The organism is Pseudomonas sp. GP01-A4, from assembly GCF_058780865.1.
Window position 1 is genome coordinate 1 of sequence record NZ_JBYSWF010000029.1, and the last position, 57,367, is coordinate 57,367.

48 protein-coding genes and 1 pseudogene (1 of these 49 cut by a window edge) are annotated in these 57,367 nt (G+C 60.6%); 36 read left to right on the forward strand and 13 right to left on the reverse strand.

From position 1 onward, the window contains the following. Window positions 1-111 precede the first annotated feature (111 nt). The 3 genes from rocD to AC3WKX_RS17555 are packed head-to-tail and all read left to right on the forward strand — an operon-like array spanning window position 112 to window position 4,659. Window positions 112-1,305, forward strand: coding sequence for an ornithine--oxo-acid transaminase (gene rocD, locus AC3WKX_RS17545; RefSeq protein WP_087694138.1), 1,194 nt, complete (start codon window positions 112-114; stop codon window positions 1,303-1,305). Continuing rightward, complete coding sequence (gene acnA / locus AC3WKX_RS17550; protein ID WP_102605507.1) at window positions 1,302-3,953, forward strand: aconitate hydratase AcnA; 2,652 nt, start codon at window positions 1,302-1,304, stop codon at window positions 3,951-3,953. Before rocD ends, acnA begins: the two co-directional genes overlap by 4 nt. After that, window positions 3,946-4,659 carry a transporter substrate-binding domain-containing protein gene (locus tag AC3WKX_RS17555; RefSeq protein WP_003214641.1) on the forward strand — a complete coding sequence of 238 codons (714 nt, stop codon included), beginning with the start codon at window positions 3,946-3,948 and terminating at the stop codon, window positions 4,657-4,659. Before acnA ends, AC3WKX_RS17555 begins: the two co-directional genes overlap by 8 nt. Here AC3WKX_RS17555 and AC3WKX_RS17560 read toward each other — a convergent pair. Beyond that, the gene (locus tag AC3WKX_RS17560; protein ID WP_032899596.1) at window positions 4,656-5,018 is read right to left on the reverse strand and encodes an NUDIX hydrolase; all 363 of its coding nucleotides are present in this window, start codon (window positions 5,016-5,018) and stop codon (window positions 4,656-4,658) included. The two genes, AC3WKX_RS17555 and AC3WKX_RS17560, sit on opposite strands and share 4 nt — an antisense overlap. A gap of 141 nt (window positions 5,019-5,159) precedes the next feature. Here AC3WKX_RS17560 and AC3WKX_RS17565 point away from each other — a divergent pair, with 141 nt between their 5' ends. Further along, window positions 5,160-6,140, forward strand: coding sequence for a Gfo/Idh/MocA family protein (locus AC3WKX_RS17565; RefSeq protein WP_087694134.1), 981 nt, complete (start codon window positions 5,160-5,162; stop codon window positions 6,138-6,140). Between the two features lie 36 nt (window positions 6,141-6,176). Further along, entirely contained in the window at window positions 6,177-6,815 is a 639-nt protein-coding gene (locus AC3WKX_RS17570) for a ribonuclease T2 family protein (protein ID WP_003214647.1), read from the forward strand. Between the two features lie 6 nt (window positions 6,816-6,821). On the opposite strand, the gene AC3WKX_RS17575 is transcribed toward AC3WKX_RS17570, so the two are convergent. From AC3WKX_RS17575 to AC3WKX_RS17585, 3 genes are read right to left on the reverse strand one after another with little or no spacing between them, the layout of a single operon-like run. After that, window positions 6,822-7,664: a metal-dependent hydrolase gene (locus AC3WKX_RS17575; RefSeq protein WP_003214649.1), complete on the reverse strand. Its 843-nt coding sequence runs from the start codon at window positions 7,662-7,664 to the stop codon at window positions 6,822-6,824. 15 nt (window positions 7,665-7,679) lie between these two features. After that, window positions 7,680-8,579: an SDR family NAD(P)-dependent oxidoreductase gene (locus AC3WKX_RS17580; RefSeq protein WP_102605506.1), complete on the reverse strand. Its 900-nt coding sequence runs from the start codon at window positions 8,577-8,579 to the stop codon at window positions 7,680-7,682. Further along, window positions 8,576-10,111: a flavin-containing monooxygenase gene (locus AC3WKX_RS17585; protein WP_003214655.1), complete on the reverse strand. Its 1,536-nt coding sequence runs from the start codon at window positions 10,109-10,111 to the stop codon at window positions 8,576-8,578. The genes AC3WKX_RS17580 and AC3WKX_RS17585 overlap by 4 nt, the downstream gene beginning before the upstream one ends. 303 nt (window positions 10,112-10,414) lie before the next feature. On the opposite strand from AC3WKX_RS17585, the gene AC3WKX_RS17590 reads away from it, so the two are divergent. From AC3WKX_RS17590 to AC3WKX_RS17645, 12 genes are all read left to right on the forward strand, one after another. After that, entirely contained in the window at window positions 10,415-11,413 is a 999-nt protein-coding gene (locus AC3WKX_RS17590; protein WP_023658917.1) for an alpha/beta fold hydrolase, read from the forward strand. Window positions 11,414-11,731: 318 nt separating this feature from the next. Next, the gene (locus AC3WKX_RS17595; protein ID WP_102369301.1) at window positions 11,732-13,012 is read left to right on the forward strand and encodes an alkane 1-monooxygenase; all 1,281 of its coding nucleotides are present in this window, start codon (window positions 11,732-11,734) and stop codon (window positions 13,010-13,012) included. 146 nt (window positions 13,013-13,158) lie between these two features. Further along, window positions 13,159-13,653, forward strand: coding sequence for an alkane oxidation protein activator PraA (gene praA / locus AC3WKX_RS17600; RefSeq protein WP_102605505.1), 495 nt, complete (start codon window positions 13,159-13,161; stop codon window positions 13,651-13,653). 131 nt (window positions 13,654-13,784) lie between these two features. Beyond that, a complete protein-coding gene (gene praB / locus AC3WKX_RS17605; RefSeq protein WP_008437145.1) occupies window positions 13,785-14,300 on the forward strand; it encodes an alkane oxidation protein activator PraB in 516 nt (171 codons plus the stop codon). A gap of 148 nt (window positions 14,301-14,448) precedes the next feature. Then, window positions 14,449-14,964, forward strand: coding sequence for an alkane oxidation protein activator PraB (gene praB, locus AC3WKX_RS17610; RefSeq protein WP_102605504.1), 516 nt, complete (start codon window positions 14,449-14,451; stop codon window positions 14,962-14,964). Window positions 14,965-15,067: 103 nt separating this feature from the next. Then, complete coding sequence (locus AC3WKX_RS17615) at window positions 15,068-15,562, forward strand: PraA/PraB family alkane oxidation protein activator (RefSeq protein ID WP_146013732.1); 495 nt, start codon at window positions 15,068-15,070, stop codon at window positions 15,560-15,562. Between the two features lie 107 nt (window positions 15,563-15,669). Next, entirely contained in the window at window positions 15,670-17,112 is a 1,443-nt protein-coding gene (locus AC3WKX_RS17620) for an outer membrane protein transport protein (RefSeq protein WP_008437147.1), read from the forward strand. 262 nt (window positions 17,113-17,374) lie between these two features. Beyond that, on the forward strand, window positions 17,375-19,912 hold the full coding sequence (locus tag AC3WKX_RS17625) for an acyl-CoA dehydrogenase (RefSeq protein ID WP_102605503.1): 2,538 nt from the start codon (window positions 17,375-17,377) through the stop codon (window positions 19,910-19,912). Window positions 19,913-20,072: 160 nt separating this feature from the next. Beyond that, window positions 20,073-21,416, forward strand: a complete 1,344-nt coding sequence (locus AC3WKX_RS17630; protein WP_102605502.1) for a 3-oxoacyl-ACP reductase — start codon at window positions 20,073-20,075, stop codon at window positions 21,414-21,416. Window positions 21,417-21,418: 2 nt separating this feature from the next. Beyond that, complete coding sequence (locus AC3WKX_RS17635; protein WP_102605501.1) at window positions 21,419-22,309, forward strand: MaoC/PaaZ C-terminal domain-containing protein; 891 nt, start codon at window positions 21,419-21,421, stop codon at window positions 22,307-22,309. Then, window positions 22,306-23,604 carry an acetyl-CoA C-acetyltransferase gene (locus AC3WKX_RS17640; protein ID WP_102369297.1) on the forward strand — a complete coding sequence of 433 codons (1,299 nt, stop codon included), beginning with the start codon at window positions 22,306-22,308 and terminating at the stop codon, window positions 23,602-23,604. Before AC3WKX_RS17635 ends, AC3WKX_RS17640 begins: the two co-directional genes overlap by 4 nt. A gap of 31 nt (window positions 23,605-23,635) precedes the next feature. Continuing rightward, complete coding sequence (locus AC3WKX_RS17645; RefSeq protein ID WP_102605500.1) at window positions 23,636-25,339, forward strand: AMP-binding protein; 1,704 nt, start codon at window positions 23,636-23,638, stop codon at window positions 25,337-25,339. Between the two features lie 142 nt (window positions 25,340-25,481). Here AC3WKX_RS17645 and AC3WKX_RS17650 read toward each other — a convergent pair whose 3' ends face one another. Beyond that, window positions 25,482-26,378: a MurR/RpiR family transcriptional regulator gene (locus AC3WKX_RS17650; protein WP_003214679.1), complete on the reverse strand. Its 897-nt coding sequence runs from the start codon at window positions 26,376-26,378 to the stop codon at window positions 25,482-25,484. Between the two features lie 303 nt (window positions 26,379-26,681). Here AC3WKX_RS17650 and AC3WKX_RS17655 point away from each other — a divergent pair, with 303 nt between their 5' ends. The 15 genes from AC3WKX_RS17655 to AC3WKX_RS17725 all read left to right on the forward strand — a co-directional run bounded on the left by AC3WKX_RS17655 (window position 26,682) and on the right by AC3WKX_RS17725 (window position 44,811). Next, window positions 26,682-28,619, forward strand: coding sequence for a bifunctional 5-dehydro-2-deoxygluconokinase/5-dehydro-2-deoxyphosphogluconate aldolase (locus AC3WKX_RS17655; protein WP_102605499.1), 1,938 nt, complete (start codon window positions 26,682-26,684; stop codon window positions 28,617-28,619). A 148-nt stretch (window positions 28,620-28,767) separates the two neighbouring features. After that, entirely contained in the window at window positions 28,768-29,661 is an 894-nt protein-coding gene (gene iolE / locus AC3WKX_RS17660; protein ID WP_003214685.1) for a myo-inosose-2 dehydratase, read from the forward strand. After that, entirely contained in the window at window positions 29,658-30,452 is a 795-nt protein-coding gene (iolB, locus tag AC3WKX_RS17665; protein WP_003214687.1) for a 5-deoxy-glucuronate isomerase, read from the forward strand. The genes iolE and iolB overlap by 4 nt, the downstream gene beginning before the upstream one ends. Window positions 30,453-30,474: 22 nt before the next feature. Next, window positions 30,475-31,977, forward strand: a complete 1,503-nt coding sequence (locus AC3WKX_RS17670; RefSeq protein ID WP_102605498.1) for a CoA-acylating methylmalonate-semialdehyde dehydrogenase — start codon at window positions 30,475-30,477, stop codon at window positions 31,975-31,977. 27 nt (window positions 31,978-32,004) lie between these two features. After that, a complete protein-coding gene (locus tag AC3WKX_RS17675) occupies window positions 32,005-32,820 on the forward strand; it encodes a TIM barrel protein (protein ID WP_102605497.1) in 816 nt (271 codons plus the stop codon). A 10-nt stretch (window positions 32,821-32,830) separates the two neighbouring features. Continuing rightward, on the forward strand, window positions 32,831-34,762 hold the full coding sequence (iolD, locus tag AC3WKX_RS17680; RefSeq protein WP_102605496.1) for a 3D-(3,5/4)-trihydroxycyclohexane-1,2-dione acylhydrolase (decyclizing): 1,932 nt from the start codon (window positions 32,831-32,833) through the stop codon (window positions 34,760-34,762). Window positions 34,763-34,781: 19 nt separating this feature from the next. Beyond that, window positions 34,782-35,792, forward strand: coding sequence for a bifunctional inositol 2-dehydrogenase/D-chiro-inositol 1-dehydrogenase (gene iolG, locus AC3WKX_RS17685; protein ID WP_102605495.1), 1,011 nt, complete (start codon window positions 34,782-34,784; stop codon window positions 35,790-35,792). 160 nt (window positions 35,793-35,952) lie between these two features. Then, window positions 35,953-36,813 carry a sugar phosphate isomerase/epimerase family protein gene (locus AC3WKX_RS17690; protein ID WP_003214697.1) on the forward strand — a complete coding sequence of 287 codons (861 nt, stop codon included), beginning with the start codon at window positions 35,953-35,955 and terminating at the stop codon, window positions 36,811-36,813. Window positions 36,814-36,944: 131 nt separating this feature from the next. Beyond that, window positions 36,945-37,985, forward strand: coding sequence for a Gfo/Idh/MocA family protein (locus tag AC3WKX_RS17695; RefSeq protein ID WP_102605494.1), 1,041 nt, complete (start codon window positions 36,945-36,947; stop codon window positions 37,983-37,985). 365 nt (window positions 37,986-38,350) lie between these two features. Further along, window positions 38,351-39,286 carry a sugar ABC transporter substrate-binding protein gene (locus AC3WKX_RS17700; protein ID WP_003214701.1) on the forward strand — a complete coding sequence of 312 codons (936 nt, stop codon included), beginning with the start codon at window positions 38,351-38,353 and terminating at the stop codon, window positions 39,284-39,286. Between the two features lie 63 nt (window positions 39,287-39,349). After that, entirely contained in the window at window positions 39,350-40,903 is a 1,554-nt protein-coding gene (locus tag AC3WKX_RS17705) for a sugar ABC transporter ATP-binding protein (RefSeq protein ID WP_102605493.1), read from the forward strand. Between the two features lie 59 nt (window positions 40,904-40,962). Beyond that, complete coding sequence (locus tag AC3WKX_RS17710) at window positions 40,963-42,000, forward strand: ABC transporter permease (protein ID WP_003214704.1); 1,038 nt, start codon at window positions 40,963-40,965, stop codon at window positions 41,998-42,000. Window positions 42,001-42,309: 309 nt separating this feature from the next. Beyond that, a complete protein-coding gene (locus AC3WKX_RS17715; RefSeq protein WP_003214706.1) occupies window positions 42,310-42,714 on the forward strand; it encodes a TraR/DksA family transcriptional regulator in 405 nt (134 codons plus the stop codon). Window positions 42,715-43,261: 547 nt separating this feature from the next. Continuing rightward, the gene (locus tag AC3WKX_RS17720; RefSeq protein ID WP_371317784.1) at window positions 43,262-44,482 is read left to right on the forward strand and encodes a methyl-accepting chemotaxis protein; all 1,221 of its coding nucleotides are present in this window, start codon (window positions 43,262-43,264) and stop codon (window positions 44,480-44,482) included. Window positions 44,483-44,607: 125 nt separating this feature from the next. Next, window positions 44,608-44,811 (forward strand): hypothetical protein, encoded by a 204-nt coding sequence (locus tag AC3WKX_RS17725; RefSeq protein ID WP_003214710.1) that lies wholly within the window; start codon window positions 44,608-44,610, stop codon window positions 44,809-44,811. A gap of 4 nt (window positions 44,812-44,815) precedes the next feature. Here the strand turns inward: AC3WKX_RS17725 and AC3WKX_RS17730 are convergent, their stop codons facing one another. The 3 genes from AC3WKX_RS17730 to AC3WKX_RS17740 all read right to left on the reverse strand — a co-directional run bounded on the left by AC3WKX_RS17730 (window position 44,816) and on the right by AC3WKX_RS17740 (window position 45,762). Continuing rightward, the gene (locus AC3WKX_RS17730; protein ID WP_087694069.1) at window positions 44,816-45,052 is read right to left on the reverse strand and encodes a DUF2789 domain-containing protein; all 237 of its coding nucleotides are present in this window, start codon (window positions 45,050-45,052) and stop codon (window positions 44,816-44,818) included. A gap of 83 nt (window positions 45,053-45,135) precedes the next feature. After that, on the reverse strand, window positions 45,136-45,366 hold the full coding sequence (locus AC3WKX_RS17735; RefSeq protein ID WP_003214713.1) for a hypothetical protein: 231 nt from the start codon (window positions 45,364-45,366) through the stop codon (window positions 45,136-45,138). Window positions 45,367-45,507: 141 nt separating this feature from the next. Continuing rightward, the gene (locus AC3WKX_RS17740; protein WP_083853233.1) at window positions 45,508-45,762 is read right to left on the reverse strand and encodes a hypothetical protein; all 255 of its coding nucleotides are present in this window, start codon (window positions 45,760-45,762) and stop codon (window positions 45,508-45,510) included. A gap of 415 nt (window positions 45,763-46,177) precedes the next feature. Between AC3WKX_RS17740 and AC3WKX_RS17745 the strand changes: the two genes are divergently transcribed. The 3 genes from AC3WKX_RS17745 (at window position 46,178) to AC3WKX_RS17755 (ending at window position 47,964) form a co-directional block, all read left to right on the forward strand. After that, window positions 46,178-46,627, forward strand: coding sequence for a hypothetical protein (locus tag AC3WKX_RS17745; protein WP_003214715.1), 450 nt, complete (start codon window positions 46,178-46,180; stop codon window positions 46,625-46,627). Next, window positions 46,627-46,824 carry a hypothetical protein gene (locus tag AC3WKX_RS17750; protein WP_003214716.1) on the forward strand — a complete coding sequence of 66 codons (198 nt, stop codon included), beginning with the start codon at window positions 46,627-46,629 and terminating at the stop codon, window positions 46,822-46,824. The genes AC3WKX_RS17745 and AC3WKX_RS17750 overlap by 1 nt, the downstream gene beginning before the upstream one ends. A 123-nt stretch (window positions 46,825-46,947) precedes the next feature. Next, a complete protein-coding gene (locus AC3WKX_RS17755) occupies window positions 46,948-47,964 on the forward strand; it encodes an ABC transporter substrate-binding protein (protein WP_008437166.1) in 1,017 nt (338 codons plus the stop codon). Window positions 47,965-48,120: 156 nt separating this feature from the next. Here the strand turns inward: AC3WKX_RS17755 and AC3WKX_RS17760 are convergent, their stop codons facing one another. Together AC3WKX_RS17760 and AC3WKX_RS17765 are read right to left on the reverse strand one after the other, a co-directional pair. Beyond that, window positions 48,121-50,247 carry a TonB-dependent receptor gene (locus AC3WKX_RS17760; RefSeq protein WP_102605491.1) on the reverse strand — a complete coding sequence of 709 codons (2,127 nt, stop codon included), beginning with the start codon at window positions 50,245-50,247 and terminating at the stop codon, window positions 48,121-48,123. Between the two features lie 95 nt (window positions 50,248-50,342). Beyond that, window positions 50,343-50,732 (reverse strand): DUF2946 domain-containing protein, encoded by a 390-nt coding sequence (locus AC3WKX_RS17765; RefSeq protein ID WP_102605490.1) that lies wholly within the window; start codon window positions 50,730-50,732, stop codon window positions 50,343-50,345. A gap of 93 nt (window positions 50,733-50,825) precedes the next feature. Between AC3WKX_RS17765 and AC3WKX_RS17770 the strand changes: the two genes are divergently transcribed. Continuing rightward, entirely contained in the window at window positions 50,826-51,263 is a 438-nt protein-coding gene (locus tag AC3WKX_RS17770; RefSeq protein ID WP_003214721.1) for a DUF3995 domain-containing protein, read from the forward strand. A 348-nt stretch (window positions 51,264-51,611) separates the two neighbouring features. On the opposite strand, the pseudogene AC3WKX_RS17775 reads toward AC3WKX_RS17770, so the two are convergent. From AC3WKX_RS17775 to AC3WKX_RS17785, 3 genes and pseudogenes are all read right to left on the reverse strand, one after another. Continuing rightward, window positions 51,612-51,965: pseudogene (locus tag AC3WKX_RS17775) on the reverse strand (UCP019853 family protein). A gap of 267 nt (window positions 51,966-52,232) precedes the next feature. Next, on the reverse strand, window positions 52,233-52,871 hold the full coding sequence (locus tag AC3WKX_RS17780; protein ID WP_102605488.1) for a hypothetical protein: 639 nt from the start codon (window positions 52,869-52,871) through the stop codon (window positions 52,233-52,235). After that, on the reverse strand, window positions 52,868-57,367 hold the 3' portion of the coding sequence (locus AC3WKX_RS17785) for an RHS repeat-associated core domain-containing protein (protein ID WP_492561424.1). It continues 132 nt past the right edge of the window; only the last 4,500 of its 4,632 coding nucleotides appear in the window; its start codon lies beyond the right edge, outside the window — the gene reads right to left on this strand; its stop codon occupies window positions 52,868-52,870. Before AC3WKX_RS17785 ends, AC3WKX_RS17780 begins: the two co-directional genes overlap by 4 nt.

The following is a 57,367-nucleotide window of genomic DNA, read 5'->3' on the forward strand; positions in this document are numbered from 1 at the left end:
GAGGGTCAGTCGCCGGAGATGTTGGCTGACCCTCCGCATTCGCGAGCAAGCCCGCTCCCACATTGGGTCTTTGTTGTTCATTCATTATTTATTCGGCAGGACATCCCCACCATGCACCCCAACCCGGCAATCACCCTCGAAAACCAATTCTGCGCCCACAACTATTCCCCCTTGCCGGTGGTGATCGTCAAGGGCGAGGGCGTCTGGGCCATTGGCGATGATGACAAGCGCTACCTGGACATGATGTCGGCCTATTCCGCCGTCAGCCACGGCCATGTCCACCCGCGCATCCGCGCCGCCGCCGTGGCGCAGATCGATAAGATCAGCGTGGTGTCCCGGGCGTTCTACAGCGAACCCTTGGGCAACTTCCTCAAGACCTTGTGCCGCATCACGGGCTTCGACTCGGCCCTGCCGATGAACAGTGGCGCCGAAGCTGTGGAAACCGCGATCAAGGCGGCGCGACGCTGGGGCTACCGGATCAAGGGCATCCCGGCCAATCAGGCCAACATCGTGGTGGCCGACAACAATTTCCACGGCCGCACCTCGACCATCGTCGGCTTCTCGTCGGAGGCGGACTACAAGGCCGACTTCGGCCCATTCTGCAACGGTTTCACCGAGGCGCGCTTCGGTGACATCGAGAGTTTCCGCCAGGCCATTACCGCCGACACCTGCGCGGTGCTGATCGAGCCGATCCAGGGCGAGGCCGGCATTCGCGTGCCGCCCGCGGGTTTCCTGCGGGAACTGCGCCAGCTGTGCGACCAGACTAACACCTTGCTGATCCTCGATGAGATCCAGTCCGGCCTGGGCCGTACCGGCAAGTGGTTTGCCTTCCAGCACGAAGGCATTCGCCCCGATGCATTGATCCTCGGCAAAGCCCTGGGCGGCGGGATCATGCCGGTATCGGCGTTCGTCGCTGATCATTCGATCATGGACCTGTTCGACGCCGGCAGCCACGGCTCGACCTTCGGCGGCAACCCGTTGGCGGCGGCCATTGGCCTGGAAGCGTTGAAGGTGCTGGAAGAGGAGGGCTTGATCGATAACAGCGCGCAACTGGGCCACTACCTGGTGGAGCGCCTGAAGGCCATGCACTCGCCGGCCATCCGCGAGATTCGCGGGCGTGGCTTGTGGGTCGGCGTGGAACTGGACCGCGATGCGCGGCCCATCTGCGAAGCGCTGCTGGCCGAAGGGCTGCTGACCAAGGAAACCCACGAAAACGTACTGCGCATCGCACCGCCGTTGTCCATTACCCGCGAAGAACTGGACTGGGGCCTTGAGCGTATCGAGCGGGTATTCAAACAGCTATGAGTGAGTATCTCAGTCACCTCGACATCGACGGCCAGCGCTTTGCCTGGATCGACCTGCACCAGTTGCTGACCCCGGCGCAACTGCAGCGCCTGCCGTATTCCGTGCGCATCCTCCTGGAAAACATTGCCCGCTGCGCCCCGGCTTCGTTGCCACAGGTAGTGGCGCGGGCCATCGGCGAAGGGCCGGATTGCGAGGTGCCGTTCCAGCCCAACCGGCTGATGTTCCACGACACCACGTGCCTGCCGGCCCTGGCGGATTTCGCCGGCATGCGCGATGTGGTGGCCGAACTGGGCGGTGATCCCCGGGCGGTGAACCCCTCGATCCCGGCGGTGCTGACCATCGACCATTCGGTGATCGTCGAGCACTACGCCGAGGCGGGCGCGGTGGATGCCAACCTGGACATCGATTTTCGCCGCAACAGCGAGCGCTACCGTTTTATCAAGTGGGCCCAGGCCAGCCTGGATAACTTCAAGGTGATCCCGCCGGGCACCGGGATCATCCACCAGATGAACATGGAGTCCATCGCCCAGGTGGTGTGGGAAAGCGCGCCGCGCAACGGCCACGTGCTGTTGCACCCCGACTGCATGGTCGCCACCGACAGCCACACGCCGATGATCAATGCCATCGGCGTGCTGGGCTGGGGCGTTGGCGGGCTGGAAGGGCAGGCGGCGATGCTCGGCGAACCGGTGCCGATTCCTTATCCGCAGGTGGTGGGCATTCGCGTCACCAATGCGTTGCGCGACGGCGTGACGGCCACTGACCTGGCACTGACGGTGACTGAACTGCTGCGCCGGCGCAGCATGGTCGGCAAGTTTGTCGAGTTCACCGGACCGGGCCTGGCGTCCCTGAGTTGGGCGGCGCGGGGCACCGTGGCGAACATGGCGCCGGAATACGGTGCGACCGTGGTGTTTTTCCCGTTTGATGACGAGACGCTGGCGTACCTGACCCTGAGTGCGCGCCCGCAGGCCTTGATCAACAAGGTCTCGGCCTACATGTCGGCGCAATCTCTGTGGCGCCGGGACGACGATCCCGAGCCGGTGTTCGATGAGTTGATCGAGCTGGATCTGGCGCAGGTTGAACCGAGTGTCGCCGGCCCGCATCAGCCCCATCAGCGCCAGTCCCTGGCCCAGGCCGGGGCGTCGTTTCATCAGCATGTATGCGCGCAAAAGCAGGATTTCTTCGAGCCGTCATTCCAGGTGCCGATCACCCATGGCGCGGTGGTGATGTCGGCCATCACCAGTTGCACCAACACCGCCAACCCGGCGCAGATGATCCAGGCCGGGCTCTTCGCCCGTAACGCCCGCGCCCGTGGGCTGACGCGCAAACCGTGGGTCAAGACGTCGCTGTCGCCAGGCTCACGGGTGGTGGCCGATTACCTGGAAGCCGCCGGCTTGCTGGAGGATTTCGCCGCGCTGGGTTTCGACCTGGCGGGCTTTGGCTGCATGACCTGCATCGGTAATTCCGGCAGCCTCGAACGCCATGTCGAGACGTTCGCCGAGCAGGGCTTGAAAGGCGTGGTGGTGCTCTCGGGCAACCGCAATTTCGAAGGCCGGGTCAACCCGAAAGTCCCTGCCGGCTACCTTGCTTCGCCCGCGTTGTGCGTGGCCTATGCGATTGCCGGCAGCATCGACACCGACCTGTCGGCCCAGCCGCTGGCGATGGATGCCCACGGCCAGCCGGTGTTCCTGCATGAGTTGATGCCCAGCGAAGCCGAGGTGGCCGCGCAAGTGGCGGCGGTGGTGCGCCCGGCGCTGTTTCACCAGCGCCAGGCACTGCTGTGGCAAGGCACTCACCATTGGCAGGCGCTGGAAGCCGACGCCAGCGTGCAGTTTGCCTGGCACCCGGCCTCCACTTACCTGCGCCGCCCGCAGTACCTTGCCGGGGTAACGCCGGTGCCGGCCGCGTCCTTGGCCATCAGCAACGCCCGGGCTTTGGTGGTGCTGGGGGATAACGTCACCACCGACCATATCTCCCCGGCTGGCACGATTCCGGCCGACAGCCTGGCCGGGCACTGGCTGCGGGAGCGCGGTGAAGCGCTGGCGGACCTCAACCAGTATTCGACCCGGCGCAGCAACCACGAAGTGATGGTGCGCGGCGCGTTTACCAACCCGCGCCTGAACAATCTGCTGTCCTGCGACCAGCCCCCGCGCCAGGGTGTCTGGGCCTGGAATGCCGACCGCAGCGACTACCTGCCGCTGTACCTCGCCGCGCAGAGCTACGCCGGTACACCCACCGTGTTGTTCGCCGGGATCAACTACGGTGCCGGCTCCAGCCGCGACTGGGCAGCTAAAGTCCTGACCCTGCTGGGGATCAAGGTGGTGGTGGCCCGCAGTATCGAGCGAATCCATCGCAGTAACCTGATCGGCATGGGCGTGTTGCCGCTGGTGTTCGATGAAGGCGCATCGGTGCAGGACTTGAACCTCGACGGCAGTGAGTCCCTGAGCTTCCTCGGCCTGAACGCGTTGCAGGTCGGCGAGAACCCGATCACCTTGCAGATTGACCGCGCCACCGGTGAGACCACGCGTACCCCCCTGACCTTGCGCCTCGACTCGTTGCAGGAGGTTGGTTACCTTGAACACGGCGGCGTCTTGCCCTTCGTCATTCGCAAGACCGTGCAAAGAACCGTTCAAGGAGCGCGTAATGATTGACCCGCAGGTACTGCAACAACTGGCCCCCGAGGGTGTGCTCAGAGCTGCCATCAACTTTGGCAACCCGGTGCTGGCCCAGCGCGGCGAGGACGGCCAGCCCCAGGGCGTGTCGGTGGCGCTGGCCAGGGCCCTGGCCGATGAATTGGCGGTCGACCTTGAGTTGATCACTTTTGATGCGGCGGGCAAGGTCTTCGCCGCGCTGGGCGATGACCGCTGGCGCGTGGCATTCCTGGCCATCGAACCGGTGCGCGAGCAGGAAATCGCCTTCAGCGCGCCCTACGTGATCATCAAGGGTACGTACCTGGTGGCGGTGGATTCACCCCTGGGCAGCGTGACCCAACTCGATGCTCCGGGCCAACGCATCGCTGTCGGCCAGGGTGCCGCGTATGACCTGTACCTGAGCCGCACGGTGCAGCATGCCGAACTCGTACGCGCGCCGACCTCGGCGGGTGCCGTAGACCTGTTTATCGAGCAAGGCCTGAACGCCGCGGCCGGGGTTCGGGATTACCTGCGAACCCGGCTGGATGAGCGCTGGCGCCTGCTGGAGGATGACTTCATGAGCATCAGCCAGGCGGTCGCGGTACCGGTAGCGCACGCAGCCGCTGCCGCGTTCGTCAAATCCTTTGTCGAACGGCAGAAAGCCAATGGTCTGGTAAGACAGGCGTTGTTGTGCAGCGGGCAAAGCCCGGAACTGGCGGCGCCTTAGAGACGGCGCAGGAAGGATTTGACGATTTGCTGGGTGGCCTGGGTGGTATCCAGGTCTTCCAGGCGTGTGTAGGGATGCCACTGGCATTCCTTGATTTCGCTCAGTGGCCGGGCTTCGTCGATATTCACCACCGACGCCTCGAACACATGGTGCAGGGTGTCGCTGGCCTTCAGCTCCTGCAATAACAGCAAACCGTCCACGTTCAGCCCGGTTTCCTCTTCCAGTTCTCGTGCGGCAGCACCTGCCGGGCGCTCATGGCGCTCGACCTTGCCGCCGGGCAATGCCCATTTCGAGCGGGCTTTACGCACGAACAGGATGTGCCCGTCGTGCTCGCAAATCACCGTGGCCCTTATTTTCATCGTCTGTGCCCCCGCAGTTGGATGATTGTCATAAAAGTGTAATGCAATTGTCATGCTCAGTCTTTATCCGGCAGGGTGGAGAGGGGGCCGGAAAACACCGATACTGCCCCATCGAAAAAAACTCACCTGAAGGAGATGCAGATGAACACCGTACGCTGGGGCATGATCGGCTGTGGCGATGTCACTGAACTCAAGAGTGGACCCGCCTTCTACAAAGCGCCAGGTTCTGCGCTGGTGGCCGTGATGGGGCGGCGCGAGGAGGCCGTGCGCGATTATGCGGCACGCCACGGCATTGCCCGTTTCTACACTGACGCCCAGGCGCTGATCGACGACCCGGAAGTAGACGCGGTCTACATCGCCACACCGCCCGACAGCCACCTCGAATACAGCCTGATGGTGGCCGCTGCCGGCAAGCATTGCTGCGTCGAGAAGCCCATGTCCCTGAATGCCGAGCAAAGCGCGCTGATGCAGCGCACCTTCGAACAGGCCGGGCTGCACCTGTTTGTCTCCTATTACCGGCGTTCCCTGCCACGCTTCCAGCAGGTGCGGGACTGGCTGCAGGACGGGCGCATCGGCGAATTGCGTCACCTGACCTGGACCCTGTGCAAGCCGCCTTCGGAAGACGATGCCAGCAGTGCCAACTGGCGCACCGACCCGGCGATTGCCGGCGGCGGGTATTTTGCCGACCTGGCCAGCCACGGTTTTGACCTGTTCCAGTACCTGGTCGGGGATATCGTCGAGGTGGCAGGGTTTACCGCGCGCCAGGCGGGGCGCTATGCCGCCGAAGATGCCGTCACCGCCTGCTGGACGTTCGCCTCGGGCGCGCTGGGCATGGGCTGCTGGAACTTTGTCGCCGACCGGCGCGAAGACCGGGTGGAGATGATCGGCAGCAAGGGCCGCATCACGTTTTCGGTGTTCGATGAGGCGCCGTTGCGGCTTGAGGGCGAGACCAGCGAGGTGCTGGAGGTGCCCAACCATGCACATATCCAGTGGCATCACGTGCTGGGGATGAATGCGCATATTCGCGGCGAGAGCAAACACCCGGCACTGGCGATCGAGGCGTTGAAGACCGACCGGGTCATGGACCGGGTGCTACAACGTAACCCCAACCTGGCGGTTTAGCGGTGCTTTAATTTTGTCTTTTTAAGGAATGAACGGATGAAAATGAAAGCAGCCTGGATTGTGCTTTGCCTGGCGTTGGCCGGGGCCGCGACGGCAGCGCCACGGGCCCAGGGGCAGGCCGGGGAGTTTGACTTTTATGTGTTGTCGCTGTCCTGGTCGCCGACCTTCTGCCTGACGCACCCGGACGACCAGCAGTGTTCGGGCAAGGGCTACGGGTTTGTCCTGCATGGGCTGTGGCCGCAGTACGCGAAGGGCGGCTGGCCGGCTTCGTGTGAGCCGCAGTCGCGCTTGTCGGATGCAGACTTCGCCCGGGGCAGGACACTGTTCCCGTCGCCCAAACTGCTCAGGCATGAATGGGCCAAGCACGGCACCTGCAGCGGCCTTGAGGCTTCGGCTTACCTGGACAAGACCGATGCAGCGCTCAGCGTGGTCAAGATCCCGCAGCAGCTTGAGCCCTTCAATGTCCGAAGCGGCCTGGGCGCGCGGGACATCGAAGCGCTGTTTCGCGAGAGCAACCCGGCCATGGGCAACCATGGCCTTGCGGTGATCTGCAAGGGTGCCGTGCTGACCGAGGTGCGGGTGTGCCTGACCAAGGACCTGGCGTTTGCCGGCTGCCCGCGCAGCGTCAAGAGCCAGTGCCGGGATGGCGATATTCGGATCCCGACCCAGCGCTAAGCGGACTCAGGCGGGCCCATAACCTTTATGGGCCTGCTCGATCTCTTCCACCAGGCGGTCAATGCCCGCCAGGCGTGCCCGGTTGTCGTGGTCCCAGGGATGGAACCCGGGCTTGAAGTAATGCAACCAGGGCAGCGCCATGCGCGGGAACACGCCCTTGGGTCCGTACAGAAACTTGAGCATCCGCCAGAAGCCCTTCAAATGCCCGCCCGAACGCCGGTCGGCAAACAACAGGCGCAGGTGAAAGTCCAGGATCGTCAGCCAGAACAGCCCCGTGGTGATGAGCATGGTGGAAGTGCGCAGCAGATAACGCTTGGGCCCGGGCTTGATCACGCTGTTCCACACATCAAACGCCACCGCCTTGTGCTCGGTTTCTTCCAGGGCATGCCAGTACCACATCTGCTGGTAACCCTTGACCGAATCCCCGAACCGCGACGGGTCGCTGAGGAGGATTTCCGCGAGCATCGCGGTGTAGTGCTCCAGGGCAATGGTCACCGCCAGGTTGAAGGAGGCGGGCAGGTATTTCTTTTGCGCGTCGAGGATCATCTTCAGCCGACGGTCGAGGGTATTCGCCGGCAGCCCTGCGGCTTGCAGCAGATCGTTGTAGGCCACGTGCTCGCGGCTGTGCATGGCTTCCTGGCCGATGAAGCCCTGGATTTCTTTCTTCAGCTCCGGGTCTTCGATGCGCTGGCGGTAGTGACGCACGCTGTCCATGAAGAACAGTTCGCCCTGGGGAAACAGCAACGACAGTGCGTTGAAAAAGTGGGTAATGAACGGGCCTTGTTCATGCCAGTCCTTGATGCGTTCGGCCGGCAGGGCAAAACGGAGGTCGCGGCGAATCGGCAGCATGGTCGGTACTCCAGTTCAGAGACGGTGCTCTTCGTTGGTTTCAAGGACGGGCGAGGGCGCATTGCGTTGCTTGGGCGCCATGCGTTTGCTGGCCAACACCACCAGCGCTTGATAGGCGGCAGGCAGGCAGCGGGCGAGCAGGTCCAGAAAATAGGCGTCGCGGCCAATCAGCACGCGGCGTTTGTTTTTGCGTACGCCTTGCAGGATCACTTTGGCGGCCTGGTCGGCGTCGGTGATGAACAGCTTTTCGAAGTCGGCCCGGGCCTGCTGTTCGCTGTGAATCAGGAAGCCGGTCATGTTGGCGTCGATCCGGCTGCTGCGGCAGATGTCGGTGCGGATCCCGCCAGGGTGCACGCAGGTGGCCGAGACCCCGCTTTTCTGCAGGTCGAGTTCCTGGCGCAAGGACTCGGTAAAACCACGCACGGCGAACTTGGTGGCGTTGTAGCCGCTCATGCCCGGCTGGGCGAACAGGCCGAACACGCTGGAAGTGTTGACCATATGCCCATCGCCGCTGGCCTTGAGGTACGGCAAAAAGGCCTTGGTGCCGTACACTACGCCCCAGAAGTTGATCCCGACGATCCATTCCAGGTCGGTGTAGTCCACGCCTTCGACGGTGCTCGACAGCGCGACGCCGGCGTTGTTGAAGATCAGGTTGATCTGGCCATGTTCGGCGGCGCATCGGGCGGCCCAGTCTTCCACGGCCTGGCGCTCGGAAACGTCCAGCACCTGCGAGGTGACCAGCACCGGTGCAAGCACCTGGGCCTTGATCAGTGCGACGGTCTGCTCCAGGCCCTGGCTGTTTTTATCCGCCAGCGCCAGGTGGCAGCCTTCACGCGCCAACGCCAGGGCCAAGGCGCGGCCCATGCCGGAAGCGGCGCCGGTAATGGCCGCCACGCGGCCGTTGAATGACTTCATGACAGGCTCCCTTCTGCGGTGGTGTGGGGCGTTGCGGCCGGGCGCGCGGTGGACGGTATCGGCACCAGGCTGGCGACGTAGTCCTTGAGGGCGAAATGCCGGGTGACCTGCTTGAAACGCCAGGTGGAGCCGGGCCACAGCGTGGTGTTCTTGCCGGTGCGTGGGTCCAGGTACCAGCTCTTGCAGCCGCCGGTGGACCAGATGGTGCCGTTGAGTTTTTCCTGCAGCCTGGCGTTGTAGGCCAGTTCCACCGCCGGCTTGACGTCCACCGTGGCGATGCGATGACGCTGCATTTGCTGCAGGGCATCGAGGATGTAGGTGACCTGGGCCTCGATCATCAGAATCATCGAGTTATGCCCCAGCCCGGTGTTGGGGCCGACGATCAGGAACAGGTTCGGATAGCCCGGCACCGTGGTGCCCAGGTAGGCGTGGGCGCCGTCTTGCCAGGTGTCCATCAGGTCGATGCCGTGGCGCCCGATGATGCAGTTGCGGGGCAGCGGATCGGTGGCCTGGAAGCCGGTGCCGAAGATGAGGCAGTCGGCCGGGTGCTTGATGCCGTCGGCGGTGATCACCCCGTCGGCCTCGATGCGCAGCACGTTATCGGTTACCACCTGCACATTGCTGCGGGACAGGGCCGGGTAGTAGTCGTTGGAGATCAGCACGCGCTTGCAGCCGATGGTGTAGTCCGGCGTCAGGGTCTTGCGCAGGGAAGGGCGGGCCACTTGTTTGTGCAGGTGGCGCACGGCGATTTTCTGCACCATTTTCATCAGGCGCGGGTGCAGGGCAAAGCCCACCACGCGACCTTCCAGTGCCCAATAGAACGCGCCGCGTACCAGGCGCTGGGTGAACGGCAGGTGCTTGAAGGCCCAGCGCTCGAAGCGTGAAATCGGCCGGTCGGGCTTGGGCATGATCCACGGCGGGGTGCGCTGGAACAGGTCCAGGTGGGCCACCTGCGGCGCAATCTGCGGCACGAACTGAATGGCACTGGCGCCGGTGCCGATCACCGCCACGCGCTTGCCCTTCAATGAATACTCGTGGTCCCACTGCTGGGAGTGGAAGCGCTTGCCCTTGAAGCTGTCCAGGCCCGGAATATCCGGCAGTGCCGGGCGCGACAGGCCGCCCATTCCCGACACCAGCACCCGCGCACTCACCTGGCGGCCATTGCTGAAGCTCAGGCTCCAGCGCTGTTGCGCCTCATCAAATACCGCCTTCTCCAGGCCCATGCCAAAGCGCAGGAACGGCGCCAGTTCGAAGCGCCGGGCGCACTGCTCCAGGTAGGCGCGAATCTCCGCCTGTGGCGCAAATTGCCGGGTCCAGTCCGGGTTGGGCGCAAAGGAAAACGAATAGACATGGGATTGCACGTCGCAGGCGCAACCGGGGTAGTGGTTGTCCCGCCAGGTGCCGCCGAGAGCATCGGCCTGTTCGGCAATAAAGAAGTCGTGGAACCCGGCTTCCTTGAGTTTGATCGCCATGCACAGCCCGGCAAATCCGGAACCGATGATGGCGATGTCGATGGTGTCATGGGCATTCATAGGCTGTCCCTCGTGGGCCGGTGGCGCCTTACGGGTGTCGACATCGGATGTGCTCCTTGTTTTTGTTTTGGCTTTTTAGATAGAACACCATTGCAAAGGAAAATTGAATTATTTATTTTAAAAAAGATTTTAAATAATCTACCTGAAAATATCGTCTAGGCTACGACCCAGTTCCTCATGTGCGACTTATCCGACGGACGAGAGCTTGTACGCACACAGTTAAGGTCCAGGGTGGACGATGGCTGAGGCCTTGACCAATACCGGTCGGGCCGCCAGCAACGCAGGGATGCAGAGGACCGAGCTATGGCTGTCGAGTGGGTTGTCGCTGCGGGTGTGTGTGTAGGGTTAAGCGTAGTGTTGTGGGCCTTCAGTGCCCGGATGACACGGCGAATAGAAGCTGCTGTTCCGATCAACGGGCGCTTTCTGGAGATCAACGGCGAGCGCTTTCATTATGTAGACGAGGGCAAGGGCCCACCGCTGGTGATGATCCACGGGCTGATGGGCAGCAGTCGCAACTTGACGTACGCCTTGTCTGCCCAATTGCGTGAGCACTTTCGAGTGATCACCGTGGATCGTCCGGGGTCGGGTTATTCCACCCGGCATGCCGGCACGGCCGCGGACCTGCCTGGCCAGGCCCGGCAAGTCGCCAGCTTTATCCAGACGCTGGACCTGGATAAGCCGCTGGTGCTGGGGCATTCCCTCGGCGGGGCGATCTCCCTGGCACTGGCACTGGACCATCCCCACGCGGTGTCCGGATTGATCCTGGTGGCGCCCCTGACCCATCCCCAGCGCCTGCTGCCGCTGGTGTTTATGTCGTTGGCGATACGCCCGGGATGGCTGCGACGCTTTATGTCGCACACCCTGACCATGCCGATCGGATTGCTGACCAAAGGCTCGGTGGTCAAGGGCGTGTTTGCCCCCGACCCGGCCCCGGAAGACTTCGCCACCCGTGGTGGCGGCTTGTTGGGCATGCGGCCCGAGAACTTCTATGCCGCCTCCACCGAGATCAACCTGGTCAACGATTTCCTGCCGGACATGGTCAAGCGCTACCCGCAGCTGACGTTGCCGATCGGGCTGATTTATGGCGCGCAGGACAAGGTGCTGGATTTCCGCAAACACGGGCAGGCCCTGGCCAGCCTGGTGCCGGGCCTGAAACTGCAGCTGGTGGAAGGGCGCGGGCATATGTTGCCGATCACGGCCACCGAGCGTGTCGCGGCGGTGGTCGAGCAGATAGCCAAGCGCGTCCGGCCGCCGGAAAGCGCCACGGTGTTGCACCCGCCGTTTGCGTTGGCGAGTAAATAATTGTGCGACTGAACTCGCGGTTCGAACTCGTCAATGCTTGCCCTAGACACCTGACCAAACGGCTGAAAAAGAGACTGCTCGGTCACGTTCAAAAGGGTTCAAGAAACTAGTTGACGACCTAACGATTCCGCGCTATTTATTTAAAAAAATTATTTCAATGTCTAATTTGAAACAATTTTTGAAATGCCTAAGAGCGAATAAAATAATGAAAAAAACGCCTTTTATCGCATGGTTGAATTCTCGGGGCAGTCACCGCTCCGTGTACCTGTCCAGTGTTGATTTTTGCTCCCTGCCTGCCTGCGTCGTGCGGAGGCTGCCATGAATCAGACCCTGGCTGCCCCGAACGTCTGGACCGACGGCAAGCGCCACCTGTGGTGGCTCGGCATCATGCCCCTGGCAACCCCAATTCTCTCTGGCGCCCTGGCCATCACTACCGGCGTGCAACAACTGTGGTGGGTCGGTGTGCTGGTGATCTTCGGCCTGATCCCGCTGATCGACGGCCTGCTGGGTGAAGACGTCAGCAACCCGCCCGAGTCCGCCGTCAGCAACCTCGAATCCCAAAGCTACTACCGCTGGATCGTCTACACCGGCGTGCTGTTTGTCATCTCATCCCTGGTGGTCACCGGGTGGCTGGCCGCAGGCGGTATCGACTGGATTATCAATGGCGGCCTGCTGCATGCCACCGCCACCCTGGACCCGTCGAGCTGGCTGGCGAAAACCGCCGCGTTCATCACTGCGCGCACCGAGCTGCATGGCCAGGTGAGCTGGTTCACCTACCTGGGCATGGCAATGTCCACTGGCGCCGCCACCGGCATCGCCATCAACACCGCCCATGAGCTGGGGCACAAGCCGCGCCTGCTGGAAGTCGTGCTGGCCAAGATCACCCTGGCGCCGACCTTCTACGGGCACTTCTACACCGAACACAACCGTGGCCACCACGTGCGCGTCGCCACCCCGGAAGACCCGGCCAGTTCGCGGTTGGGGGAGAGCTTCTGGGCCTTCCTGCCGCGCTCGGTATGGTTCAGCGCCCGCTCGGCGTGGAACCTGGAGCGTGAACGCCTGCGCAAACTCGGCCTGCCGGCCTGGCACTGGAAGAACGCCGTACTCAGCGCCTGGATGTACAGCGTGGTGTTGTGGGGCGCGATGATTGCCTGGCTGGGCGCGGCAGTGATTCCATTCCTGATCATCCAGGGCATCTACGGTTTCTCGCTGCTGGAAGTGGTGAACTATGTCGAGCACTACGGCCTGAAACGCCAGAAGTTGCCCAACGGTCGTTATGAGCGTTGCTCGCCACGCCATTCCTGGAACAGTAATCGGATTGTCACCAATATCTTTCTGTTCCAACTGCAGCGGCACTCCGACCATCACGCCAACCCAACCAGAAGTTATCAGTCACTGCGTCATTTTGATGAATCGCCGCAACTCCCATACGGTTATGCCAGCATGATTGTCTGGGCGTATGTGCCGTACTTGTGGCGACGACGCATGGATCACCGGGTACTTAATCATTACGCCGGGGATATCACCCTGACCAATCTTCAACCTTCACAGCGTTTGAAGTACCTGGAGAAGTACAGCAACACCACCAGACCCTTCTAACGAAAGCAGTCAGTTGTAGGGCGTACTCGGGATCTGTGTATCGCGCAGGTTTTCATCGCCCAGGCTTTACCGGTTTCGAGTACGGCTTAGTTGCAAGACAGTTGTTTGACCCGAACAAAAATAAAATGAAGGGAAGGACGTACACCATGCAAAACCCTGCCAAGTTCACCACGCACATTGTATTGGCCGCGCTGGGCCTGATCGTTTACCACCAGGCCCAGGCCGCCCGTATCGAACCTGCCGGCAGCGCGTTTACTGCCCAGGGCCCCATCAGCTTTTCCAAAGGCGCGCTGATCAGCGCGGATTGCACCATCAAGGTCGCCGGCAAAGTGGCGGCGGATGGGGCGTCAGTAAATGTCGACAAAGTTGAGTTCGACGGCGGCCTCAAGTGCAGCCGGGTCGAAGCCATCAACTTGCCGTGGGTATTGGTGGCTAAAGATACCAGGAGCGGCTCGATGTCGAAGATCGCCGTGGATGTGCATGCCTTTGGTTTGGGCGGTAAGTGCGGGCCTTCTACTGCCGATGGAACCTGGGATAACGCCACCGGCAAGCTGGAAGCGTCGAATGTGCCTATCGGCGAAGACTGCAAGATCAAGACGGTGTCGATCAAGATGCCGCCGAGTTTCAAAGTTATTGAGTAACAGTGGGATGTTGTAGCGGTAATTGAATTGAAATTTGGCTGGAAAGGGAAGTTCTGCAGATTCACCGTGACCTCTCGATCATGGCCATTACCCCTGGCGAAATGACTCGCCATAACATGTGAGGAAAAATAATGAAAAGCTTGAAAACCCTCGTGTCTTTGACTGCTTTGACTGTTTGCATGGGTGCTGCTTCGATGGCCAGTGCGGCGTCTTTCAGCCCTATTGGTGCAAGCATCACCGCTAACGGCAGCATTACGGTCAAATCGCCGTCGTCGTTTCAGCAGCCAGTGACTTGCAACATTCTTTTCCAGGGTGTTGTTAACGCCGATGGTACTGCCAATATCAATAGCGCCACCGTATCGGGTTCCAACAGCCTGTGCGCATTGCCCAAGATGACTAACCTGCCATGGAAACTATCGGCTACCTCCGTTACTGCGGGTACCGTGACCAACGTTGGCTACACCATCGCAGGTGCACCGCCAATCATTCCTGCCACCAACTGCGGCCCGACCACTATTGCCGTGGGCCTGGCGTCAACTGCCAGCCCAGCTTCCAGCACGATCACTGCAACCAACCAGACGCTGACCGGCAGTTGCACCGTGGTGTCGCTGAGCCTCACCGCACCGGGTGCCGTGGTAATTCCTTGATAGGCGTACTCCGTAAAAAGGGTTGATCACCCCGATGGAAGGCAGGCGCCTCGCGAGAGGCGCTTGTTCAGGGATGGACAGCCAACGGATCGGCTGACAACACCGTTCATTGCGCTTGGTGAATACGTCACCAGACAGGTGGAAAAACATGGAAAGCTTGAAAACGTTCGTGGGTGCTACTGCTGTTGCAATGTGCATTTATGCGGCTTCGATGGCCAACGCGGCGTCTTTCATTCCTGCCGACCAATCATTTACCACCGTTAACGGCACCCTGACGCTGAAGTCGCCGTCTTCGATGAGGACACCTGTAACGTGTAATATCCAGTTTGTTGGGCGGGTATCCCACGATGGTTCCACGGCAAGTCTGACCAGTGTTTATATCGCCGGCAGCAACGCCCTGTGTGCCATGTATCGTGTCAGTAACTTGCCATGGGTATTGAGTCCAACAGCCAGTGCTTTCGGCGCATTATCTAATGTCAGTTTCACTGTGGCGAGCCTTCCGCCAATCATTCCTGGTACTAACTGCGGTCCTGCAACTATTAGCGTTTCTCTCTTCAATAACACCGATGGCTTAAATCTTTATGCAATCAATCAGGTACTTCCCGGTAGCTGTGAAGTTGTGTCGATGCGCTTCGCAATGCCATACCTGATGATAAATCCTTGATAAACGAATTTTGATCGGCTTGCGCCTCAGGCGAGGTGTCTGGCCATGTAACTGATGCCGGCGGAGCCGGTGGATAACAATAAAAAGTCTGGGGACTAAGACAATGCAAAGCCTTACCACACGTATTTCTCTAACTGCGCTGCTGCTTGGCCTGGCATTCACATCCTCAATGACCCACGCGGCATCGTTTGCCCAGGCGGGCGCCGCATTTACTGCCACTGGCTCGATCTCTACCGCAGTAAAACTTTTGGTATGGACACCCGTCCCTTGCACTGTCGCGCTGACCGGAAAGGTCGCTTCCGACGGTTCAAGTGCGACCATCACCGGTGCCACTTTTACGGGCAACGCACTGTGCGGAGTTTCCGGGCCGCTTAATCTGCCGTGGACCCTCGTACCGACGAATGCCAGCACCGCAACACTTTCAGGTTTCGCCGAGAAGTTCTTCTCCGACACGTGCGCGTCTCCAAGTACGTTGACCACGCAATGGAGTGCTGCTGATAACACCTTTAGCCTCCTTAGCCCTCACACCGTAGGCGACAGCTGCCGAATCACGGCATTCAGTTTCAAGCCTTCGCCAGTCCTCACGATTAGTCCTTGAACTTGATCATCAGGTCAAAGGTTGAAATATGCCCCTGAACGGGCAAACGAAGCAGCAAGACGAGCCGGCTCGAGCAGGCTCAGTTTGATAACAATAAGGAGTGCCGCATGAATAATAAAAAACAACAGGTGCAGGCTGTATTGGGGCTCGCATTGCTGGGGGGGCTGATGATTACCGCTCCGGCGCAGGCAGGTGGTTTTGCTACCCCGACCTATGGCGCGCAGGGCTGGGGCCGTGCCTTTGGTGGTGGTTCGCTGTTCAAGGATGACCCTTCAGCTGCGTACAACAACCCGGCTGCCATGGCATTTATTGATCACACTATCGTGCAGCAAACCGTCGACTACGCCCGCGTCAATATCAAGTACAAGGGCAGTGCTTACGACTACAAGGGAGATCCGAGCAGTTCCAGCGTCATTGATCCGTTGACAGGTATACCTACCTCAACCCCGCGCACAGGCAACGGCGGCGAAGCAGGCTTCACCGCTTGGCTGCCTACCGGCTTTGCGGTGATTCCGCTCAATGACCGTTTTGCGCTCGGCTTTAGCGCTGTTGTCCCTCAAGGCATGAAAAGTACCTGGGACCCGGACTGGAAGGGTCGCGACTTCGCCGTCGACACCAAGATCGAAACGGTGGGTGTGACGGGCTCGCTGTCGTTCAAGGTCAACGACCAGTTCTCCATTGGTGGTGGCGCCATCGTGCAGCACAGTAGTGGCTTCGTCAGCCAGAACGTCGACCTGCTGGCAGCGGCGGCCTTGTCGCCAGGATTGGGCGGTGCACCCTTTCCTTCGGGGGTTGGGCATGCCTTGATGCGGGTCAAGGTAGATAACACCTCTGTCGGCTGGTTTGCCGGCGTGGTCTGGAAGCCAACGCTGCAGGATACTGTTGGCCTGAACTACCACGCCAAGATCAAGAACAAGCTGGAGGGTAACTACAATATCTATGCCGATGACGGCTCCAGAAGCCTGATGACCGATATCAACCCTGCTTTCGGCAAAACCCTGGTAGAGCAGGCGTACCCGGGCCTGCATCTGTACCCGGATGGCGCCAACGCCTCAACCCAGCTGGATATTCCGGCCAATGCCGCGATTGATTGGGTGCACGTGTTCAATGACCGCTTCACCCTGGGTGTCAGCGCCATGTGGACGCAATGGTCTTCGTTCAAGGACCTGACCCTGAAGTCCGACGGCAGCACCATCGTGTCGATTCCCTACAAGTACCGTGACGTCTGGATGCTGTCGGTGGGCGGTGACTACAAACTCACCGACGACTGGACCGTGCGTGCCGGTGTCGCCAATGACCAGACTCCAACCCGTAACTCCACACGTGACCCACGTATTCCTGACGGTGACCGCTGGTTTGCTTCCCTGGGGCTGAGCTACGCCGTAAGAGCTATACCGGGGCTGACCCTGGACGGTGCGTACTCCCGGCAGTTTGTGGAAGAGGTCAAGTTGAAGACGCAGAACGTCGATCGTCTCGGCGGCGCACGCCTGGATGGCAAGGTCGACAGCAAAGGGGAGGTGGTCAGCCTATCAGCGACTTACGCGTTCTGATCGCGTGCAGTGAAGTGAATTGACTAGCCGATAAAGGAGGGCGGCAAGCGCATCTTGCTGCTCTTCCGGCATTTCTCACGTGTTCCCTTTGATCCATCAGGCTGACTTGCTCAGCCCTTGATTTTTTCGTCCAAGCATTAAATAAAAATTTCAAAACAAAATTTGAATTTATCTTTTCAAGTTTGTAGTGTGGCTTTACGTCACAGGTCATTCCGATCTGCCCGGGCGTTGGCCGTACCCTGAATTGAGTAGAGGTATCCCCATGGTTATCTGGTTATTGGCGGGACTCGCAGCAGCAATTGCCCTGGCGTATCGACAAGCCGCTGCCACCCTCTGGCTGGGTGCCGGCCTGGTCTGGCTGGCGGTCGGTTACCTGTTCAACGCAGTCGCCGGTTTCGGCGCCGGCGTCGTGGCGGTGCTGGTGGTGTTGCCCGCGCTGCTGCTGACGATCAAACCCCTGCGCCGCACCCTGTTGACCAGCAAGGCCCTGGGCCTTTTTCGCGGCATCATGCCGGCGATGTCCGACACCGAGCGTGCTGCCATCGAGTCCGGCACCGTGTGGTGGGACGCCGAGCTGTTCAGCGGCAAACCCCGCTGGGAACGCCTGCTGCAAGCCGCACCGGCCAGCGTCAGCGCTGAAGAACAGGCCTTCCTCGACAACGAAGTGGAGACCCTGTGCGACATGTCCAACGACTGGGAAACCACCCAGGTCTGGCAAGACATGTCCCCCGAAGGCTGGCAGTACACCAAGGATGCCGGCTTCCTCGGCATGATCATTCCCAAGCAATACGGCGGCAAAGGCTTCTCCCACTATGCGCATTCGCAAGTGGTGATGAAGCTCTCGACCCGCTGCTCGGCGGCGGCGATTTCAGTGATGGTGCCCAACTCCCTGGGTCCGGCCGAACTGCTGCTGCACTACGGCACCGACGCCCAGCGCAACTACTACCTGCCACGCCTGGCACGGGGCGAAGACATCCCGTGCTTCGCCCTGACCAGCCCGTATGCCGGCTCCGACGCCGGCGCGATTCCAGACCTGGGCATCGTCTGCAAGGGCATGCACGAAGGTGAGGAAGTACTGGGTTTCCGTGTGACCTGGGACAAGCGCTACATCACCCTCGGCCCAATCGCCACCGTGCTCGGCCTGGCCTTCCGCGCCGAAGACCCGGACGGTCTGCTCGGCCAGCCGGGTTCCCTGGGCATCACCTGCGCGTTGATCCCCACCACCCATCCGGGGGTGAACAGCGGCCGGCGTCACTGGCCACTCAACGCGGTATTCCAGAACGGCCCGACCACCGGCAAGGATGTGTTTATCCCGCTGGAATGGGTGATCGGCGGCCGCGAGCAAGTCGGCAACGGCTGGCGCATGCTGATGGAATGCCTGGCGGCTGGCCGGGCGATTTCCCTGCCGTCGGCCAACGTCGGCCTGGGCAAGGTGGCTGTGCGCGGCACCACCGCTTATGCGGCGATGCGCAAGCAATTCGGCCTGCCCATCGGCAAGTTCGAAGGCGTGCAGGCGCCCCTGGCGCGCATGGCCGGGCATTTGTATGCCTGCGACGCGGTGCGCAAGGTCTCGGTAGCGTCACTGGATGCCGGTGAAAAACCCTCGGTGATCTCGGCCATCGCCAAGTATCACGTTACCGAGCGGGCACGCATCATCGTCAACGACGGCATGGACATCGTGGCCGGCAAGGGCATCTGCATGGGGCCCAACAACTTCCTCGCCCGGGCCTACCAGCAAAGCCCCATCGCCATCACGGTGGAAGGCGCGAACATCATGACTCGCTGCCTGATCATCTACGGCCAGGGCCTGATCCGCTGCCATCCGTATGTGTTCCGCGAGATGGAAGCGGCGCGCAATACGGACCGGCGCAAGGCCCTGGTGGACTTCGACAGCGCGATGTTCGGTCACCTGAGCTTCGTGCTGGCCAATACCGTGCGTGCCGCAGTGTATTCGCTGACGGGCGGGCGGTTGATTTCCGTGCCGGGCAAGACCGATCCGGCGCTGGCGTCCTACTACCGCCAGGCCAATCGGCTGTCGGTGGTGTTGGCGTTGATCTCGGACATTTCCATGGGCGTGCTGGGCGGTGCCCTCAAGCGCAAGGAAAGCATCACCGGGCGGCTGGGGGACATTCTGTCCCAGCTGTACATCCTGTCCTGCGTGCTCAAGCGTTTTGAGGATGATGGCCGGCCACAGGCAGATTTGCCGCTGGTGCATTGGGCGGCCCAGGACGCGTTGCTGCGCGCCCATGAAGCCCTGGCCGAAGTGCTCGACAACTACCCGTCGAAAGCGGCGGCGGCGGTGGTGCGTGGCTTGACGTTCCCGTTCGGTATTCCACAGCGCAAACCGTCGGATCGCCTGTTGGCGCAAGTGGCGGAACTGGTGCAGGTGCCGGGGGAAACCCGCGACCGCTTGCTGGGCAATTCCTACATTCCTCGGCCGGAAATCGACAAGCTGGCTTACGGCGAGCTGGCCTTGCGCCTGTTGCCGCAAGTGGAGCTGATCGAGGCGCGGCTCAAGGGGGCGATCAAGCAAGGCCTGATCGAGCCAATGCCGATTTCCAGTGCGGCGTTTACTCCGTGGCGAGTCAAGGCGCGGGTGCTGGACCTGATCAGCGAGGAAGACGACAGCTTGCTCGCGCGCTATGTGGAATATGGCGATCACGCGATCCAGGTGGACGACTTCCCGCAGGACTTCGGTTTGCTGGAAGCCTTGCAACAGCGCCAGCAGGCGCTGGAACAGGCCGCCAAACCGAGCGCAAGACGCCGCGCCAACCAAGGCGAAAACGTGCCGGTCAACTGACTGGAACTGGAGGAACACGACCCCTGTAGGAGCTGGCTTGCCTGCGATAGCGTTGGTTCAGTGCCAGATGTGTTGGCTGACACACCGCAATCGCAGGCAAGCCAGCTCCTACAAGGATCGGGTTTCCATGGCAACACCGTGTTTGTGAGTGAGTTTATCCATGAGTGACAGCTACCTTTCTTTCGTCAATTCCCCCTGGGGAGCCTGGCTGGCCCGGACTGCCGGGCTGCCCCAACCCCTGGCATTGCAACGTCACCGCAGCGGCCAGCAAGGCCTGGCCAACCCGGTAATCGTCGCGGGGGTAGGGCGCCTGGGGGCGCAAATCCAGCGCATCTTCACCGCCACCGACACAGTGACCGCCACCGCTGCGACCCTCAAGGCACCCTCCACGGTCAAGGTCCAGGGCGCCGTGTTCGACGCCAGCGACATCGCCGACCTCAAGCAGTTGGACGAGCTCTACGAATTCTTCCACGCCAACGCCAGGCGCCTTGGGCAGCACGCCCGGGTGGTGATGCTCGGCACCGCGCCGGAGCAGTGTAAGGACCTGCCCCAGGCCATTGCCCAGCGTGCCCTTGAGGGCCTGGTGCGTTCGTTGGCCAAGGAGTTGCGCCGGGCGATCACCGTGCAGTTGATCTACGTCGCACCGGGTGCCGAGGACGGGCTGGAAAGCAGCCTGCGGTTCTTCCTGTCGCGGCGCTCGGCCTATGTCTCGGGGCAGGTGGTGCGCCTCGAAAAAACCGTCGATAGCCCAACCGAAATCAACTGGGACAAACCCCTCGGCGGCCGCCGTGCCCTGGTCACCGGCGCCTCCCGTGGCATCGGCCTGGCAATCGCCCAGGTGCTGGCCCGCGATGGAGCCCATGTGGTCTGCGTGGATGTGCCCCAGGCCCAGGATTCGCTGCAACAGGCGGCCGGCAGTGTCGCAGGCACCGCACTGGCGCTGGACATCACCGCCACCGATGCCGCGCAGCAGTTGCACGCCCATGTCAGCCAACACGGTGCATTCGACGTGGTGGTGCACAACGCCGGGATTACCCGCGACAAGACCATCGCCAAGATGACTGAGACCGCGTGGCGCAGCGTACTGGCGGTCAACCTGGAAGCACCGATGCACCTGAGCACAGCGCTGCTGGAAAGCCAGGGCCTGAATCCGGGCGGGCGGATCGTGTGTGTCTCATCGATTTCCGGTATCGCCGGCAACCTCGGGCAAAGCAACTACGCCACCTCCAAGGCCGGGGTGATCGGCCTGGTACAAGGCCTGGCCCCGCAGGCGGCGGCGCAGCAAGTGACGGTGAATGCCGTGGCACCGGGCTTTATCGAAACCCAGATGACCGCGAAGATCCCGCTGATGATTCGCGAAGCGGGGCGGCGGATGAACTCGATGTCCCAGGGCGGGCAACCCATCGACGTGGCAGAAACCATCGCCTGGCTGGCGCATCCGGCATCCGGCGGGGTCAATGGCCAGGTGGTGCGGGTCTGTGGCCAAAGCCTGTTGGGAGCCTGAGCATGGACTATGTGACGCAGATTATTGACCCGCCGCCCTCGCGCTCGCGGCTGTTGCTGGACGGGGTATTGGGGCTGCGCAAACCGAAGCTGGAAGGCGAGCCGACGTTGCCGAAAGAACGCCTGGTGCGTTCGGCCGTCGAGCTGTCTGCCCAAGGGATCGCGGCTTACGGTCGGGCCTGTGGTTTCCGCCGTGAGCAAGGCGTGCCGCTGTCCTATCCCCATGTGCTGGCGTTCCCCTTGCACCTGATGCTGCTGACCCGCCCGAGTTTCCCGTACCCGGCCAGCGGCATGGTGCATTTGGCCAATCGCATCCGCCAGCATCGACGGCTGGAGGCGGGCCAGGCCTTGCGCCTGGAGGTGTATTGCGAACGCTGGGTCGCCCATCCGAAAGGCCAGGCGCTGAGCATCGCCACCCGTGGCTACAGCGCGGGCGCCCTGATATGGGAGAGCGACAGCCTGTACCTGCGCCGTGACGTAAACGCGCCGGTTGGCGAGCCGTGGGACGACGCGTTGCCCTTGCAGGAAGAAGGTTTGCTGCGCACTCAACGCTGGGTGCTGCCGGCGGATCTGGGGCGGCGTTTCGCCAGGGTCTCGGGGGATTTCAACCCCATTCATACCTCGGTGATCGGCGCCCGATTGTTCGGTTTTCGCCGGGCCATCGCCCACGGCATGTGGACCCTTGGCCGCGCCCTGGCCGCCCAGCAACCCCCCGGCGGACTGGACCAGGCCGAGGCCCATTGCGACTTCAAGCTGCCGATCTTCCTGCCCGGCCAGGTGGCGCTGTGGAACGTTCCGCCAACCGGCCCGCGCCGTGAGTTTGAAGTGCGTAATTTCGCCGGTGACAAACCCCATATGCGTGGGCTGTTTATCTGGAATGAGACCGATCGATGAGTGACTACAGTTTCAACCCGGCCCCGACGCGCCGCGTGGCGATTATCGGCGGCAACCGTATCCCGTTCGCCCGCTCCAACACCGTGTACGCCCATGACAGCAACCAGGATCTGCTGGTCGCCGCCCTGCAAGGCCTGGTGGACCGCTACAACCTTCACGGCCTGCGCCTGGGCGAGTTTGCCGCGGGTGCGGTGATCAAGCATTCCCGGGATTTCAACCTGGCCCGGGAAAGCCTGCTGTCTACCACACTGTCTCCCGAAACCCCGGCCTACGACCTGCAACAAGCCTGCGGCACCGGCCTGGAAGCGGCGTTGCTGGTGGCCAACAAGATCGCCCTTGGGCAGATCGAAGTGGGCGTTGCCGGTGGTTCCGACACCACCTCCGACGCGCCCATCGGCATCAACGAGTCCCTGCGTCGCACCTTGCTTTCAGCCAACCGCGCCAAGGGCACCGGCGCCAGGTTGAAGGCCTTGATGGGTGTGCGCCCGTCGATGTTCTTCAAGCCGCTGCTGCCGCGCAATGGCGAGCCGCGCACCGGCTTGTCCATGGGTGAACACTGCGAGGAAATGGCCAAGCGCTGGCAGATCAAGCGCCTGGCCCAGGACGAGTTGACCCTCACCAGCCACCAGCGGCTGGATGCGGCGTACAAGCAGGGTTTCTTCGATGATTTGATCAGCCCGTATCGCGGCCTGGCCCGGGACAACAACCTGCGGGCCGACGCCAGCCTGGAGAAACTTGCCGGCTTGTCCCCGGCCTACGACCGCCAGAACGGCACGCTCACCGCCGGCAACTCCACGCCCCTGACTGACGGCGCGTCGGTGGTGCTGCTGGCCAGCGAGGAATGGGCCGCCGAGCGCGGCTTGCCCGTATTGGCGTACCTGCGAACCGGTGAAACCGCTGCGGTGAATTTCGTCGACGGCACCGAAGGCCTGTTGATGGCCCCGGCCTACGCCGTGCCACGCATGCTCAAGCGCGAAGGCCTGACGTTCGCCGACTTCGATCTGTTCGAGATTCACGAAGCCTTCGCCGCCCAGGTGCTGTGCACCCTCAAGGCCTGGGAAGACCCGGATTACTGCCGCGACCGCCTGGGCCTCGACGCGCCGCTGGGCAGCATCGACCGCAGCAAGATGAACGTCAACGGCGGCTCCCTCGGCTGCGGCCACCCCTTCGCCGCCACCGGTGGCCGGCAACTCGCGGCACTGGCCAAGGCGATCCACCAGCGTGGCGGCGGCCGCGGCCTGATTTCGATCTGCGCGGCGGGTGGGTTGGGCATTACCGCTATCGTCGAAAAGTAGTTCCCACCATAAAAACAACAAGGAGACTGCCATGAACGCTGTAAGCCTGGAACAGACCGAACGCCTCTGGTTGAACGCTTACCTGCCCGGCGTACCGGCAGACATCGACGCCGGCATCGAGGATTACCCGTCGTTGCGCGAGGTGTTCCTGGAGCACCTGCACAAATTCCGCGACCGCGTGGCCTACGTCAGCATCGGCACCGAAATGACCTACGCCGACTGGGAGGTGCAGGGCATCGCCTTTGCTGCGTGGCTGCAAGCCCAGGGTGTGAAGAAGGGCGACCGGGTGGCGCTGATGATGCCCAACTGCTTGCAGTACCCGATCTGCCTGCTGGGCACGATTCTCGCGGGTGCGGTGGTGGTCAACGTCAACCCGCTGTACACCGCCCGGGAGCTGCAGCATTTGCTCAAGGACAGTGGCGCAGAGACCCTGGTGATCTTCGAAAACTTCGCCCACACCCTGGAGAAGGTGGTGGCCGCCAGTACCGTCAAACGTGTGGTGATCGCGGCCATCGGTGACCTGCTCGGCACCTTCAAGGGCGCGGCGATGAACTTCATCCTGCGCAGCGTGCAGAAGCAGGTGCCGCGTTTCAACCTGCCGGGGGCCGTGCGTTTCAACCAGGTGTTGAAACAGGGACGCGGGCAAACCCATCTCGCCGTGCCGATGAACCGCGAAGACCTGGCCTTCCTGCAATACACCGGCGGCACTACCGGCGATGCCAAGGGCGTCATGCTCAGCCACCGCAACATCATCGCCAACCTGTTGCAGGCCAAGGCGTGGGTCGGTGATCAGCTCGATCAGAACCAGCAGGAAACCAACGTCACCCTGCTGCCGCTGTACCACATCTTTTCCCTGACGGTGAACTGCCTGATGTTCATGTGCCTGGGCGGGCGCAACATCCTGATCGCCAACCCACGGGATGTGAAGCGGGTGCAGATGATCCTGCGCAAGGAGCGTTTCAACGGGATTGCCGGGGTGAATACGCTGTTCAACGGCCTGCTGGAAAACAAGGAATTCTGCGCCCGGGATTTTTCCGATTTGCGCATGGTGATCGCCGGCGGCATGGCCACCCATACCGCTGTGGCCAAGCGCTGGAAGGAAGTCACCGGCTTGCCGATCATCGAAGGCTACGGCCTCACTGAATGTTCGCCGGTGGTGAGCATCAGCCCCATCGACATCTCACGCATGCGCGAGATGGAATTCACCGGCAGTATCGGCGTGCCGTTGCCGTCGACCTGGGTGCGGTTCATTCGTGAGGACGGTGAGTTGGCGGAACTGGGCGAGCAGGGCGAACTGCAAGTACGCGGCCCGCAGGTGATGCAGGGTTACTGGAAACGCCCGGCGGAAACCGCCGAGGTGCTGGATGCCGAAGGGTGGCTGTCTACCGGGGACATCGGGGTGATGAATGAGCACGGCTTCATCCGCCTGGTGGACCGCAAGAAAGACATGATCCTGGTGTCCGGGTTCAACGTGTACCCCAACGAGATCGAAGACGTGGTGACGTTGCATCCGGGCGTGGCGGAAGTGGCGGCGATCGGGGTTGAGGATGGGGTGACCGGCGAGCGGGTCAAAATCATCGTGGTGCGCAAGGACCCAAGCTTGACCCAGGAGCAGATTCTGGCGCATTGCCGGGAATATTTGACGGGGTACAAGGTGCCGCGGTTTGTCGAGTTTCGTACGCAGGAGTTGCCCAAGACGACGGTGGGCAAGGTGTTGCGCCGGGCGCTGCGCTAAGCCTGAGTGAACGCGGTCAAAAATGTGGGAGCGGGCTTGCTCGCGAATGCGGTGGAACAGTCGATGGAGATGTTGACTAACAGACCGCATTCGCGAGCAAGCCCGCTCCCACATTTGATCTTTGGTGGCTGAACGGTCGCAGTCAGTCGTCGAATCCCACCTGCTCATGAATCTCATCGACCTTCAATTCCAGCCGATACGCCACGGCAATGAACAACGCCTGGCACAGGCACAGCGTCGCACTCAGTGACCTGAACGCAAACGACGAGCCTTCATTCACCAGCAACACCGTGCTTGCCCGCTTGGCCAGGGGCGACAGGTTGCTGTCGGTAATGATCAGGGTCTTGGCCTGATGGTGCTGGGCAATCCGCAGGCAGTGCTGGGTTTCCTTGCCGTAGGGCGTAAAGCTGATGGCAATCACCAGGTCGTTGGCCCGCACACTGCGCATCTGCTCGCGATAGCTGCCGCCCAACCCCGAGACCAGATGGATGCGCTTGTTGGTGTGCTGCAGGTTGTACACCAGGTAGTCCGCCACGGCGAACGAGCGGCGCACGCCCACCACGTAGATATTGTCGGCATTCACCACCAGGTCCACGGCCTTGTCGAAGGCTGCGTCATCCAGTTCCAGCCCCAGGCGCTCGATCCCGGAGAGGGTGGCATTCACGCACTCACGCGCCAGGTCGCCGCCGCTGGCTTTCTGCGACTTGTTGGCGATCATGCTGCGGATGCGTTGCTGGTAGTTCTGCACCGGCGTGGTCTTGTGGGTGTAGGCCTCGCGGAACAGCGCCTGCATTTCACTGAAACCACTGAACCCGAAACGCTGGGAAAACCGCACGATGGCCGACGGGTGCACTTCGCATTCACGGGCGATGTCGCTGATGCGGTCGACCATGATCCGGTCGCTCTGCTGGCTCATGTAGCTGGCGATGCGCTTGAGCTGGCGCGGCAGGCTCTCGTATTCATCGGTGATCAGCTGCAACAACCGCTCGGCGTTCAGCGGCGGGCTGGCGAGTGCGTCTTCCGGGGCGCTCTGGGACATAGGGAATCCTTCTGGCTTGTTCTTATAGGGCGCGTCGAGGCGCCCCTGACAATAAGTCGATGTGCGCAAGTCTACAGGGTAGGCGCAAAAAAAAACCTCGGCATCCCGCCCCACGGTGCAGCTGAAACGATGCACTGCGGCTGGAACATACCGATGATGGCGTATTGGAAAATATATTCCACGAAAAATATTTATAGAATAAATATTGATTGGCGTCACCAGACGTTCTAGTCTGCTTGCACCAAGAGCGTATGCCGCCACCGCGACGGCACACGCAGGCTGATAAAAATAACAGGAGCCAGCATGGGCCAGACTCGTTTTGCCAGTGGGCGTCAATTGGATCTGATTTGCCTGGGACGCCTGGGCGTCGACCTTTACGCACAACAAGTGGGTGCACGGCTGGAGGATGTCTCGAGCTTCGCCAAGTACCTCGGCGGTTCCTCCGCCAACATCGCGTTCGGCACCGCGCGGCTGGGGCTCAAGTCGGCGATGTTGAGCCGGGTAGGGGACGACCACATGGGGCGTTTCCTGCTGGAGTCCCTGGCCCGCGAAGGCTGTGACGTCAGCGGCATCAAGGTCGACCCGGAACGCCTCACCGCCCTGGTGCTGCTGGGCCTCAAGGACCGCGAAACCTTCCCGCTGGTGTTCTACCGCGAGAACTGCGCCGACATGGCCCTGCGCGCCGAAGACATCAGTGAAGCGTTCATTGCTTCCAGCAAGGCGCTGCTGATCACCGGTACCCACTTCTCCACCGACGGCGTGTACAAGGCCAGCATCCAGGCCCTGGACTACGCCGAGAAGCACAACGTCAAACGCGTGCTCGACATCGACTACCGCCCGGTGCTCTGGGGCCTGGCCGGCAAGGCCGATGGCGAAACCCGGTTTGTGGCCGACCAGAATGTCAGCCAGCACGTGCAGAAAATCCTCCCGCGTTTTGACCTGATCGTCGGCACCGAAGAAGAATTCCTGATTGCCGGTGGCAGTGAAGATTTGCTCACGGCATTGCGCACGGTGCGTGGCCTGACCTCGGCCACCCTGGTGGTCAAGCTTGGCCCCCAGGGCTGCACGGTGATCCACGGCGATATCCCGGCCCGCCTTGAAGACGGCGCGATCTACCCCGGGGTACGGGTGGAAGTACTCAACGTGCTGGGCGCCGGCGATGCCTTCATGTCCGGCTTCCTCAGCGGCTGGCTTGAAGACGCCAGCGACGAGCGCTGCAGCCAGTTGGCGAATGCCTGCGGCGGCCTGGTGGTGTCGCGCCATGCCTGCGCGCCGGCCATGCCGACCCGCGCCGAACTCGATTACCTGTTCAACAGCCCGGTGCCGATTACCCGCCCGGACCAGGACGCGGTGCTGCAACGCCTGCACCAGGTCAGCGTGCCGCGCAAGGTCTGGAAGCAGCTGTTTGTGTTTGCCTTCGACCACCGCTGGCAGTTGGTGGAACTGGCACAAAAGGGCGGCCAGGACCCGGCGCGCATCAGCGCCCTGAAGCAACTGTTCATCCAGGCCGTGGAACGGGTTGAAAGCAAACTGGCGGAGCAGGGCGTCGAGGCTGACGTCGGGATTCTGGCCGACCAACGCTTCGGCCAGGACGCGCTGAACGCCGCCAGCGGTCGCGGCTGGTGGATCGCCCGCCCGGTGGAAGTCCAGAATTCACGGCCGCTGGCCTTTGAACACGGGCGCTCGGTGGGCAGCAACCTGATTGCCTGGCCCCGGGAGCAGATCATCAAGTGCCTGGTGCAATTTCACCCCGATGACGAGCCATTGCTGCGCCTGGAACAGGAAGCGCAACTCAAGGCCCTGTATCAGGCGTCCCTGGTCAGCGGCCATGAGCTGCTGCTGGAAGTCGTGCCCCCCAAGGATCACCCGTCCACCTATCCCGACGTGCTCTATCGCAGCCTCAAGCGCCTGTACAACCTGGGCATCTACCCGGCGTGGTGGAAGATCGAGGCGCAGTCGGCCGCAGACTGGAAAAAGCTCGACGAGCTGATCCAGGAGCGCGATCCCTACTGCCGGGGCGTGGTGCTGCTGGGCCTGAACGCTTCCGCCGAATGCCTGGCCGATGGCTTCCAGCAAGCCAGCCAAAGCCAGACCTGCCGCGGGTTCGCCGTGGGTCGCACGATCTTCCAGGAACCGAGCCGAGCCTGGCTGGCGGGGGAGATTGACGATCAAGCCTTGATTGAGCAGGTGCAGTGCATCTTTGAGCAATTGATTAAGGCTTGGCGCAGTTCTCGAAGCTAAACACGGTCAAATGTGGGAGCGGGCTTGCTCGCGAAAGCGGAGTGTCAGTCGACTGATACACCAACTGAACCACCGCCTTCGCGAGCAAGCCCGCTCCCACATAAAGCAGATCTCAGGCAACTCTGAAAAAACAATAATAGGTGCAGCCATGCCCGCTATCCGAATTGGCATCAACCCGATCTCCTGGAGCAACGACGACCTGCCGGCCCTGGGCGGTGAAACGCCGTTGAGCACGGCCCTCAGCGAAGGCAAGGACATCGGCTACGAAGGCTTTGAACTCAACGGCAAATTCCCCAAGGACGCCAAAGGTGTCGGCGATGTATTGCGCCCCTACGACCTGGCACTGGTCTCCGGCTGGTACTCCAGCCGCCTGGCCCGGCGCTCGGTGGCGGAAGAAATCGAAGCCATCGCCAGCCACGTCGAACTGCTGCGTGAAAACGGCGCCAACGTGTTGGTGTATGGAGAAGTCGCCGACTCGATCCAGGGTTCGCCGGTGCGCCTGATCGAACGCCCGCGCTTCCACAGCGAACAGGCCTGGCAGGAATACGCCGACAAACTCACAGAACTGGCGCGCTTCACCCTGTCCCAGGGCGTGCGCCTGGCGTACCACCACCATATGGGCGCCTACGTCGAATCCCCGGAAGACATCGACCAACTGATGCGCCGCACCGGCCCGGAAGTCGGCCTGCTGTTTGATTCGGGCCACTGCTACATGGGTGGCGGCGAGCCTATCGAGGTGCTGCGCAAACACATCGCCCGCATCTGCCACGTGCACTTCAAGGATGTGCGCAAGCCGGTGGTGCAACTGGCACGCAACCAGATGTGGAGCTTCCCGGATTGCATCGTCAACGGCACCTTCACCGTGCCCGGCGACGGCGATATCGACTTCGCCGCGCTGCTGGACGTGCTGCTGGCCGCCAATTACCAGGGTTGGCTGGTAGTGGAGGCCGAGCAGGATCCTGCCGTGGCGCCGAGCTACATCTATGCGAAGAAGGGTTACGACACCCTGCGCGCACTGTTGAGCGAGAGGACTGGACAATGAGCCTGTTGGTCAAAAGCAGCAAGCGCGGGCAAACCATGGTGGCGCTGGAAGAAGGGCGCCTGGAATACGTGGGCTTCGCCGCCTACCGCCTGAGCCTGGGTGAAACCTTGCCAGTCACCGCCGGCGACAAGGAACTGTGCCTGGTGCTGCTCAGCGGCCGGGTGACTATCCAGGGCGAAGGCTTCAACTGGGAAAACCTCGGTGATCGCCACTCGGTGTTCGAAGACAAGTCGCCCTTTGCCGCTTATTTGCCGCCAGGCACCGACGCCCAGGTCACCGCGCTGAGCGACGTGCAAATTGCCGTCTGCGCCGCTCCCGGCTCAACCGACGCAGGTCTGGCACCCCGTCTGATTCGCCCCGAGCAATGCAAGCGCAGCGTACGCGGCAAGGGCGCCAACACCCGCTACGTGTGCGACATCCTGCCCGACAGCGAGCCTGCCCATTCGCTGCTGGTGGTGGAAGTGCGCACGCCGTCCGGTCACTCGTCGAGCTACCCGCCCCACAAGCACGACACCGACGATCTGCCGCACCAGAGCTTTCTCGAAGAAACCTACTACCACCAGATCAACCCGCCCCAGGGCTTTGTGTTCCAGCGGGTCTACACCGACGACCGCAGCATCGACCAGGCCATGGCCGTGGAAAACAGCGACCTGGTGGTGGTGCCCAAGGGGTATCACCCGGTCAGCGTGCCGTATGGCTACGAGTCTTACTACCTGAACGTGATGGCCGGCCCCAAGCGCGCCTGGCATTTCCATAACGACCCGCAGCACAGCTGGCTGCTGGATCTTTAAGCACTTTCGACGGAGAACAATAATGAGCAACGCCCCGGTAATCGGCCATTACATCAACGGCCAAGTGCACGACAGCGCCAGTGAGCGTTTCAGCAATGTGTTCAACCCGGCCACCGGCGAAGTCCAGGCCCGCGTCGGGCTGGCCAGCCAGAAGACCGTCGATGAGGCCGTGGCGTCGGCGCTGAAAGCCTTCCCGGCGTGGTCCGAGCAATCGTCCCTGCGCCGTTCGCGGGTGCTGTTCAAGTTCAAGGAATTGCTCGACCAGCACCACGATGAGCTGGCTGAAATCATCAGCCGCGAACACGGCAAAGTGTTCTCCGACGCCAAGGGCGAAGTCACCCGTGGTATCGAGATCGTCGAGTTCGCCTGCGGTGCGCCAAACCTGTTGAAAACCGATTTCAGCGACAACATCGGCGGCGGCATCGACAACTGGAACCTGCGTCAGCCACTGGGCGTGTGCGCCGGCATCACCCCGTTCAACTTCCCGGTGATGGTGCCGTTGTGGATGATCCCGCTGGCGCTGGCCACCGGTAACTGCTTCATCCTCAAGCCGTCGGAGCGCGACCCGTCCGCCAGCTTGCTGATGGCCCGCCTGCTGACCGAAGCCGGGCTGCCCGACGGTGTGTTCAACGTGGTGCAGGGTGACAAGAGCGCGGTAGACGGCCTGTTGCAGCACCCGGATATCGAGGCGATTTCGTTCGTCGGTTCCACCCCGATTGCCGAGTACATCCACCAGCAGGCCACCCAGCGCGGCAAGCGTGTGCAGGCATTGGGCGGGGCGAAGAACCATATGATCGTGATGCCCGACGCCGACCTGGATCAGGCGGCTGACGCCTTGATCGGCGCGGCTTACGGCTCGGCCGGCGAGCGCTGCATGGCGATCTCGATTGCCGTGGTGGTGGGCGATGTCGGCGACAGGCTGATCGAAAAACTGCTGCCGCGTATCGACCAGTTGAAGGTCGGCAACGGTATGCAAAAAGACAGCGAGATGGGCCCGCTGGTTACCGCCGAACACAAGGCCAAGGTCGAAGGGTTTATCGACCAGGGCGTGGCCCAGGGCGCGAAGCTGATCGTCGACGGTCGTGGCTTCAAGGTGCCGGGCGCGGAGGGTGGTTTCTTCGTCGGTGCGACCTTGTTCGATAACGTCACCACCGAAATGAGCATCTACCAGCAAGAGATTTTCGGGCCGGTGCTGGGCATCGTGCGGGTGGCGGATTTTGCCAGTGCCGTGGCCTTGATCAACGCCCATGAGTTCGGCAACGGCGTGTCGTGCTTTACCAGCGACGGCGGCATTGCCCGTGCCTTTGCCCGCACCATCAAGGTCGGGATGGTCGGCATCAACGTGCCGATTCCGGTGCCGATGGCCTGGCATTCGTTCGGTGGCTGGAAGCGCTCGCTGTTCGGCGACCACCACGCCTATGGCGAAGAAGGCATTCGTTTCTACAGCCGCTACAAGAGCGTCATGCAACGCTGGCCCGACAGCATCGCCAAGGGCCCTGAATTCAGCATGCCAACCGCCAAGTAACGTTTTCGAGTGTGGAGCACAACAATAATGAAGTCGCCTCTACGTTTTGCCCTGAACCGCATGGTCGCCCCCAGCCTTTCCCTGCCCGATTTTATCCAGCTGGCGGTGACCCTGAAATGCGACGCCATCGAGATCCGCAACGACCTCAAGGGCATCGAGATTGAAGACGGCACCCCTGCCAGCCGCGTGCGCGAATTGTGCGCGGTGCATGGCATCACGGTGCTGTCGATCAACGCGCTGTACCCCTTCGATGTGTGGGATGACGAGCGCCGCGCCCAGGCCATCAAGCTGGCGGCCTATGCCCGCGAATGCGGCGCGCAGGCGTTGGTGATGTGCCCGTTGAACGACCGCGCCGACTCGCGCAACGAAGCCCATCGCTCGGCCGGTTTGCGCACCGCCTTGAGTGAACTGGCGCCGATCCTGCGGGAATACGGGATTCTCGGTTTTGTCGAACCCCTGGGGTTTGAAGAATGCTCGCTGCGCCGCAAACGCGTGGCCGTGGATGCGATCAAGTCTGTCGGCGGCCTGGATGTGTTCCGCGTGGTGCATGACACCTTCCACCACCACCTGGCCAGTGAACATGAGTTCTTCCCCGATCTGACCGGGCTGGTGCATATCTCCGGTGTGGAAGATGCCGACGCACCGCTGAACTCGATCCGCGACGGCCACCGCGTGCTGGTGGGCGAGGCTGACATCCTCGGCAATGCCGCGCAGATCGACACGCTGCTCAGCACCGGCTACAGCGGCCACCTGTCGTTCGAACCGTTCGCCGAAAGCGTGCACGGCCTGGCCGATATCAAGCAGGCATTGGGGGCGAGCATCGCCCACCTGCAGAAACGATAAGGAGCACCCCATGACCACAACCCGATTGACCATGGCCCAGGCCCTGGTGAAGTTTCTGGATAACCAGTACATCGAAGTCGATGGTGTGCAGAGCAAGTTTGTCGCCGGCATCTTCACGATTTTTGGCCACGGCAATGTGCTGGGCCTGGGCCAGGCCCTGGAGCAGGACAGCGGCGACCTGGTGGTGCATCAGGGCCGCAACGAACAGGGCATGGCCCACGCGGCGATTGGTTTTGCCAAGCAGCATTTGCGCCGCAAGATCTACGCGTGCTCCTCCTCGGTGGGGCCGGGTGCGGCGAATATGTTGACCGCCGCGGCGACCGCGACCGCCAACCGGATTCCGTTGCTGCTGTTGCCCGGTGATGTCTACGCCAGTCGCCAGCCCGATCCGGTACTGCAACAAATCGAACAGTTCCACGACTTGAGCATCAGCACCAACGATGCCTTTCGTGCGGTCAGCAAATACTGGGACCGCATCAACCGCCCGGAACAGCTGATGACGGCGGCGATTCACGCCATGCGCGTGCTCACCGACCCGGCGGAAACCGGCGCCGTGACCCTGGCCCTGCCGCAGGATGTACAGGGCGAAGCCTGGGATTACCCGGATTACTTCCTGCAAAAACGCGTGCACCGTATCGACCGCCGCCCGGCGACCGAAGCGATGCTGGGGGATGCCGTGGCGGCGTTCAAGGGCAAGCGCAAACCGCTGATCGTGTGTGGCGGCGGGGTCAAATACTCCGGGGCGAATGCCGCGCTGCAAGCCTTTGCCGAACGCTTCGACATTCCTTTCGCGGAAACCCAGGCGGGCAAGAGTGCGGTGGTTTCAAGCCATCCACTGAACCTCGGCGGTCTTGGTGAAACCGGCTGCCTGGCGGCGAACCTGCTGGCACCCGAGGCGGATCTGATCATTGGTATCGGCACGCGCTATACCGATTTCACCACGTCGTCGAAGTCACTGTTCAAGCATCCTGAGGTGCAGTTTCTCAACCTGAATATCAGCCCGTGCGACGCACTGAAACTCGATGGCGTGCAGTTGCTGGCGGATGCCAGGGTCGGCCTGGAAGCACTGGCTGAAGCCTTGGGCGACTACCGTTCCAGCTGGGGGGATCAGCCACGGGATGCCAAGGCGCAATTGGACGTCGAAGTCGACCGGATCTACCAGGCGGAATACCAGACTGAAAACTTCGTCCCTGAAATCAACGACCACATGGACCCGGCGGTGCTGCGTGAGTTTATCGAGCTGACCGGTTCCTGCCTGACCCAAAGCCGCGTACTCGGTGTGCTCAACGAAGCCCTGGCCGACGACGCAATCATCGTCGCCGCTGCCGGCAGCCTGCCGGGTGACTTGCAGCGCAGCTGGCGCAGCAAGGGCGTCAACACCTACCACGTCGAATACGGTTATTCGTGCATGGGCTACGAGGTCAACGCCGCATTGGGCGTGAAGCTGGCCGAGCCCGAGCGCGAGGTGTACGCACTGGTGGGCGACGGCTCGTACATGATGCTGCACTCGGAGCTGGCCACCTCGATCCAGGAGCGGCGCAAGATCAACGTGGTGCTGCTGGACAACATGACCTTCGGCTGCATCAACAATTTGCAGATGGAGCACGGCATGGACAGCTTCGGCACCGAGTTCCGTTTCCGCAACCCCGAGACCGGCAAGCTCGACGGCGGTTTTGTGCCGGTGGACTTCGCCATGAGTGCGGCGGCCTATGGTTGCAAGACCTACAAGGTCAACACCGTGGAGCAGTTGCAGGCGGCGCTGGCCGATGCGCGCACGCAAACCGTGTCGACGCTGATTGATATCAAGGTCCTGCCGAAAACCATGATCCACAAATACCTGTCGTGGTGGCGCGTCGGTGTGGCGCAGGTGTCCACCAGCGCGCGCACCGATGCGGTGGCCAAACAACTCAATGAACGCCTGGCCAAGGCCCGGCAGTACTAATAACAAGAGGAGTGTTTTCATGTCTTTGAAGTTGGGTGTTATCGGTACTGGCGCCATCGGCCAGGATCACATTCGTCGCTGCAGCCAGACCTTGCTCAACAGCCAGGTGGTGGCCGTGACCGACATCAACCTTGAGCAGGCGGCCAAGGTCGTCGCTGACCTGAAACTCACCGCCGAGGTGTACCCGGACGGCTACGCGCTGATCAATTCGCCGCAGGTCGAGGCGATCCTGGTGACCTCATGGGGCCCGAGCCACGAAGAATTTGTGTTGGCGGCGATTGCGGCCGGCAAACCCGTGTTCTGCGAGAAGCCGCTGGCGGTGACTGCCGAAGGCTGCCGCAAGATCGTCGAGGCCGAAGTGGCCCACGGCAAGCGCCTGGTGCAGGTGGGTTTCATGCGTCCGTATGACCAAGGCTATCGCGCCTTGAAAGCCGTGATCGACAGCGGCCAGATCGGCGAGCCGCTGATGCTGCACTGTGCCCACCGCAACCCGAGGGTGGGTGAGAACTACAAGACCGACATGGCGATCACCGACACCCTGATCCACGAGCTGGATGTGTTGCGCTGGTTGCTGGCCGATGACTACGTGTCGGTGCAGGTGGTGTTCCCGCGTAAATCGAGCAAGGCGCTGGCCCATCTGCGTGACCCGCAGATCGTGCTGCTGGAAACCGCCAAGGGCACGCGCATCGATGTGGAAGTGTTTGTGAACTGCCAGTACGGCTACGACATCCAGTGCGAAGTGGTGGGGGAGACCGGTATTGCGAAATTGCCGGAGCCGTCCCAGGTGCAGATGCGCAGCGGGGCCAAGTTGTCGAATGCGATCCTGATGGATTGGAAAGACCGGTTCATCGCGGCGTATGACGTTGAGCTGCAGGCGTTTATCGACGGTGTAAGGGCAGGGCAAGTGGGGGGGCCGTCGGCGTGGGATGGTTTTGCAGCGGCGGTGGCGGCGGATGCGTGTATTGAGGCGCAGAACAGTGGGCAGATTGTGAAAGTGGGCCTGCCACCCCGTCCGCATTTCTACGGCTAACCACAACCCTCACTGATGTAACGCAGTCAGTGTGGGAGCGGGCTTGCTCGCGAATGCGGCCTTTCAGTCAACATTTGCATCGACTGACCCACCGCATTCGCGAGCAAGCCCGCTCCCACATTTGACCGAGTTCCTACCTCAAATTCGGGAGATCTCAAGCATGCGCATCGCATTAGACCCCTACATGTACCGCCACCTGCCCCTCGGCCAAATGGTCGACAAGGCCGCCGAGCTCGGCTACCAGCACATCGAACTCTCGCCCCGGGAAGACTTCCTGCCGTTCTACAAGGCCCCCCGGGTCGACCGCGCGCGCATCAAGGAATTTCGCAAGGCCCTGAGCGACGCCGGCGTGCAACTCTCATCCCTGCTGCCCATGTACCACTGGGCCGCCGCCGACGAAGGCCTGCGGGTTGCCGCCGTGCGCAACTGGAAGCGCGCGATCCAGATCGCCGTGGAAATGGACTGCGAGCTGGTCAACACCGAATTCACCGGCCAGTCCGACAACCCGTTGGTGTGCGAAAACCAGTTCATGCGCTCCATGGACGAGCTGATGCCGGAGTTCGAGCGCGAAGGCATCAAGCTGGATATCCAGGCGCATCCGTACGACTTCTGCGAGCGCAACAACGAGTCGGTGGACATCATTCGCGGCCTCGACCGCGACTGGATCAACTACCTCTACGCCGCGCCGCACACGTTCTTCTATGACGACGGCAAGGGCGATATCGCCTCGATGCTCAAGTACGCAGGCTCCAAACTCAGCCACTTGATCATCGCCGACACCTACAACCACCGCGCTTCGTCCAACCTGCGCTACATCGTCAACCCGCCGGGCGTCACCGCCACCGTGCACCAGCACCTGGACATCGGTCAGGGCGAGGTCAACTGGGAGGCGTTTTTCGGCACCCTGCGGGAAATCAAGTTCGACGGCATTGCCACGGTGTCGGTGTTTGCCTGGGAAGACCGGCCGGATGAGTCCAACCGGATGATGCTGGAGCGGGTGACCCGCGAGTTGTGCTGTTAGACCGTTGTGGCTTGCCCTGTGGCGAGGGAGCTTGCTCCCGCTGGGGGGCGAAGCGCCCCCAAAAGCTTGCGACTGCTACGCAGTCGAGCGGGAGCAAGCTCCCTCGCCACAATTAACCAAGGAGTATTTGTATGCGAATCGGACTGGTTGGATACGGCAAAGGCGGCCGTGTATTTCATGCACCCCTGATAGCCAGCCTGCCGGGGGCGACCTTTGTCGGCGTGGTGACGCGGTCACCCGAACGTCGCCAGCAACTGGCGACGGATCACCCCGGAGTGAAGGCCTTCGACAGTATCGGGCAGATCACCGAGGCCGGTGTCGACGTGCTGGTGATCTCCACCACCCTCAAGGGCCGTCCGGCCCTGGTGCTGGAGGCCATTGAGCACGGTGTGGCGGTGGTCAGCGACAAACCCTTTGCCAGCAATGCCGAACAGGCCCAGGCCTTGATCACCGCCGCCGAGCGCCAGGGCGTGCTGCTCAGCGTCTACCAGAACCGGCGCTGGGATTCGGACTTCCTGACCCTGCGCAAGCTGATCGACGCCGGAGCCCTGGGCTCCGTCACCCGCTTTGAATCCCGGGTGGAGCGCTACAACCCGGGCTCGGTGGGCAATGCCAGCGGCGGCGGCTTCCTGCGGGACCTGGGCAGCCATCTGGTGGACCAGGCCATGCAACTGTTCGGCCCGGTGGACCGGGTGTTCGCGCAGTTGCACTACACCGCCGATGAGCGGAGCGTGGACCACGGCTTCTTTGTATCGCTGACCCACGCCAACGGGGTGATTTCACACCTGTGGGGCAGCGCCCTGCAAAACAGCCAGGCCCCGCGGTTTCGGGTGAATGGCACGGCCGGTTGCTACACCATCGAAGGGCTGGACGGCCAGGAAGAGGCGCTGCTGGCCGGCAAGACCCCGAAAACCGAAGGCGAGCACTGGGGCGCTGAAGAACATCGACGCTGGGGCTGGTTCGAGCAGGGGCCGGATCGTGAGCGGGTGCCGTCGGAAAAGGGCCGCTGGAATCAGTTCTACAGTCAGTTGCAAAGCGCGGTGGACGGCCACGGCGAGTTGCCGGTGAACGTCCTGGATGCGCTGGCAACCACCCGCGTACTGGACGCCGCGCGCCTGAGTTCAGAGCGCCAGCAGGTAGTGGAAATGGCGGCTATGGAGCCTCATGGATGAAAAATAGAATAAAATTCTAAAACAGGTTGATATGGAAATTATTTTCCAATAAAGTCATTCCAGGTTGCATAAAGTACGTTCGGACTCGATTCGGGCGACTCGACAAAAACAAGATCAAAACAACCAGGTACCGTCAGATGAAAATCTTCAACGCTGTACTGCGAGTTTTACGTCCTGCCCTCCAGCCACGCGGTCTGCCCCGCGCCCGGCCGTTTTACTTTTCCCTCCTGAATGTCCTGTGCGTCGAAAGCAAGGGTTCCCTGGTGTGCTGCATTCCAGGGGCGCCGATCGTTCGACTGCCGACCGCTTCGCTCTGAAAAACGCAACGTCCACAAAACCAACAAGAAATTGGAGACAGACCGTTCATGAAGACCCCGATCCGTTTTACCGCGCTGGCCCTGTCCATGATGCTCGCCAGTGGTTTCGCCACGGCGGCCGATATCAAGGTGGGCGTGAGCATGTCGGCGTTCGATGACACCTTCCTGACTTACCTGCGTGAAGACATGGACAAGCAAGCCAAGTCCTACCCCAAGGGTGACGGCGTGCAGCTGCAGTTCGAAGACGCCCGCGCCGATGTGGTCAAGCAACTGAGCCAGGTCGAGAACTTTATCAGCCAGAAAGTCGACGCCATCATCGTCAACCCGGTCGACACGGCGTCTACCGCCAATATCAGTAAAGCGGCCCTCGCGGCGGGCATTCCGCTGGTGTACGTCAACCGTCGTCCCGACCAGACGGATCTGCCCAAAGGCATCGTGGCCGTGACCTCCAATGACGTCGAGGCGGGCCGTCTGCAAATGCAGTACATCGCCGAAAAGCTCGGCGGCAAGGGCAAGATCGTGATCCTGCTGGGTGACCTGGCGAACAACTCCACCACCAACCGCACCAAGGGGGTGAAGGAAGTCCTGGCCAAATACCCAGGCATCACCATCGAGCAGGAACAGACCGGCATCTGGCTGCGTGACAAGGGCATGACCCTGGTCAACGACTGGCTGACCCAAGGCCGTGAATTCAACGCGGTGCTGGCCAACAACGACGAGATGGCCATCGGTGCGTCCATGGCGTTGAAGTCGGCGGGCACCAAGCCGGGCACCGTGTTGATCGCCGGGGTGGATGGCACACCGGACGGTTTGAACGCGATTACCAAGGGCGACATGGCCGCGTCGGCGTTCCAGGACGCCAATGGCCAGGCCGTAGGTTCGGTGGAAGCGGCGCGCAAGATGGCCAGGCACGAGCCGGTCGAGCAGAACGTGGTGATCCCGTTCAAGCTGATCACCCCGGACAACGTCAAAGACTTCAAGTAGCCCTTAATAACAACAATAAACCGGCAGGGCAGCCACGGCGGCCCTGCTGACGGAGTACCCGATATGTTTGCTCAAGCGACTGCTTCCCAGCCTCCCGGTATCCAGCCCTTGGTACTGGAAGAACCCTATCTGCTGGAGATCTCCAACATCAGCAAAGGCTTTCCCGGCGTCGTGGCCCTGGCCGATGTGCAGCTGCGGGTGCGCCCCGGCTCGGTGCTGGCGCTGATGGGCGAGAACGGCGCGGGCAAGTCGACACTGATGAAGATCATCGCCGGCATCTATCAGCCCGACGCCGGTGAAATCCGCTTGCGTGGCAAGCCGATCAAATTCGAAACACCGCTGGCAGCGCAGAAGGCCGGGATCGCGATGATCCACCAGGAACTCAACCTGATGCCGCACATGAGCATCGCCGAGAACATCTGGATCGGTCGCGAACAGCTCAACGGCCTGCACATGGTCAACCACCGGGAAATGCACCGCTGCACCGCCGAACTGCTGACGCGGCTGCGGATCAACCTCGACCCGGAGGAACACGTCGGCAACCTGAGCATTGCCGAGCGGCAGATGGTCGAGATTGCCAAGGCGGTGTCCTATGACTCCGACATCCTGATCATGGATGAACCGACCTCCGCCATTACCGACAAGGAAGTGGCCCACCTGTTTTCGATCATTGCCGACCTCAAGTCCCAGGGCAAAGGCATCATCTACATCACCCATAAAATGAACGAAGTATTCGCCATCGCCGATGAAGTGGCGGTGTTCCGCGATGGCGCCTATATCGGCCTGCAACGGGCCGACAGCATGGACAGCGACAGCCTGATCTCGATGATGGTGGGGCGTGAGCTGAGCCAGCTGTTCCCGGTGCGCGACAAGCCCATCGGCAATCTGCTGCTGTCGGTGCGCGACCTGCGCCTGGATGGGGTATTCCAGGGCGTGTCGTTCGACCTGCACGCCGGGGAAATTCTCGGTATCGCCGGGCTGATGGGCTCCGGGCGGACCAATGTGGCCGAAACCATTTTCGGCATCACCCCAAGCTCCGGCGGCGAGATCCAGCTGGACGGCAAGACCGTGCGCATCACCGACCCGCACATGGCCATCGAGAAGGGCTTCGCGCTGCTGACCGAAGACCGCAAGCTCAGCGGCCTGTTCCCCTGCCTGTCGGTGCTGGAAAACATGGAGATGGCTGTGCTGCCGCATTACTCCGGCAATGGCTTTATCCAGCAAAAAGCCCTGCGTGCCTTGTGTGAAGACATGTGCACCAAGCTGCGGGTGAAAACCCCGTCGCTGGAGCAATGCATCGACACCTTGTCCGGTGGCAACCAGCAAAAAGCCCTGTTGGCCCGCTGGCTGATGACCAACCCACGGCTGCTGATCCTCGACGAACCCACTCGCGGTATCGACGTGGGCGCCAAGGCCGAGATCTACCGGCTGATTTCCTACCTGGCCAGCGAAGGCATGGCGGTGATCATGATTTCCTCGGAGCTGCCCGAGGTGCTGGGCATGAGCGACCGGGTGATGGTGATGCACGAAGGCGACCTGATGGGCACCCTGGACCGCGCGGATGCGACCCAGGAAAAAGTCATGCAACTGGCTTCCGGTATGACGGCGGTCCACTAACGAACAGACGGCGCCGGCCCGTTGTGGCCGGCCCAACGCGATAAAAAAGGTGAGTGGTTATGAACGCGATACTGGAAAGCAAACCCGAGGAAAAGAAGCCCGCTGCGGCGCCGGTCAAGCACCGTCGACGCATGCCCACCGAGCTGAGCATCCTGCTGGTGCTGATTGGCATCGGCCTGGTGTTTGAGTTGTTCGGCTGGATCGTGCGCGACCAGAGCTTCCTGATGAACTCCCAGCGCCTTGTATTGATGATCCTGCAAGTTTCGATCATCGGCCTGCTGGCGATTGGCGTGACCCAGGTGATCATCACCACCGGTATCGATTTGTCCTCGGGCTCGGTGCTGGCGTTGTCGGCGATGATCGCCGCCAGCCTGGCGCAGACTTCCGACTTTTCCCGTGCGGTGTTTCCGTCATTGACTGACCTGCCGGTGTGGATACCGGTGGCGATGGGCCTGGGCGTGGGGCTGCTGGCGGGGGCGATCAACGGCAGTATCATTGCGGTCACCGGGATTCCACCGTTTATTGCGACCCTCGGCATGATGGTCTCGGCCCGTGGCCTGGCGCGTTACTACACCGAAGGCCAGCCGGTGAGCATGCTCTCGGACTCCTACACGGCCATCGGCCACGGCGCGATGCCGGTGGTGATCTTCCTGGTGGTGGCGGTGATCTTCCATATCGCCCTGCGCTACACCAAGTACGGCAAGTACACCTACGCCATCGGCGGCAACATGCAGGCGGCGCGCACCTCGGGCATCAACGTCAAGCGCCACCTGATCATCGTCTACAGCATCGCCGGCCTGCTGGCAGGCCTGGCCGGTGTAGTGGCGTCGGCACGGGCGGCCACCGGGCAGGCGGGCATGGGCATGTCCTATGAGCTGGACGCGATTGCCGCTGCGGTGATCGGCGGTACCAGCCTGGCGGGCGGGGTAGGGCGCATCACCGGCACCGTGATCGGCGCGTTGATTCTCGGCGTGATGGCCAGCGGGTTTACCTTCGTCGGCGTGGATGCCTACATCCAGGACATCATCAAGGGCCTGATCATCGTGGTGGCGGTGGTGATCGACCAGTATCGCAACAAGCGCAAACTCAAGCGCTGACACGTTCCTCAAGCCCGCTCCCACATTTAACCGTTTGTCTTCTATATAGCTCCACAACACTGAATTTCTTGCTATAAACGCACTCCGATGACCATTCGCCGAGCCCGTCCTGGTGCCTTTGCGGGTTATCTTGGAAAAAATGCCTGTCATTTCAGTTGCTGAGCCCTCAAGTCGGCCTTAGACTGCCGCCCCTCGTAAATTGAGTGCCGGGTGGCGCTTGAAATGGACGGCGCCTTTCCGAGACCTGCAGAGGTCGGCCGGAACGCTCCCTTATTCGCCTTAATGCACGTATTTTTTATAGAGAAATCAATGACAAAGGAAAAGTTGCTGGCCATGCCGGCGGATGACTACATGAATGCCGAGCAGCACGCTTTTTTCGAGAAGTTGTTGCAGGACATGAAAGTGGAACACCACGAGCGCATCGAGCAGAACCGCATCGCCATTGAAAGCCTGGACACCCCGGCAGACCCGGCCGACGCTGCTTCTGTCGAAGAAGAGCGCACCTGGCTGGTGAACGCCATCGACCGCGACCAGCGCATGCTGCCGCAACTTGAGCAGGCCTTGGGCCGTATCAAGGAAGACTCCTTCGGCTGGTGCGATGACAGCGGCGAGCCTATCGGCCTCAAGCGCCTGCTGATCAGCCCGACCACCAAGTACTGCATCGAAGCGCAAGAGCGCCACGAGCAAATCGACAAGCACCAGCGTCAAGCCTGATGCGGTGAACTGCTGGAGCCGGGTTACCCGGTTCCCAGCAGAAAACAGCCGTTTCCCCCCGTTTATTGATCTGCTGCAAGCCCCCCACTAAAGGCCCATGGATAATGGCCACATAGTGGCGTCTAATGCAGTCACAATAACGACAAGCAGCGGGGTAACGAACATGGCTGGAGACGGATCTCTCATGGGCGCAGCAGTGTCACCACCCGTGGTGGCGCGACAGTTGCCCGGCTGGTTTACACCGCTCCTGCAAAGTACCGCCCTGGTGCTGTTGCTGCTGGGCCTGGCGTTCGCCCAACTCTCGATTTACCTGTGCCTGCCGGTGGCCCTGCTGCTGATCTGGCTACCTCGCCTGACACATCGCACCCCCAGCGTTGCCGCGTCCGAAGCCACCGATGCCATCGGCGAGCTGACCCGCGACCTGTCCTACACCACCAGCCATAACGCGTTGTCTGCTGCCGGCGTGGCCTATTCGGTCAAGCAACTGGCGGCCAGGCTGCAATCTCAATTGGGCGCGGCGAAGCAGATCGTCAGCAGTGCCGAAGTGATGATCGGCACCGAGCAGGTCACCTCGCAACTGAGCCGCCAGGCCCTCGGCGCGGCCAGCCAGGCCCATCAGCGCAGTACCGAAGGGCGCGAGGTGCTGGCGCAGTCCATCACCCGTATGCACCAGCTCAGCCAGCGCGCCAACGACAGCCGTCAATTGATCGAGGCCTTGAGCCAGCGCAGCGAGGAAATCCAGCGCGTCACCCTGGTGATCCAGTCGATCGCCAGCCAGACCAACCTGCTGGCCTTGAACGCGGCGATTGAAGCCGCGCGGGCCGGTGAGCATGGTCGCGGGTTTGCGGTGGTCGCCGACGAGGTGCGTGGCCTGGCCGGGCGAACCGCCACGGCGACCGATGAAGTCGGGGTGATGGTGGCGGATATCCAGCAGCGTACCGGCCAGGTGGTGGAGCAGATCCGGCAATTGTCGGCGGATTTGCAATCCGGTGTAGAGCAGGTGGAGCACGCCGGCGAGCAACTGGACAGCATCGCCAGCCTGGCGGCGGATGTGGAAGGCCAGGTCAATGAAATCGCCCAGGGCACCGACACCAACCGCGCCCAACTCGACAGCCTGTTCCATGCGGTGGAGCAGATGCGCAGCGATTTGACCGTCAGCGACCAGCAGACCCAACAGTTGGCTGCCGCCGCCGTACAAATGGAAGGCCAGGCCGAAACCATCAGTGAACGCCTCGCCGAGGTCGGCCTGGATGACTACCACCAGCGCATCTATGACCTGGCACGCGAAGGCGCGAGCCGCATTGCCGCGCAGTTTGAAGCCGACGTCCTGCAAAACCGCATCAGCCTCGATGACCTGTTCGACCGCAGCTATACCGCCATTCCCAACACGCGGCCAAGCAAGTACCACACGCGTTTTGACGGCTACACCGACCAGGTGCTGCCGGCCATCCAGGAAGCCCTGTTGCCCCGGCATGAGGGCCTGGTATTCGCCATCGCCTGCACGCCACAGGGTTATGTGCCAACCCACAACAAGGTGTTCTCCCAGGCGTTGACCGGCGATGCCCAAGTGGACGCGGTACAAAATCGTACCAAGCGCAAGTTTGAAGACCGCACGGGAATCCGCTGCGGCAGCCACCAGCAGGCGGTCTTGCTGCAGACCTACACCCGCGATACCGGGGAGTTGATGCACGACTTGTCCGTGCCGATCACGGTCAATGGCCGGCATTGGGGCGGCTTGCGCCTGGGCTACAGACCTGAGGGCCGCTGACCCACGAGGGCGATTGTTGCAGGTAATGCAAGGGAGCTATTCCGGGGATAGCTTTTTCCAACTGGAAGAAAGCCGTAGCATGGCGAACATTGTTAGCCAGCTAACTAATTTTCCGGAGGCGCTCCATGCAAACCAAAGTCGATGTGGCTGTGATGATTGGCAGTGGCGTACCGCCCACCCTGCGTGCGCTGGGGCAAAAGGCCTGTTGGGTAGTGTTGCTCAATGGCGAGCAGCGCGGCACGGCGTTCGCCAGTCGCGACGAAGCCGAAGAGTGCAGGGCTGCCTGGGAGGCGCTGTTGCACCTGGAGCAGTCAGACAGCCTGCATTGAAGGCTCAGGGTTGCTGGTGCAGGCGCTGGTTCAGTTCGTCGACCGCGATCGCCCAGACTGCGTCTTCACGCAGTTCATCCTTAAGGAATTGGGCTTGTTGCGGTGACCAGAAATCCGCGTCAATCAGCTTTACGTCATTGGGCAGGGTGTGTTTGCCGATAAAGGCGTCAATCGCCTCGGGGGACGATTCCAGTCCAAGTTGTTCAAACAGGTCTTCGAGGGTGTAGGTCTGCGCTTCCATATTGTTCTCCATGCGGGCTGATCATCGTATGCATGGGAGGGTTGTTGCGGGACAGAGTTCGATCGGATTGTCGCGCCGGGTAATCAGGAGGTCAGCGCGCCGGAATCAACGGCGGCCTTAAGGGCTTTTGCGGCTTCCTTGGCAGCCGTGTTGGCAGCGTCTACGGTTTTGAACCAGCGGTCCTTTTCTACCTGGTGAGTCGTCACGGTGGTCAGGGGAGCCTTGGCCCGCATCACAATCACGGCCTGGAACTCACCGTCTACTTCCCTGGCTTCGCCATGGATGAAAAATTCGCCAATATCAAATTCCGTCACGTATAGCCTTCCCTTGGAGGTAATTGCGCTGATGAAACCTGAACCGCAAGGGCACAAATCTCAATGGACGGACCAGTATGGCAGTTGTTACGCGCTGGCGGCGCAGTAAAGTCAACCAGATGACGAAACGCCAGCCGCGCCTCAGCCGTGTGGCGCTTGCAGGATGGCTTCCAGCTGTCGGGCCAGTTCGCAGGCCTGGCTATGGCCGCTGCGAAAACCTTTGATCCGCCCACTGGGCACTTCAAGGATATGGAAAAAGTTTCTCCCGGCGGGGACTACCCGATAGAGCGCCGAATGCAGGCAACTGTCGTGGGTGTATAGGGAGTAGAATTGCCCGTCATCGATAAAAGATGAACCTGTGTTCGAAGGTGTGGCAATCGGTTGAGGTCGTTGCATAATCAGCTCCTGTCGATCGACATTGCGTACCCGCTTGCAGTATTTCGAGTGGTTTTGACCTGTGTTGCTGTTTTAGTATTGTCGTCAGTGTCCGGCGTCCGGTTCCATCCAAAGCATTAGTTTCTGTGTTGGATGTCGGAAACTGCATTTTTTAAAGGGTTATTGTCTGAAGTGGGTCGGCCAGTATTCTCTGGTCGTTAAACCTGTGATTTCCTGCAACGCCTGGCGACCTGCGTAAGGTGCGTCGGGCACGCCTGTACTAGTCTCATGGCCTGGCAGCGTGATCTTCTTCAGTTTTTATCAGTGGATTTGTTGTGTGATCGTGCCGTTTCCGGCCGTTTTTTTGTGCTGCCCGCTTGGGCGGACAGCACCCTTTTGATGTGGGGGCGTTTCCTTGGCAGTCAGTAATCTGGATATGCACGCGTTATTCGTGCTGGGTGATTTGCGCGCAAAGTTGGTCAAGCAGTTTCAATCCCGTTTCGTCTACGTCACTGAGCAGACACCTGAAGGTATCTACATCGCCGAGATCGATACCGAAGCGGCATTGGTGGTGGACGACAAGCCGCGCCTGGAACTCAAGGTCGGTGATCATTTCCGGGCCGCTGTGTTGCCCAGCCGCGAAGGCGGCAAGTTCGAACTGAAGTTTCGCGATATCAAGTTGACGGTGTATGGCCTGGGCGATTACGCCTTTGTGTCCTCGGCCGAAGGCCAGGGCATTGTGTTCAAGGAAGGCCACAGCGTGATGCTGGTGTTTGCCGCCAATGAGCAGTTGGTAGAAGGCCTGACCAAGACCCTGAAGGCCGTCACCGGCAAGGCCGCCAAATGGCGCAAGGGTGAACTCGTGACCTTCAAGGCCAGCGAGTAATGAGCCAGGGTAGGGCACAGTTCCACGAGCAGCACCTGCTCGATGCCCAAGCCACGGCGGCTCAATTGTTTGACCGCAAGGCCGAGTTGCAGGGCGCCTGGTTGAGCTGGGTCGCCGGCCAACTGTATGAACTCAAGCCCGCCGAATTCGCCAGCATGGTGCGCCGCGAGTTGCAGCGGCTGAACAATCCTGCGTAAAAACCGGCAACCTGCCATGTTCCCCGGAACCTCTACTACAGTTGAGTTGACTTAAGTATTCAGAGGCTTCGCGGTGTTACAGCAAAGCCATTCGCGATTGCTGTAAGGCATGAGGTGCAAAGCATGAAAGGAATTCGAGCACTGTTGGCAGCCTCACTGACGACCCTGAGTCTGTCGGTGGCGTCGCTGCCGGTATCAGCAGCCCAGGCGCCGATTCATTTTGCCGACCTGAACTGGGAAAGCGGCAGCCTGATCACCGAGGTGCTGCGGGTGATTGTCGAAAAGGGCTATGACTTGCCCACCGACACCTTGCCCGGCACCACCATCACCCTGGAAACCGCCCTGGCGAAAAACGACATCCAGGTGATCGGCGAAGAATGGGCCGGCCGCAGCCCGGTGTGGGTCAAGGCCGAGGCCGAAGGCAAAGTGGTGGGCCTTGGGGATATCGTCAAGGGCGCCACTGAAGGCTGGTGGGTGCCCGAGTACGTGGTCAAGGGCGACCCGGCCAAAGGCATCAAGCCCCTCGCGCCGGACCTGCGCAGCGTGAAGGATCTGGCGCGCTACAAGGACGTGTTCAAGGACCCGGAAGCACCGAGCAAGGGCCGTTTCCTCAACAGCCCGATTGGCTGGACCTCGGAAGTGGTCAACAAGCAAAAGCTCAAGGCCTACGGGCTTGACGACAGCTATGTGAATTTCCGCAGTGGTTCGGGTGCTGCGCTGGATGCCGAGATTGCTTCCTCGATCCGCCGGGGCAAGCCGGTGCTGTTCTACTACTGGTCGCCTACACCGTTGATGGGGCGCTACAAGCTGATCCAGCTGGAAGAGCCGCCATTTGATGCCGAGGCGTGGAAAACGCTGACCGATGCAGACAATCCTGACCCGAAACCTACACGTTCCCTGGCCTCCAAGCTGAGCATCGGAGTGTCCACGCCGTTCCAGAAGGAGCATCCGCAGATCGCCGAGTTCTTTGCCAAGGTCGACTTTCCGATCGAGCCGCTGAACAAGGCGCTGGCCGAAATGAGCGAGAAGCACAGCCAGCCGCGAGAGGTCGCCCAGGCATTTCTCAAGGATCATCCGGAAGTCTGGAAGGCGTGGCTGACTGAGGATGTGGCGCAGAAGGTCGAAGCCAGCCTGAAGTAACACCGATATAACAGCCCGATTGCGATCAAAAATGTGGGAGCGGGCTTGCTCGCGAAAGCGGTTTTTCAGCCAACATTTGTATTGACTGACTCACCGCTTTCGCGAGCAAGCCCGCTCCCACACTGACCTCATTCTTGCCTTGAAACTTGCTGGGCTTTAGAACTTCGTCTGCACCGCCAGCTCAAACGTCCTCGGCGACCCCAGGTAATACGCCGGCGACACATGGGCAAACTCGGCGTACACCTCATTGGTCAGGTTGCGCACCCGGCCCGTCACGGAGGTGTGTTGATCCACCTTGTAAGTCAAAAACGTCCCGAACAAGGTATAGGCCGGCACCGTCAGGGTGTTGGCGTTATCGGCGTACACCGACGCCACATACCGCGCATCCACACCTCCTTGCCAATCCTCCGCAAAGTCATAGGTCAGCCACAGATTACCCACCTGCCTGGGCACATTGGTCGGCGTATTGCCCTTGCGCGACACCACGGCACCGCTGGCGGTTTTCTCGTTGAAGTCCTCGTATTCGGCATCGACCCAGGCGTAGTTGCCCTCCAGCAATAGCTTGGGCGTGACCCGCAACGAACTGGCCAGCTCGATACCCTTGGACGTCTGCGCGCCCACCGGAATGCTATTGGTCGGGTCCAGCGGGTCGGTGACGGCGAAGTCCTTGCGCTCGATCCGGTAGGCGGCCACCGTGGCGGAGCCGCGACCGTCCATGTAATCGAACTTGCTGCCCACTTCCCATTGCTTGCCGGTGGACACATCGAACACCTGGGTGGTGCTGCTCGGCTGTTCGGCAGCGGTGCTGTATTGCACGTAGACATTGGCTTGCGGGATGAACTGATACGTCAGGCCAATCCGCCCGGTCACCGGCTCCCAACTGCGTTTGACATGCCGCGGATTGCTGGCGGTGATATCCCGGTGGTTGGTGACTTCGAGGTCAATCGCGTCGTAGCGCAGGCCGGTGAGCAACGACAGCTTGTCAGTCAGGCCCAGGCGGTTCTCGAGGAACAATGCCTTGGTGGTGACGGCGTTGGTCTTGTCCGGATCGAAACCGGGCTTGGTGCCCGGGATGTCATAGAAATGCCCGGGATCATAGTTGTTCGGGTCCACCGTACTGTTGCCTGCCACATTCAACGGATTGTTGGTGGTGCTGTTGACCCTGTACTCAAAGCCGCCCGACCACGTGGTACTCAAGCCGAAGAACGTGTCGTCATGGCGCAGCTCGAACTGGTTGCCGTTCTGCTCACCCTGGTGCCGTACCTGATAGGCCGTCGAGCGATTCACCGCGCTGTTATCAGCGTTGTACTGGTAGGTTTCCAGGTTGCGATAGTCGCGCTGGCTGTTGAGGTGATAGAGGGTATTTTTCAGCGTGGTGCTGTCATTGATCCGGTAGTCGATGATCGAGCGCACCCAGATCGTGCGTTGCTCATAACGACCGTCGGCCACGTTGTAGTTGTTGAAGCGGTTGTGTTTGTCGATCTTCAACTCGCCCGACTTCGGGTTGAGCACCGGTGTGCCCCAGTAGGGGCTGTCCTCGTGTTCGTCCTGATATTCCAGGGCCAGGGTGTGGGACAGGTTCGGGGTGAAATCACTCAGCAGGGAAAACGCCACGCTCCAGGCATCGCGCTGTTGGCGATCGATATAGGTGTGGTTGGTGTTGCGGCTTACGTCCAGGCGCGCGTAATGCTGGACCTCGGCGCCCGGCTCGGTCAGGGCGTGGTTCAGGCCGAAGGCCATTCCGGCAGTGTCGTAGCTGCCATAGGTGAGCTGACCTTCGGCGGCCTGTTCCTCACGGGTGGCCAGCTTGGTCACGTAGTTCAGCGAACCACCGACGGAGCCGGCGCCGTTGATCAGCGAGGAGGGCCCGCCCACCAGTTCGACCCGGTCATAAATCCACGCATCCACGGGGCGAGCCAGGCCGCCGGACACCGCGACGCCATTGAACATCTGGGTAATCTGGCTGCTGGTAAACCCTCGATAGGAAATGAAACCGCCAAACCCCGGCGGCGCGCTGGCGTTGACCCCGGGCAGGGTATTGGCCGCGTCCTTGAAGGTCTTGGCGCCTCGGCGCTCGATGTCATTGCGGTTGGCAATGCTGATGGACGCCGGGGTTTCCCGCACGCTCAGCCCCAGGCGCGAGGCCATGCCACTGGACTGATCCAGGGCCAGGCCGGCATCACCGGTTTGCTCGCCTTCAATGGTGGTCGTTGCCAGCTCAATCGCCCAGGTGCTGACAGGCAGGCAGCCGAACAGGCCCGCCAAAAGGGGTAAATGTTTCATGGTTGAATCCTGAAAAACTTGGCTTGAAAACAACCCAGTGCCGTCCGCACTCCCGGGGGAGGCAGCCGCGTGGGCCAATCAGAAAAGCGCAGGTATCAGGCGAAGGCGGGCGGGGCGCGCGGATTAGCCGCAGGCCAGGTGAAGCGGGCAGGGATGTCGGCACTGGCAACGATGGCGGGCGGCGGCGCATGGGGTTGCGGAAGCACCACCACATTGAGGCTGGAGTTGAGCGCCGGGCCCATGCCGCCGGTGGAGCACAGCGGGCAACCGAAGGCTTTCGAGAGCGTGGGCAGGGATTCATCGGTGGACTTGTAAGGCACCGGCGCCTGGGGGCGCGGGTCCACCGTACAGAACTGGCCGCCGATGCCATTGAGCTGCATCCCGACCATTTGCCCGTGGCCGATGCTGCAGGCGAACACATTGAACAGGACGCAGCAGTAGAGCATCCAGGCAATGAGCGAGCGGTCGGTACGGGCGAGTTTCATGGGGCGGCACTTTACCATCAGCCGCCGACGAATTGCCTGCAAAAAATCTCAAGAGGGCTATCCTCTCTCGGACTTTTCCAAGGATATCCAGCCATGAGCTTTTTAGTCGCGCGATGGATCGTCGGGGTTTTTGGCTTTATCAGCCTGGTGCATTTGTACTGGGCGGCCGGCGGCAAATTGGGTGTGACGGCGGCTATTCCGCAGCTGCCGGGTGAATTCGCCAGCGGGCCGCGACCGGCGTTCAAGCCGTCGGCACTGGGAACGTTGCTGGTGGGTGTGGGGTTGGTGGCGATTGCGGTGCTGGTGTGTTTGCGGGCCGGGCTGTATTTCGAGCCGGTGTCCAACCATGCGTTGCAGTGGGGGATTAGTGCAGTAGCACTGGTGATGTTTGCCCGGGCGATTGGGGATTCAGAGCTGGTGGGTTTTTTCAAGAAGGTCGGCGGGTCGCGGTTTGCGCGGCTGGATACATTTTTTTACTCGCCGCTATGTTTGGTGTTGGGGGCGGGGTTGTTGGTGGTGGCGTGGAGTTGAGGGGAACGTTTGCCGCAGTAGAGTGAGGGCTGCGTTGTATAAACTACATTCCCGCCTGATGATACGACGTCAGGTGGCCCACAGAAATCAAAGGCTTAGGAAGTAGTTCGTAGGGTATAGGTTAGGTGATCCGTCCGGGCTGCAAAATTTTGTTGTTACACCAGAGCTGGATTTTTTTGTTTCGAATCTGTACTCAAATAAGTCGATAGCATTTTTTGCCCGATCTGGATATTAAAATATTTAATTTCTCGGTTTTAAATTTTCATTGTGTTACATGCGCAATGGCTCAATTTTTTTGAGCGTTGGTTTAAGTAAGGCAATCGGTATTTTTATTTGTTTGTTGGAATATCAGTGAAAGCTCACGTCAATTCTCTCTACTTCCAATCTGATAAGTTGTTCGTTTAATTCTGGATGCTCGTAGTGCAAGTCTTGATCGTCAAGTGGCGTAAACGTGTGAAAAGTCTCGTTGCAAAGCCTTCCAAACAGAAAATAAGCATAGCCATGGCCTGTTTTTTAAACCAGACAATTGACTGTGTCGACCCTGATGACTTCGTAGTCGTCGGATAGATTTATTGTCAGATCTACATCATAGGTTTTTCCTACTTCGATCTCATAAGGGCAAAAGCTGACGAAGCAATTCAATATGGTGCCGTCGATGAGCAACGTCGCATCCTCTTCAACGTGCTCGCTGAGCGCCACCACCTGTGTTTTTTTTGTGATTATTCGATGTGAAGCCTGATGGTTTTTTCAGTGAGATCGCCATTTATCGTCCTCCAAAAACCGTTTCCGCTTTTGGTGTGTAGTATTGTTTTTTGGTCACGGCAAGTAGTCGCAGCAAAGAAACAGAGTGAGGCGGATTTATTTGGTTAAAATACCCTGCGTCAAGAGGAGAGACTCTTTTTTGAGTCGAACGTTTAGGTACGTCGCAATTCATGATGTTTGGTGGGAAGTTTGGCTTTCGGCTATTCTTCATGTGTGAATATAACTGTAGACCTCTCGTTGGGTGATTTCTCGGATCTCATTTTTTTGAATCGCGCTGACTAGTTTCTCTTGAACATCAATCATGCTTATAAATTGAGCGGCGGCATGTGTTTCTGAATCAAAGAACCTGCAAAGCACGGTTTGTGGATGAATCTCAAGGAAAGTTTTTATATTTTTGGTAGTCACTTTTTTTTCGAAAATAGTCATGTCGGTCCAAAGCTGTTCTATTGAAGGGACTGACTTTTGCATAATCAAAATTGTTTCGCTTGAACCTTCCAGTGCGGAATTTGTTATATCTCTGGGCAAGGTTGGAATGTTTTTTATTATCGAATATATGTTGGTGCTATCATTTTTTCCGAATAGATCTCCATTTTTTATCTGACCAGCCAATTCCTTTTTTAGTAGGTATTCCTCGGTCCTGGAGTAAAAATCTCCCCACCCTATCGACCGCCATTCCCGCTTGATCGGCCATTCTTCTACTAAGCACTCCGCCACGTTGCACCAGGAATCCCAAACGCAGCGAAAGTCATGGTCAATTAAGGTTAATGTGGAAAACTGAGAGTCATCTATCTGCTCTACCCCGTTCCAAGGTTTTACTCCAGTTTCATTTATATATGCGGTTTTCATGGTTTTCTCTTGAAGTATGTATGTGAGTCATCGCCAATCCTCAAAGGCACCTTTATTCCTCCAATCGTGTTTTTTGTGTTGAAGTGTGGACCGTGATTGCCCTCTACATGACCTAGGGAGTGTTCATAAATCTTAGTGACATGACCTTTTTTAAGGCTGAAAACATATATCCTGCCCGATATGTATCTATCTTGATCACGGATCTTATCCCTTTCAACCGCTATAGGCTGTGCGCTTCGTGGAATACCACCAATCTCTTTAGCTCTTCTCAGCGCTCCATTTCTTGAGAGCTTACTATCGAATCCTTTAGGTGGCTCTACGTCGCCTTCGTTTACCTTGGCTTTGCTCGTGGGATCTTCAGCGCGGTGCGTCGGCTTACATCCATCCCCACCCGGACAGGTATTCAACCCCAACGGATCCACCCACCCCGTCGGGTTGGGCACGTACAGGTATCCGTTCAGCCCGCCCGCCAGTTTCACCGGATCAGGCGTCAGGTAGCGGCCAATGTCCGGATTGTAGTAGCGATGACGGTTGTAGTGCAGCCCGCTTTCCGGGTCGAAGTATTGGCCCTGGAAGCGCAGTAGGTTGGTAACGGTGTTGACGTCCAGCTTCGCGATTTGGCCGTAGGCGCGGTAGTGCGCGGACCAGACGATTTCGCCGTCGGGTGCGGTGAGTTCTTGTGGGGTGCCGAGGTGGTCGAGTTGGTAGTGGAAGGGTTTTACGTCTTCCGGGCCGTAGCCTTTCAGCAGCGCTAACGGGCGAAAGCTGTTGGGTTCGTAGATATAGCTTTGGTGGTTATCAGTGCTGTGTTCGGCGATTAATGTTTCGCCTTGCCAGAAGAACTCGGTGGTCTGACCGTTGAGGGTTTTGGCGATACGCCGTCCAAACGGGTCGTAGCGATATGTGGCTTCGGTGCCGTCCGGCTGGGTGACGCTGATCAGTCGGTGCTGGCAGTCGTAGCGGTATTCGGTAACCAACTGCTGCGCCCGGCCCCGGCGTTCGCGCAGAAGGTTGCCGAAGGCGTCGTAGTCGTAATGGCGGTCACCTTGCATCAACAAGCGGTTGCCTTTGACGACGCTCGGACCGACGCGGTCTTGCATCAGCAGGTTGCCCGCCGGGTCGTGGACGAAGCGTTCCTGCAGGTCGTGCGAGTGGTTGGCGCGGGTCAGTCGGTCGAGTGGGTCGTAGTGGTAGTCGTGCTGGCCTTTGCGGGTGTCGAGGATGCGGGTCAGGTTGCCGCGTTTGTCGTAGTCGTATTGGCGGCGCTGGTGGCGTTGTTCCTGTTGGGTGATGGCGTGGGCGTGCAGGCGGCCCTGGTCGTCGTAGTGGTAGTGGCTGAGGAGTTGGCCTTGCTGGCGCTGATGTTCACGGCCGGATTTGAACAGGTGCGAGGTGAGCAGGTTGCCGTTGAGTTCGACGGTGGCGAGGTCGCCACCTTTGTCGTGGTGGAAGGCGAGGCGGTTGTTGTCTGGCAGCCGCAGGTAATTGAGTTGGCCGCATTCGTCGTAGCCATAGCGCAACGTGCCCCAGCCCTGGTGTTCGGCGGTGAGGCGGTTTTGCAGGTCGTATTCGTAATGCAGCGGCCAATGACCGTCGTCGACGCTGAGAAGGTTGCCGAGACGGTCGTAGGTGTAATCGACAATGCTGCGGTCGGGCAGGGTTTTTCTTACGAGGCGACCGGCAGCATCGCGCGCATAACCGGTAACCAACTGACTGCCGTCATCGCCGTATTCGGTCTTTTCCAGCAGATGCCCGGCGAGGTCGTAGACATAGGCAGTACGCCGGCCATCAAACCCGATTTCCTGCTGGATCAGGCCATTGGCGTGATAGTCGAGCCGATAGGTTTCGCCGACCTCGTTTTCAATCTCGGTCAGTAACAGCCGAACGTTGTCATAACGGTATTTAAGCTGCGTGCCGTCCGGATTAATCCGACGGCTGATCAGGTGCAAACCATCGGCGTATTCGTAGCGGGTGACGCGGCCCAACTCGTCGCGCTCAGCAGTGATTTTTCCGTACGGGTTGTAGCTGAATTCGCGTGTGGCCCCGTCAGGCTGAATCACCTTCAGCAAACGACCTACGGCGTTCCACTGATACTGGGTCAGCGCACCATGCTCATCCTCGCAAGCCACCTGCCGCCCCAGCTCGTCATAGCGATAACGCCGCACACCGCCATTCGCCAGTTTTTCTTCAATGAGCTGGCCGCGTTCGTTCCAGATAAAGCGTTGGCTGCTGTTATCCGGATACCAAACACCCGTGAGCTTTCCGTGTTGGGTGTAGGTGTATTCGGTGTAATTGGCATCCGGATCAGTCTTGCGAGTGATATCGCCTTGATCGTTACGCTGGTATTTCCACACCGCGTCACCACGGCGCACAACCCGTACGAAACCGTTGTCATGCTCGTAGGAGGTGGGTGCATCGTCACCGGGAAACAGCGCAATCAACCGACCGGCTTCGTCGTACTGATAGGCCGTCACCGCTCCCAGCGGATTCTGCTCGACCGTCAGCCGGCCTTTTTCGTCGTAGGATTTGAAGTGCTGCGCGCCGTCCGGATCGATCCGCTGCACCAGCCGTGCGCGCTGGTCGTGGACGTAGACTTCCTGGCTGCCATCGGCGTTGTGTACGGTGACAGTGCCGTTGTCATCCCACACATACCGTGTGTCCATCTGCGAAAAGCTGGCCCAGTGGCGGACGCATCGCGCCGCCTTGCCAGACCGTTCCCACTCCCAGAAGAAACTCGCCCCACCGGCCAGTTCCCGCTCCAGGATCACCTGCTGATCGTCGTACCGATAACGCTCGCTTTCGCCTACCGCGTTGGTCGCTTCGATCAACCGCCACGCATTGTCGTACGTGTAGGCAACAACGTTCTGCTCGGTAACCCAGTCCAGTTCCCGCTGCACCTGATAGTCGACGGCAACGATATGTCGGCGGTCATACCGCAGCAGCAATCCTTGACCAACGCCGTTATCAATCCGCTGAATCCGCCCGGAATAGTCACGGGAAATACGCAGCCGGTTGTCATACGCATCGCTGATCGCCGTCAGCACACCGTCACGGAAGTGGTAGAAAAGCGACGCCTGAGCCAGCACCCATTCATCCGGCAAAGCACCCAGATAAATCGCCGCTTCCGCCAGGCTATTGGTGATGGCCGGCCGTGCAGCAGAGGGCAGGGGAAAGGTGGTGCTGCGGTTCTCGTGATCGGTCCACACCACCGATTCGCCGCTCACCACCAAGCGCTGCGCCAGCGCATGACTCCAGCCAAACCCCAACCCGCAATCCACTTCCACGGCACTGCTGCGATACAACCGCGTCCAGGCAAATGGCAGGACACCCTCCAACGAGCCGTCTGTGAGGGTCAGCAGTTCCTCACCAGTAACCATCGAAACCGGGCAGCCATTCGTACAGGTGCTCGCCGAACAAGCCGACGCATCCCCATTGGGGTTTTTCGCCGAAGCCGGGGCATCATCCACATGTTCTTGCTTCACCAGCGCCGTGCGCGCCGCTTTAGGCTTTCGGACCAGCGCTGCCGGATTCGAAACCTCGTTTACACCGGCCTTCAACGGCACGGCCGCTGCCTTGATCGACACTGGATCATTTTTAAGCGACACCGGCTTAAGCACACTGGGGTGCCAGTCCAGCCGTGGTGCCTCGCCCAACTTGGCCATCTGCTCGAGTAACACCCGTGCCCGGCCGGACCTGACCTTGCCCAGCACCTGCGGGCCCAAACGCACCGCCACACCCATGCCGCCGGTGGCCAACAGCAACAGCAGGTTGAGCAGTACCTCGGAAGTCATTTCCCCCAGCAGCTCGTTCATGTCCGGCGGCGGAAGCAATTGCGCCCAACTGAACATCGCCGACAGATAGATGAACAGCAGCGGTTCATCGCTCAGCACCAGAAGACCGTTGGCAATGGCCTCATTGCTGAGCTTCAACAGCTCTTCAAGCTCGCCTTGGGAGAGGTACTGCAGCAACTTTTCGCTATTGGGTTTGATGTCCGCCAGCCAGTCGTACAGGTTTGGAATACCGTCCCAAAGGCTGTACAGCGTGTTCGTAATCCCTCGCACAAACGCGGCGTCCATCAACTTGCGACGGTCGAGGGCGCTGGCGTTTGAGTACTGTTTCCACTGCTCTTCGAAGGTGCTCGTCCATTCACTGCGCAAGCTGCTTTCCAGTGAGCTGATCACCGACTGATAGGAGGCGTAGAGCGCCTTGACGTGATCCTTGGAAACATCGGGGTAGAAGCTGACCTGATACTGCTGGTCGCGCGTGCAGTCGGTGATTTCGAGGATGCCGCTGGGGCCGATGGTTTTATGAATGGGGGGACCGATCAGGCTGCCGTCCTCGGCGATGGCCTGGAGCATGACCGGCGTGTTGCCGATCGGCACAAACCGCTTGCTCTCAAACATATGCACCAGGGTCAGCGCACCATTGGGTTTGCACATTGCAACGGTGGTACTGGGGGCTTTAGAGGAAACAGGCGCGACCAGCGCGACCTCATC

Excerpts from the sequence above, each read along its gene's own strand:
- rocD (WP_087694138.1), top strand. The coding sequence starts at position 112 with ATGCACCCCAACCCGGCAATCACCCTCGAAAACCAATTCTGCGCCCAC.
- acnA (WP_102605507.1), top strand. The coding sequence starts at position 1,302 with ATGAGTGAGTATCTCAGTCACCTCGACATCGACGGCCAGCGCTTTGCC.
- AC3WKX_RS17555 (WP_003214641.1), top strand. The coding sequence starts at position 3,946 with ATGATTGACCCGCAGGTACTGCAACAACTGGCCCCCGAGGGTGTGCTC.
- AC3WKX_RS17560 (WP_032899596.1), bottom strand. The coding sequence starts at position 5,018 with ATGAAAATAAGGGCCACGGTGATTTGCGAGCACGACGGGCACATCCTG.
- AC3WKX_RS17565 (WP_087694134.1), top strand. The coding sequence starts at position 5,160 with ATGAACACCGTACGCTGGGGCATGATCGGCTGTGGCGATGTCACTGAA.
- AC3WKX_RS17570 (WP_003214647.1), top strand. The coding sequence starts at position 6,177 with ATGAAAATGAAAGCAGCCTGGATTGTGCTTTGCCTGGCGTTGGCCGGG.
- AC3WKX_RS17575 (WP_003214649.1), bottom strand. The coding sequence starts at position 7,664 with ATGCTGCCGATTCGCCGCGACCTCCGTTTTGCCCTGCCGGCCGAACGC.
- AC3WKX_RS17580 (WP_102605506.1), bottom strand. The coding sequence starts at position 8,579 with ATGAAGTCATTCAACGGCCGCGTGGCGGCCATTACCGGCGCCGCTTCC.
- AC3WKX_RS17585 (WP_003214655.1), bottom strand. The coding sequence starts at position 10,111 with ATGAATGCCCATGACACCATCGACATCGCCATCATCGGTTCCGGATTT.
- AC3WKX_RS17590 (WP_023658917.1), top strand. The coding sequence starts at position 10,415 with ATGGCTGTCGAGTGGGTTGTCGCTGCGGGTGTGTGTGTAGGGTTAAGC.
- AC3WKX_RS17595 (WP_102369301.1), top strand. The coding sequence starts at position 11,732 with ATGAATCAGACCCTGGCTGCCCCGAACGTCTGGACCGACGGCAAGCGC.
- praA (WP_102605505.1), top strand. The coding sequence starts at position 13,159 with ATGCAAAACCCTGCCAAGTTCACCACGCACATTGTATTGGCCGCGCTG.
- praB (WP_008437145.1), top strand. The coding sequence starts at position 13,785 with ATGAAAAGCTTGAAAACCCTCGTGTCTTTGACTGCTTTGACTGTTTGC.
- praB (WP_102605504.1), top strand. The coding sequence starts at position 14,449 with ATGGAAAGCTTGAAAACGTTCGTGGGTGCTACTGCTGTTGCAATGTGC.
- AC3WKX_RS17615 (WP_146013732.1), top strand. The coding sequence starts at position 15,068 with ATGCAAAGCCTTACCACACGTATTTCTCTAACTGCGCTGCTGCTTGGC.
- AC3WKX_RS17620 (WP_008437147.1), top strand. The coding sequence starts at position 15,670 with ATGAATAATAAAAAACAACAGGTGCAGGCTGTATTGGGGCTCGCATTG.
- AC3WKX_RS17625 (WP_102605503.1), top strand. The coding sequence starts at position 17,375 with ATGGTTATCTGGTTATTGGCGGGACTCGCAGCAGCAATTGCCCTGGCG.
- AC3WKX_RS17630 (WP_102605502.1), top strand. The coding sequence starts at position 20,073 with ATGAGTGACAGCTACCTTTCTTTCGTCAATTCCCCCTGGGGAGCCTGG.
- AC3WKX_RS17635 (WP_102605501.1), top strand. The coding sequence starts at position 21,419 with ATGGACTATGTGACGCAGATTATTGACCCGCCGCCCTCGCGCTCGCGG.
- AC3WKX_RS17640 (WP_102369297.1), top strand. The coding sequence starts at position 22,306 with ATGAGTGACTACAGTTTCAACCCGGCCCCGACGCGCCGCGTGGCGATT.
- AC3WKX_RS17645 (WP_102605500.1), top strand. The coding sequence starts at position 23,636 with ATGAACGCTGTAAGCCTGGAACAGACCGAACGCCTCTGGTTGAACGCT.
- AC3WKX_RS17650 (WP_003214679.1), bottom strand. The coding sequence starts at position 26,378 with ATGTCCCAGAGCGCCCCGGAAGACGCACTCGCCAGCCCGCCGCTGAAC.
- AC3WKX_RS17655 (WP_102605499.1), top strand. The coding sequence starts at position 26,682 with ATGGGCCAGACTCGTTTTGCCAGTGGGCGTCAATTGGATCTGATTTGC.
- iolE (WP_003214685.1), top strand. The coding sequence starts at position 28,768 with ATGCCCGCTATCCGAATTGGCATCAACCCGATCTCCTGGAGCAACGAC.
- iolB (WP_003214687.1), top strand. The coding sequence starts at position 29,658 with ATGAGCCTGTTGGTCAAAAGCAGCAAGCGCGGGCAAACCATGGTGGCG.
- AC3WKX_RS17670 (WP_102605498.1), top strand. The coding sequence starts at position 30,475 with ATGAGCAACGCCCCGGTAATCGGCCATTACATCAACGGCCAAGTGCAC.
- AC3WKX_RS17675 (WP_102605497.1), top strand. The coding sequence starts at position 32,005 with ATGAAGTCGCCTCTACGTTTTGCCCTGAACCGCATGGTCGCCCCCAGC.
- iolD (WP_102605496.1), top strand. The coding sequence starts at position 32,831 with ATGACCACAACCCGATTGACCATGGCCCAGGCCCTGGTGAAGTTTCTG.
- iolG (WP_102605495.1), top strand. The coding sequence starts at position 34,782 with ATGTCTTTGAAGTTGGGTGTTATCGGTACTGGCGCCATCGGCCAGGAT.
- AC3WKX_RS17690 (WP_003214697.1), top strand. The coding sequence starts at position 35,953 with ATGCGCATCGCATTAGACCCCTACATGTACCGCCACCTGCCCCTCGGC.
- AC3WKX_RS17695 (WP_102605494.1), top strand. The coding sequence starts at position 36,945 with ATGCGAATCGGACTGGTTGGATACGGCAAAGGCGGCCGTGTATTTCAT.
- AC3WKX_RS17700 (WP_003214701.1), top strand. The coding sequence starts at position 38,351 with ATGAAGACCCCGATCCGTTTTACCGCGCTGGCCCTGTCCATGATGCTC.
- AC3WKX_RS17705 (WP_102605493.1), top strand. The coding sequence starts at position 39,350 with ATGTTTGCTCAAGCGACTGCTTCCCAGCCTCCCGGTATCCAGCCCTTG.
- AC3WKX_RS17710 (WP_003214704.1), top strand. The coding sequence starts at position 40,963 with ATGAACGCGATACTGGAAAGCAAACCCGAGGAAAAGAAGCCCGCTGCG.
- AC3WKX_RS17715 (WP_003214706.1), top strand. The coding sequence starts at position 42,310 with ATGACAAAGGAAAAGTTGCTGGCCATGCCGGCGGATGACTACATGAAT.
- AC3WKX_RS17720 (WP_371317784.1), top strand. The coding sequence starts at position 43,262 with ATGATCGGCACCGAGCAGGTCACCTCGCAACTGAGCCGCCAGGCCCTC.
- AC3WKX_RS17725 (WP_003214710.1), top strand. The coding sequence starts at position 44,608 with ATGCAAACCAAAGTCGATGTGGCTGTGATGATTGGCAGTGGCGTACCG.
- AC3WKX_RS17730 (WP_087694069.1), bottom strand. The coding sequence starts at position 45,052 with ATGGAAGCGCAGACCTACACCCTCGAAGACCTGTTTGAACAACTTGGA.
- AC3WKX_RS17740 (WP_083853233.1), bottom strand. The coding sequence starts at position 45,762 with ATGCAACGACCTCAACCGATTGCCACACCTTCGAACACAGGTTCATCT.
- AC3WKX_RS17745 (WP_003214715.1), top strand. The coding sequence starts at position 46,178 with ATGCACGCGTTATTCGTGCTGGGTGATTTGCGCGCAAAGTTGGTCAAG.
- AC3WKX_RS17750 (WP_003214716.1), top strand. The coding sequence starts at position 46,627 with ATGAGCCAGGGTAGGGCACAGTTCCACGAGCAGCACCTGCTCGATGCC.
- AC3WKX_RS17755 (WP_008437166.1), top strand. The coding sequence starts at position 46,948 with ATGAAAGGAATTCGAGCACTGTTGGCAGCCTCACTGACGACCCTGAGT.
- AC3WKX_RS17760 (WP_102605491.1), bottom strand. The coding sequence starts at position 50,247 with ATGAAACATTTACCCCTTTTGGCGGGCCTGTTCGGCTGCCTGCCTGTC.
- AC3WKX_RS17765 (WP_102605490.1), bottom strand. The coding sequence starts at position 50,732 with ATGAAACTCGCCCGTACCGACCGCTCGCTCATTGCCTGGATGCTCTAC.
- AC3WKX_RS17770 (WP_003214721.1), top strand. The coding sequence starts at position 50,826 with ATGAGCTTTTTAGTCGCGCGATGGATCGTCGGGGTTTTTGGCTTTATC.
- AC3WKX_RS17780 (WP_102605488.1), bottom strand. The coding sequence starts at position 52,871 with ATGAAAACCGCATATATAAATGAAACTGGAGTAAAACCTTGGAACGGG.